This is a genomic window from Citrobacter sp. Ct235 (assembly GCF_030332305.1).
In the GTDB taxonomy this organism is placed as follows: Bacteria; Pseudomonadota; Gammaproteobacteria; order Enterobacterales; family Enterobacteriaceae; genus Citrobacter_A; species Citrobacter_A telavivensis.
In genome coordinates this window covers 1-57671 of the sequence record NZ_JAOWIC010000047.1, presented here as the reverse complement: position 1 = coordinate 57671, position 57671 = coordinate 1, and the positions used below count along the sequence as shown (strand labels likewise).

36 protein-coding genes and 1 pseudogene (1 of these 37 running past the window's edge) are annotated in these 57671 nt (G+C 51.2%); 14 read left to right on the top strand and 23 right to left on the bottom strand.

All coding sequences use genetic code 11. The annotated features are described in order from the left end of the window. The 3 genes from OGY35_RS13405 to prpR form a co-directional block, all read left to right on the top strand. Positions 1-1000, top strand: partial view of an HlyD family secretion protein gene (locus OGY35_RS13405; RefSeq protein ID WP_286632521.1) — the 3' portion only. It extends 254 nt beyond the left edge of the window; 1000 of the gene's 1254 nt are visible here — the last part of the coding sequence; its start codon lies beyond the left edge, outside the window; it ends in the stop codon at positions 998-1000. Continuing rightward, positions 1000-3138, top strand: coding sequence for a peptidase domain-containing ABC transporter (locus OGY35_RS13400; RefSeq protein ID WP_286632520.1), 2139 nt, complete (start codon positions 1000-1002; stop codon positions 3136-3138). Before OGY35_RS13405 ends, OGY35_RS13400 begins: the two co-directional genes overlap by 1 nt. Positions 3139-3377: 239 nt before the next feature. Next, positions 3378-4973 (top strand): propionate catabolism operon regulatory protein PrpR, encoded by a 1596-nt coding sequence (prpR, locus tag OGY35_RS13395; RefSeq protein WP_286632519.1) that lies wholly within the window; start codon positions 3378-3380, stop codon positions 4971-4973. 78 nt (positions 4974-5051) lie between these two features. Here the strand turns inward: prpR and yahO are convergent, their stop codons facing one another. Then, the gene (yahO, locus tag OGY35_RS13390; protein ID WP_042324669.1) at positions 5052-5327 is read right to left on the bottom strand and encodes a DUF1471 family periplasmic protein YahO; all 276 of its coding nucleotides are present in this window, start codon (positions 5325-5327) and stop codon (positions 5052-5054) included. Positions 5328-6152: 825 nt separating this feature from the next. Between yahO and OGY35_RS13385 the strand changes: the two genes are divergently transcribed. The 3 genes from OGY35_RS13385 (at position 6153) to OGY35_RS13375 (ending at position 10164) form a co-directional block, all read left to right on the top strand. Further along, entirely contained in the window at positions 6153-8723 is a 2571-nt protein-coding gene (locus OGY35_RS13385) for an autotransporter outer membrane beta-barrel domain-containing protein (protein ID WP_502872702.1), read from the top strand. 130 nt (positions 8724-8853) lie between these two features. Further along, entirely contained in the window at positions 8854-9486 is a 633-nt protein-coding gene (locus OGY35_RS13380; RefSeq protein ID WP_152405731.1) for a LysE family transporter, read from the top strand. 222 nt (positions 9487-9708) lie between these two features. Beyond that, entirely contained in the window at positions 9709-10164 is a 456-nt protein-coding gene (locus OGY35_RS13375; protein ID WP_286632517.1) for a hypothetical protein, read from the top strand. Between the two features lie 254 nt (positions 10165-10418). On the opposite strand, the gene OGY35_RS13370 is transcribed toward OGY35_RS13375, so the two are convergent. Then, a complete protein-coding gene (locus OGY35_RS13370) occupies positions 10419-13379 on the bottom strand; it encodes an autotransporter outer membrane beta-barrel domain-containing protein (RefSeq protein WP_286632516.1) in 2961 nt (986 codons plus the stop codon). 407 nt (positions 13380-13786) lie between these two features. Further along, a complete protein-coding gene (locus OGY35_RS13365) occupies positions 13787-15340 on the bottom strand; it encodes a peptide MFS transporter (RefSeq protein WP_152405734.1) in 1554 nt (517 codons plus the stop codon). A 508-nt stretch (positions 15341-15848) separates the two neighbouring features. Between OGY35_RS13365 and OGY35_RS13360 the strand changes: the two genes are divergently transcribed. Further along, complete coding sequence (locus tag OGY35_RS13360) at positions 15849-16256, top strand: cupin domain-containing protein (protein WP_152405735.1); 408 nt, start codon at positions 15849-15851, stop codon at positions 16254-16256. 4 nt (positions 16257-16260) lie between these two features. Here the strand turns inward: OGY35_RS13360 and OGY35_RS13355 are convergent, their stop codons facing one another. The 3 genes and pseudogenes from OGY35_RS13355 to OGY35_RS13345 form a co-directional block, all read right to left on the bottom strand. After that, on the bottom strand, positions 16261-17151 hold the full coding sequence (locus OGY35_RS13355; RefSeq protein ID WP_286632515.1) for a LysR family transcriptional regulator: 891 nt from the start codon (positions 17149-17151) through the stop codon (positions 16261-16263). 155 nt (positions 17152-17306) lie between these two features. Next, positions 17307-18140 (bottom strand): annotated as a pseudogene (locus OGY35_RS13350) (class I SAM-dependent methyltransferase); the annotation flags it as partial. Between the two features lie 107 nt (positions 18141-18247). Continuing rightward, positions 18248-18928 (bottom strand): Crp/Fnr family transcriptional regulator, encoded by a 681-nt coding sequence (locus OGY35_RS13345; RefSeq protein WP_286632514.1) that lies wholly within the window; start codon positions 18926-18928, stop codon positions 18248-18250. A 147-nt stretch (positions 18929-19075) separates the two neighbouring features. Between OGY35_RS13345 and OGY35_RS13340 the strand changes: the two genes are divergently transcribed. Both OGY35_RS13340 and OGY35_RS13335 read left to right on the top strand, forming a co-directional pair. Beyond that, positions 19076-20002 carry a nucleoside hydrolase gene (locus OGY35_RS13340; RefSeq protein ID WP_152405739.1) on the top strand — a complete coding sequence of 309 codons (927 nt, stop codon included), beginning with the start codon at positions 19076-19078 and terminating at the stop codon, positions 20000-20002. Positions 20003-20020: 18 nt separating this feature from the next. Then, a complete protein-coding gene (locus tag OGY35_RS13335; RefSeq protein WP_286632513.1) occupies positions 20021-20296 on the top strand; it encodes a hypothetical protein in 276 nt (91 codons plus the stop codon). A 37-nt stretch (positions 20297-20333) separates the two neighbouring features. On the opposite strand, the gene OGY35_RS13330 is transcribed toward OGY35_RS13335, so the two are convergent. After that, the gene (locus tag OGY35_RS13330) at positions 20334-21389 is read right to left on the bottom strand and encodes an NAD(P)-dependent alcohol dehydrogenase (protein ID WP_152405741.1); all 1056 of its coding nucleotides are present in this window, start codon (positions 21387-21389) and stop codon (positions 20334-20336) included. Between the two features lie 340 nt (positions 21390-21729). On the opposite strand from OGY35_RS13330, the gene OGY35_RS13325 reads away from it, so the two are divergent. After that, on the top strand, positions 21730-22044 hold the full coding sequence (locus OGY35_RS13325) for a PTS sugar transporter subunit IIB (protein WP_152406387.1): 315 nt from the start codon (positions 21730-21732) through the stop codon (positions 22042-22044). A gap of 93 nt (positions 22045-22137) precedes the next feature. Here OGY35_RS13325 and OGY35_RS13320 read toward each other — a convergent pair whose 3' ends face one another. The 4 genes from OGY35_RS13320 to OGY35_RS13305 all read right to left on the bottom strand — a co-directional run bounded on the left by OGY35_RS13320 (position 22138) and on the right by OGY35_RS13305 (position 27350). Then, a complete protein-coding gene (locus OGY35_RS13320; RefSeq protein ID WP_286632512.1) occupies positions 22138-23034 on the bottom strand; it encodes a PHP domain-containing protein in 897 nt (298 codons plus the stop codon). Between the two features lie 186 nt (positions 23035-23220). Continuing rightward, positions 23221-24816: a glycoside hydrolase family 43 protein gene (locus tag OGY35_RS13315; protein ID WP_286632511.1), complete on the bottom strand. Its 1596-nt coding sequence runs from the start codon at positions 24814-24816 to the stop codon at positions 23221-23223. 61 nt (positions 24817-24877) lie between these two features. Next, a complete protein-coding gene (locus tag OGY35_RS13310; RefSeq protein ID WP_286632510.1) occupies positions 24878-26182 on the bottom strand; it encodes a glycoside-pentoside-hexuronide (GPH):cation symporter in 1305 nt (434 codons plus the stop codon). Positions 26183-26453: 271 nt separating this feature from the next. Then, a complete protein-coding gene (locus tag OGY35_RS13305; RefSeq protein ID WP_286632509.1) occupies positions 26454-27350 on the bottom strand; it encodes a helix-turn-helix transcriptional regulator in 897 nt (298 codons plus the stop codon). Positions 27351-27966: 616 nt separating this feature from the next. Between OGY35_RS13305 and OGY35_RS13300 the strand changes: the two genes are divergently transcribed. The 4 genes from OGY35_RS13300 (at position 27967) to OGY35_RS13285 (ending at position 42285) form a co-directional block, all read left to right on the top strand. Next, positions 27967-29649 (top strand): ShlB/FhaC/HecB family hemolysin secretion/activation protein, encoded by a 1683-nt coding sequence (locus OGY35_RS13300; RefSeq protein ID WP_286632508.1) that lies wholly within the window; start codon positions 27967-27969, stop codon positions 29647-29649. A gap of 18 nt (positions 29650-29667) precedes the next feature. Further along, positions 29668-40506 carry a hemagglutinin repeat-containing protein gene (locus OGY35_RS13295; RefSeq protein WP_286632507.1) on the top strand — a complete coding sequence of 3613 codons (10839 nt, stop codon included), beginning with the start codon at positions 29668-29670 and terminating at the stop codon, positions 40504-40506. A 637-nt stretch (positions 40507-41143) separates the two neighbouring features. Then, entirely contained in the window at positions 41144-41803 is a 660-nt protein-coding gene (locus OGY35_RS13290; protein ID WP_286632506.1) for a hypothetical protein, read from the top strand. Beyond that, a complete protein-coding gene (locus OGY35_RS13285) occupies positions 41800-42285 on the top strand; it encodes a hypothetical protein (RefSeq protein WP_286632505.1) in 486 nt (161 codons plus the stop codon). Before OGY35_RS13290 ends, OGY35_RS13285 begins: the two co-directional genes overlap by 4 nt. Before the next feature lie 430 nt (positions 42286-42715). Here the strand turns inward: OGY35_RS13285 and OGY35_RS13280 are convergent, their stop codons facing one another. From OGY35_RS13280 to OGY35_RS13225, 12 genes are all read right to left on the bottom strand, one after another. Further along, entirely contained in the window at positions 42716-44086 is a 1371-nt protein-coding gene (locus tag OGY35_RS13280; RefSeq protein WP_286632504.1) for a VasL domain-containing protein, read from the bottom strand. A 69-nt stretch (positions 44087-44155) separates the two neighbouring features. Continuing rightward, positions 44156-44629: a hypothetical protein gene (locus OGY35_RS13275; RefSeq protein ID WP_286632503.1), complete on the bottom strand. Its 474-nt coding sequence runs from the start codon at positions 44627-44629 to the stop codon at positions 44156-44158. Positions 44630-44651: 22 nt separating this feature from the next. After that, positions 44652-45107 carry a type VI secretion system baseplate subunit TssE gene (gene tssE, locus OGY35_RS13270; RefSeq protein WP_286632718.1) on the bottom strand — a complete coding sequence of 152 codons (456 nt, stop codon included), beginning with the start codon at positions 45105-45107 and terminating at the stop codon, positions 44652-44654. Between the two features lie 2 nt (positions 45108-45109). Next, a complete protein-coding gene (gene tssJ / locus OGY35_RS13265) occupies positions 45110-45643 on the bottom strand; it encodes a type VI secretion system lipoprotein TssJ (protein WP_286632502.1) in 534 nt (177 codons plus the stop codon). Next, complete coding sequence (gene tssG / locus OGY35_RS13260; RefSeq protein ID WP_286632501.1) at positions 45621-46706, bottom strand: type VI secretion system baseplate subunit TssG; 1086 nt, start codon at positions 46704-46706, stop codon at positions 45621-45623. Before tssG ends, tssJ begins: the two co-directional genes overlap by 23 nt. Beyond that, the gene (gene tssF / locus OGY35_RS13255) at positions 46670-48424 is read right to left on the bottom strand and encodes a type VI secretion system baseplate subunit TssF (RefSeq protein WP_286632500.1); all 1755 of its coding nucleotides are present in this window, start codon (positions 48422-48424) and stop codon (positions 46670-46672) included. The genes tssG and tssF overlap by 37 nt, the downstream gene beginning before the upstream one ends. 26 nt (positions 48425-48450) lie before the next feature. After that, positions 48451-50046 (bottom strand): type VI secretion system protein TssA, encoded by a 1596-nt coding sequence (tssA, locus tag OGY35_RS13250; RefSeq protein ID WP_286632499.1) that lies wholly within the window; start codon positions 50044-50046, stop codon positions 48451-48453. Next, a complete protein-coding gene (locus OGY35_RS13245; RefSeq protein ID WP_502872701.1) occupies positions 50043-53486 on the bottom strand; it encodes an ImcF-related family protein in 3444 nt (1147 codons plus the stop codon). The genes tssA and OGY35_RS13245 overlap by 4 nt, the downstream gene beginning before the upstream one ends. Next, positions 53483-54607: a KPHS_23130 family T6SS system protein gene (locus OGY35_RS13240; RefSeq protein ID WP_286632497.1), complete on the bottom strand. Its 1125-nt coding sequence runs from the start codon at positions 54605-54607 to the stop codon at positions 53483-53485. Before OGY35_RS13240 ends, OGY35_RS13245 begins: the two co-directional genes overlap by 4 nt. A 722-nt stretch (positions 54608-55329) precedes the next feature. Then, the gene (locus tag OGY35_RS13235) at positions 55330-55605 is read right to left on the bottom strand and encodes a PAAR domain-containing protein (protein WP_286632496.1); all 276 of its coding nucleotides are present in this window, start codon (positions 55603-55605) and stop codon (positions 55330-55332) included. Between the two features lie 629 nt (positions 55606-56234). Beyond that, positions 56235-56480 (bottom strand): hypothetical protein, encoded by a 246-nt coding sequence (locus tag OGY35_RS13230; RefSeq protein WP_286632495.1) that lies wholly within the window; start codon positions 56478-56480, stop codon positions 56235-56237. 39 nt (positions 56481-56519) lie between these two features. After that, the coding region (locus OGY35_RS13225) for a Tli4 family immunity protein (protein WP_286632494.1) at positions 56520-57671 on the bottom strand (1152 nt) is incomplete at its 5' end.

Here is a 57671-nt window from a genome sequence, read left to right as displayed (position 1 = left end):
AGGTGAGCATGTTCAAAAGGGACAAGCTCTTTATCATATAAGTGGAGAACATTATAGCAGCAAAGGCACTGGAACTTTGGCTGCAATAAATCTATCCTTACAAACACAGCATTCCATGCTTTCCTCACAAAAAATGTTAGAACAACGTGATAATAACCAGCAACAACAGGCAGTTCAACAACATATTGCGTTGATACAGCTGCAAATAAAAAGCGGTGAGCAACGACTACTGCTAGCGAAACATCAAGCCGATTTATCTTCTATAGTTGTGAGCCGTTACCAAAAGTTAATAACTCAAAAATACGTTTCTGAAATTGAATACCAGTTAAAACAAATAGAATCATCGTCAGCTAAAGAAAATGTTGAGAATCAGCGTCAATTGCTTTTACAACTACGGGCCTCACTAGACAACGCAAAAGATGAACTAGCCCACTTAATTGTACAAGGGGAAAGTAGAAATGCAGAACTGAACAGACAGTTACAAATAATAAAGCAACAGCAATTTGAGCTGGCAAGCCAAGAAAACTTCACACTAACTGCGCCAGTATCAGGAACAGTTGTAGTTATTCTCATTAGACAAGGGCAATCCGTAAAAGCCCAAGAACCAGTAATGTCACTAGTTCCCGAAAATTCAGACCTCCAGATAGAACTTTACGCAACCAGTCAAAATGCAGGTTTTATTCATCCCGGTCAAAAAGTTGCTCTCAGATATACGGCTTTTCCTTATCAGAAATTTGGTGTCCAGTACGGAACTATTATCGAAATTAGTCGAATAACGCTAGCACCTACAGATCTACTATCCATTTCACCAATGATCTGGAAAGTAAATGAGGGTCACTATCGTGTCATTGTAAAACCAGAACTTTCGCATATTCTGGCTTATGGGAAATATGAACCTCTTCGCCCGGGAATGACTTTAGAAGGCGATGTCAATTTGGATACCAGATATTTATGGGAATGGCTAACAGAACCACTCTGGAGTCTAAAAGGAAAATTTTGATGGAATCACTGAAATGGTTTGGGAAAAAATATCTCCCTGTAATACGGCAGGCAGAATCGTCAGAATGCGGCCTCGCTTGTCTCGCCATGGTTGCCAATTGGTATGGATTGCGAACTGACTTATCTACTCTTCGTGGTCGTTTCAATATCAGTTCAAAAGGAATGACTCTACAACGATTAATAGAGTGTGCTGCTGCACTTAATCTATCCTCACGTGCAGTACGCTTAGATCTTGAAGAGCTAAAATCACTTAACCTTCCCTGCATACTTCACTGGAATATGAATCATTTTGTAGTACTGCATAGCATCAAAGGCCATAGATTAGTAATACATGATCCTGACAAAGGTAAAATTTTCATCAGTCTATTAGAAACAGGAAAGCATTTTACCGGAGTTGCTCTCGAATTAATGCCAGCAGCTGATTTTAGCTGCCGAGATGAAAGAAAAAAAATACGGCTACGTCAACTGACAGGTAAAACACCAGGATTATTTTCGGCCATGTTAAGCATCATGATATTTTCGCTAGTGCTCGAGGCAATCACTCTGGGAGGTCCTCTTATAAATCAAATTGTTATTGACGATGTTCTAGTAGCAGCAGATAAAAACCTACTGACTGTCATTTTAATTGCACTACTTCTACTTTCGCTAACTCAATTATTGCTGTCACTTGCCCGGCAATGGGCCAGTATTGCGTTATCCGTTAGTTTTAATATGCAGTGGACAGCTAATGTTTTTCATCACCTAATACGGTTATCCTTGGCCTGGTTCGATGCCAGAAGCATAGGGGGCATTAATGCTCGTTTTAGTGCAGTGAACAATATTCAACAAGCACTAACAACGCAAGTTTTAGATGGTATACTGGACGTTCTTTTAGTCATAACCTCTCTCAGTATGATGTTGCTATACAACCCTGCAATGACTTTTATTGTACTTTTGGCAGCGTTGTTTTACGGGGTATTAAGAGCACTTTGGTACCCCTCTCTACGACAAGCAACAGAAAATACTTGGGATGCCGAAACACGAGAATCTGGTCATTTTCTTGAAACGCTAAGTGGTATCTTGAGTCTCAGAATTAATGGTGTTATGTCACATAGAGAAGCTGCCTGGCTCAATCTAAATGTCGAGCGTAGAAACGCTCAACTACGCCAAAGCAGACTAATGATGGGATATGGCATAGTTAACACCCTAACATCTAGCTTAGTATCAACAGTAATTCTATGGAAAGGTGCCGAGGAAGTTCTGAACGGAACTTTTACAGTAGGAATGTTTGTTGCGTACCTTTCTTATCAAACACGTTTCTCCTCTAGTTCCAGCAACCTGATCGATTCATTTTTTTTATGGCGGATGTTAGATGTCTACAACGAACGACTAGCAGATATTGTAATGACACCGCAGGAAGGCCAGATTGATACAAATAATGCCACTCTTCCAGACAGTATATCTTCCCGTGAATTCACAAATTTATCTCCCTCTGCCATAATGAAAACTGAATTCCCTCTAGTATTGGAACACCTAGTCTTCAGTCATAAAGGTATAAACAATCGTATAATTAACGATATATCAATGACACTTAACCCAAGAGAAGTCGTCGCCATTACAGGTAAATCTGGATGTGGAAAATCGACCTTAATACAACTAATTTTAGGTATTTATGTACCTGATGCGGGTACGATCAAAACATTTGGAATTCCTAATTCACATCCAGACTACTTTCAAGTTCGCCAGCACATTGGTACAGTGCTTCAAAATGATCACCTATTTCGAGGGTGTATCGCAGATAATATTATTTTTTTCCATGAAGAAAATAGCTTTGAACGAATGATCCAATGTGCACAACTCTCCCTAATTCATGATGAAATTATGAATATGCCAATGGGCTATCAAACATTAATTGGAGAGGGTGGTGGAGGTCTTTCAGGAGGGCAGAAGCAACGAATACTGTTGGCGAGAGCACTATATAAGCAACCTGCATTTTTATTACTAGATGAAGCCACTAGCCATTTGGATATAGAAAGTGAGATTATTATCAGTCAAACACTCCGTCAGTCTGGAGTTCCAGTATTATTGATAGCTCACCGTCCAGAAACTCTCGCTTCTGCAGATCGCATATTGATTATGGATAAAGGGGAACTAAGATAAATAACTTATTAGCTCCATAAAAATTGAATACACAACTACTCAAGAATGATAGCAACATACATATGACTAACGCTATATGTACATAAATTAATCTTTTAATAGCAGTACCTGTACTCGATACTGCTTTCCACGAAAGTGCGTGTCAGCTAACGTTTCATGAAACGCGTTCTGTTGTTTCATTGCAACATTTATGAAACAAGGCTACACCCAATACTCTGTCCTTTTATTTTGGGTTGGCTATGGCGACGACAAATCTTCCTCCGCGGGTAAATGATGACAAACCGGTTATCTGGACGGTCTCGGTAACGCGACTGTTCGATCTGTTTCGCGACATCAGCCTCGAGTTCGATAACCAGGCGACCATCACCCCAATCCAGCTCGGTTTTGAAAAGGCGGTCGCCTATATTCGTAAAAAGCTGGCGACCGAACGCTGTGACGCGATCATCGCCGCAGGATCTAACGGCGCGTATCTGAAAAGCCGTCTGTCGATTCCGGTGATCCTGATCAAGCCCAGCGGTTTTGACGTCCTGCACGCGCTGGCAAAGGCTGGCAAACTGACCGCTTCCATTGGCGTGGTCACCTATCAGGAGACACTGCCGGCGCTGATGGCCTTTCAAAAAACCTTTAACCTGCAACTGGAACAGCGCAGCTATATCACCGAAGAAGATGCGCGGGGACAGATCAACGAACTGAAAGCCAGCGGCATTGAGGCGGTGGTCGGCGCGGGGCTGATAACCGATCTGGCGGAAGAGGCTGGCATGACGGGTATCTTTATCTATTCCGCCGCCACGGTGCGCCAGGCCTTCAGCGATGCGCTGGACATGACTCGCCACACCCAGCGCCGTCACGGTCATTACGCGTCCGATCAGGCGCTGCGTACCCGCTATGAACTGGGAGATATTCGCGGCGAGTCCGCGCAGATGGAGCAGGTGCGCCATACCATTATGCTGTATGCCCGTTCACCAGCCTCTGTCCTGATACAGGGGGAAACCGGCACCGGAAAGGAACTGGCGGCCCAGGCCATTCACCGGGAGTTTTGTACGCGTGCAGGCACGCGTGGCGACAAGTCGACCCATCCGTTCGTCGCGGTAAACTGTGGGGCGATTACTGAATCATTACTTGAAGCGGAGTTGTTCGGCTATGAGGAGGGTGCCTTCACCGGGTCGCGACGCGGCGGCCGTGCCGGGCTGTTTGAAATCGCCCACGGAGGGACGCTGTTTCTCGATGAGATCGGTGAAATGCCGCTGCCGCTGCAAACCCGACTACTGCGCGTACTGGAAGAAAAAGAGGTCACTCGGGTGGGCGGACATCACCCCATTCCGGTGACGGTGCGGGTGATTAGCGCCACCCACTGCAATCTGGAAGAGGAGATGAAACGGGGGCTATTCCGTCGCGATCTGTTTTATCGCCTGAGTATTTTGCGTCTGTCGCTGCCGGCTCTGCGCGAGCGCCCCGCAGATATCCTGTCGCTGGCGGAAGGTTTTTTAAAACAGTCGCTGGCCGCGCTCTGTGTGCCGTTTACCGAGTCGGTGCGCGCCGGACTGGCGCAGAGCGCCTGCGTTCTGTTGCACTATCACTGGCCGGGGAATATTCGCGAGTTACGTAATATGATGGAACGGCTGGCGCTGTTTTTAAGCGTTGAACCTATGCCACAGCTGGATGAGCACTTACTACAGCGGCTGCTGCCGGAACTGGCAGAGATTGAAACGCCGTCATTCCCGGTATCTTCAGCCACACCGCAGCAGGTACTGGTGCAGTTCAACGGTGATAAACGTGCCGCAGCTCGCTATCTGGGGATCAGCAGAACCACCTTCTGGCGACGACTGAAGGAATAAATTGTCGGGTGGCGACGCACAGCGTCCTGTCCAGCCTACCACCCAGAACAGACCGGAACCACCCGACAACCTTACGAATTACTTCTTCTTGTAAATATTGGCAGTGCCATGAATTTTGTTGTCGGTTTGACCGGAGGTCAGCACAACCACATCAGCACCTTTTTCCTCTGCTTTTTTCAGCAGATCTTCTTTCGCATCCTGAGTTGATGTTTCATTGCTGGTATTGATGTTACCAATCAGGGTGTACTGCGACTCTACCTTCTCAAACTCAGCCTTTGTTAACAGCTCCGCTGCAAACGCATTTGTCGCCACAAAAGCCAACGCAGCAATCAAGACTTTATATCCAGTTTTCATAGTAAAGCTCCAGGTTATGTTATGACGCTATCATCACCCCTGAATCCATGCAGCGGTTCAAGGATGATTAATAACTAGTTCAGCTTCCAGGAAAAATCCAGGCCCTTTCCAGGATATATTGCTTTTGTGGTTTCAACCTGCTCAGTACGCTTTTCACGTTCGACGGTAAAGTTAAGTCAGTCCGTTTACTATAAATACGCAGACAACGCTGCCCCCTGTTTTTAATCAATCAAAAGATGCTAACTCAGTATGAATAAGCCTGTTCAGAATCCTTTCAATTAAGATTATTATTAAAAATTTTCGGGTTTATTGGTAATAGTCTTAATTCCAACAAAAAACCTCTCAGATAAATACCAATATAAAAATTGATATTCATCAAGCCAATGATAATTAGCCAGTATAAGAATCCGAAAAAAAAATTATTACCGCACGTGATTAACAACGTTAAATAGATAACCAGATTGACGTTAAACCTACGCATCCATTAAGCCCGTCTTATCGAATACCTCATCTATCTTATTGTTTTTTGCTTTAAATTCGCACAATTCCTGGGCGGAGGGTAAAAAACAATAAATATTGATAATCAAACAATTAGCAACCATTTGCACATTTTCAGCCCATTAACGACGGTTAATAGCCTCAGCCTATCGATACTCCATGCAAGTCGGTGGCAAAACGATTACGCCATTTCCCTCGCGACAAATAACATTAATAATCATCAGCTCCTTATTAACATGAGCAAATCCACGAATGGCCTAATATTCAAGATTGGCCTTTTTGCCCCTCCATTTAATTAATATTCGAATCTTAAGGAAGAGTCAATATATGAAAATAAATACAATACACCCCCCTGGCTCACTATTAGCCATTGCTATTTCAATTGCCTTAACACCCACAGCAATGGCTGATAATAGTATTTCTCCACCAACGGGTGTGGGTGATACCGTCATTATTAATAACGGCCAAAGTATTACGCTTTCCGCGACGGAAAATACCGATCCCGCATGGGATAACTTCAGCAGTCTCTGGGTCGGTAATAACTCTGACGGCTCGCTGCTGATCGATGGTCGGGATATCGCCACCTCCGCCGGTATGATAGGTAATGGCGCGAACGGCAGCGTGACGCTGACGAATGGCGCAACCTGGACGCTGGACAATCTGAATCTGGTGCTCGGGACCCATGATGGTTCAGGAACACTGCTGGTGAGTAATGGCAGCAAAATCAGCGGTATTGATGAACTGCGCATTGGAGAATATGCCGCAAATGCACAGGGGACGGTCACCATCGACGGTGCAAATTCGTCTGTCTCATCCGCCTGGAGCGTGGTCGGCGATCAGGGGCGCGGCAACCTGGTGATTACCCGCGGCGGCACCCTCTCCTTAAGCGAACACATGAACATCGGCTACGTCGGCAATACGAGCAGTACCAGTCGTAATGGCTATGGAGTAACCCTGATCGACGGTGAAAACTCGCGACTGGATGTGACAAAGGGCATTTATCTCGGCGGCTTCGACAGCACGGCATCCAATGACGCCACCGGTATTCTGACCGTCAGCAATGGCGCAACGGTCAGCTCAGGTAGCTTTATCTGGCTGGCGGTGGGGCAAGGCAGCACCGGTATCCTGAATATCGGCGGGGCGAAGGGAGAAGCGCAACAGGCCGCGGGAACGTTGGATCTGCCGTGGATTTACCTTGGCAACACCAGCGGTATGAGCACGGCAGAACTCAACTTTAACCACAACAGCGATGACTTCGTGCTCTCGGCCAGAATCACGGGCGTTGGCGAAGTGAACCATTTCGGCTCGGGGACAACGACGCTTACAGGTGCCAACACCTACCAGGGCCCGACCCACGTCGCGAACGGCACGTTGCGCGCTGGGGTAGAAAATACCCTGAGTGCACGATCGGATTACCGCGTGGACAACGGCGCGCAGCTGGATCTTAATGGCTATTCGCAGACGCTGAACTCGCTGGAGCTGGCAGGCACGGCGACGCTCTCTTCCCCGTCGCGGGTGAAAGCAGCCTTTAGCCCAACCACGTTAACGATTAACGGCGATTATACCGGCAACAACGGCCTGCTGGCCTTACGCACCGTGCTGGGTGATGACCTTTCGCCGACCGATAAGCTGGTTGTGAAGGGTGATACCCACGGTACCACGCGCGTCAGCGTCAGCAACGCCGGCGGTAGCGGTGCCCCGACGATTGAAGGCATCCGCATTGTCGACGTTGAAGGCGCATCTAACGGCACCTTTGTGAAAGAAGGTCGTATTGTGGCGGGCGCATATGACTACGATATTGTGAAACGAGATAACCAAAACTGGTCTCTGACCAGTGTGGCATTGCCAGGACCGGTCCCCCCAACCCCGCCGGGCACCCCGAAAGAGCCCGTCGAACCCATGCCTCCAACAGCGGAAGGCCCGCATCAGTATCGCCCGGAAACCGGCAGCTATCTGGCAAACACCCTTGCCGCCAACACGCTGTTCACCACCCGCCTCCACGATCGTCTGGGTGAAACCCAGTACACCGACGCGTTAACCGGCGAGCAGAAGGTGACCAGCCTGTGGATGCGCCACATCGGCGGACATAACCGCTTCAAGGACGGTTCCGGGCAGATAAGCACCCAGAGCAACCGCTATGTCATGCAACTGGGCGGCGACATTGCGCAATGGAGCACCGACGGCCTGGATCGCTGGCATCTGGGTCTGATGGCCGGTTACGCCAACAGCAAGAGCCGCAGTCATTCCAGTCTGACCGGATACTCTTCTCGTGGGGAAATCAGCGGCTACAGCGCCGGTCTGTACGGCACCTGGTATGCCAACGACGCCGATAAAACCGGGGCTTATGTTGATGGCTGGATGCTCTACAACTGGTTTGACAACACCGTCTCCGGACAGGGACTGGCGTCTGAAAAGTATGACTCAGACGGTATCACCGCCTCTGTCGAAACGGGCTATACCTGGAAACTGGCCGAACTCAGCGAGCGTAACGCGCTGTACATTCAACCTAAAGTCCAGGTGACCTGGATGGACGTGCAGGCCGATACGCACGTTGAGAAAAATGGCACCCGGGTCGTGGATAAAACCGACGGTAATCTGCAAACGCGCCTGGGTGTGAAAGCGTACCTGCAGGGGCATAACGCGATGGATGACGGCAAGGACCGCACCTTCCAGCCGTTTGTCGAAGCCAACTGGATCCACAACACGCAGAATTACCGCGTACAGATGGATGACATCAGCAACGACGTGAAAGGCACCCGCAACATAGGTGAACTGAAAGTGGGCGTTGAAGGCCAACTTAGCCAGCGTCTGCAACTGTGGGGCAACGTTGCCCAACAGATTGGCGACAACGGCTACAGCGATACGCAAGGCATGTTAGGGCTGAAATACAGCTTCTGACCCTCTACCACCCGTGGCAACGCGGGTGGTTTTCTTCCCCCGCCTCTCCCTTTGTGATCCCATTCGCATCCCCCAGGTTTTGTGATAAATAAGATGAGGTTACTTTATCTGATTCAGGGAAATGTGGTTTATGGAACCTCTGCACGCGGTTTTCCTCACCGTCAGCCTGTTCGTCTTAACCTTCTTTAACCCAGGCGCCAATCTGTTTGTGGTTGTGCAAACCAGTCTGGCCTCCGGACGACGCGCAGGCGTATTAACCGGTCTGGGTGTGGCGTTAGGTGACGCAATCTATTCCGGGCTGGGATTGTTCGGCATGGCGACGCTGATTACCCAGTGCGAAGCGGTATTCTCGGTGATCAAAATTGGCGGCGGCGCGTATCTGCTGTGGTTTGCCTGGAACAGCATTCGCCACCAGGCCACGCCGCAAATGCCGACGCTTCAGCAACCCGTTAGCGCGCCGTGGACGGTGTTCTTTCGTCGCGGCTTATTGACCGATCTGTCTAATCCGCAAACCGTTCTGTTTTTTATCAGTATCTTCTCCGTGACGCTGAGTGCCGACACGCCCATGTGGGCGAGGATGATGGCCTGGGCCGGGATTGTGCTCTCTTCAGTTATCTGGCGCGTCTTTCTGAGTCAGGCCTTTTCATTGCCGGCCGTGCGTCGGGCATACGGCAGAATACAGCGCGTCGCCAGTCGAATCATCGGGGCAATTATTGGCCTGCTGGCATTACGCTTAATCTATGAAGGAATTACCCATCGCTAACCCCCTCCCCCTGAAATAAAGTAGTTTCAGGGGACAGTATTTGCCTTCGTCATTCCCTTTGCTGTAAAACACTATTACTCAAAAAAACAACCGCTCTCTTTTAAATAAATTTAATACAGAGAGAAATGGGGTTTATTATTTATCAAATAGCAAAATGGGAACAATCCGATGTTAAAAAATAAATTACTCCTTTTATTACCACTTATTCTTACCGGCTGTACGATGAGTGACAGCGACATGCGTAAAGCCTACAGCAACCACTACCAGCAGCCGGCAGGCTACGTGGCGGTCTATAAGGAAAAAATCGCCGGGATGGACAGTGACGCGCTGGCAAAATATGCAGCAGCAGAAGAAAAGAAAAAAATGCGCGGCCAGTCCAGCGTGAAAATTGATGATTACATTACGGCGCAAAACATTCAGGCCAAAGGTTCGCGCGTGGTCTTCGATTATTCGCTTTCAGAAAAATGGTTAGCGCTTCCTCCGGCAAAACAACGCGAAAAACAGAAGCTGATGGAAAAAGATTTAATATACCGTACCTGTTCACTGGAGACGGTAAAACTGGCGCAGGAAAAAGGACTGGCAGAAGAACATAACTATTACAGCCACTATCCCGAGACGATCGCCTTTACCCTGCGTACCAGCGGGCAGATCTGTATCAATAATGGTTTTGCACGATAATCTCCCTCCCCCTGACAACCATGACAGGGCGAAGGACCAGACGCATTATTCTTCAGCCGAGTGGGGGGTACAAGCGTCTCCATACGTGCGGATTACTGGGGGCTTACACCTGTCTGCCGCAACCGAACTTTACCGGGGATGAAGAGGAGTCGTTATTTTAGTGTTATTGATTACCGGATGGTGCTGGCGCTTATTCGGCCTACACTTACCACTTGTAGGCCGGATAAGGCACGGCCACCATCCGGCAATTCACATCAGAACGACGCTTTAATTCCGATCATCGCGGAGGTATCGCTGTAGCCCTTATCGCCCATCTGCTGACCGATGTTGCCCCACAGAGCGACGTTCTTCGTCAACTGGCCTTCAACACCGGCTTTCACTTCGCCAATATTGCGCGCACCCTGCAGATCCACGTTTTCACCGTTCATTGAGACGCCAAAGTCTTTGCTGTTGTGGATCCAGTTGGCTTCCACAAACGGCTGGAAGGTGCGGTCTTTACCGTCGTCGAGCGGGTTGTGACCCTTGCCGAACAGACGCACGCCGACGCGGGTCTGGATGTTGCCATCACCGTTACCTTCCACGCGGGTACCGTTAACTTCTTTGTGCTCGTCGGCCTTCACGCCCATCCAGGTGACCTGGGCTTTAGGCTGGATGTACAGCGCGTTACGCTCGCTGATGTCCGCCAGTTTCCAGGTGTAACCGGATTCCACAGAGGCGGTGAAACCTTTAGCGTCATACTCTTCTGACTCCACACCGTCGCCGGAAAGGGTGTTATCAAACCAGCTGTACTGTGCCCAGGTATCAACATACGCGCCTTCATGGGTCGCGTTGTCCTGAAGCCAGGTGCCATACAGGCCAACGCTGTAACCGTCGATGGCGCTGCGCGCACGGTTGCCGTTACGCTGATTTTCAGCACGGGCTTTCTGGTTGGCATAGCCCGCCATCACCCCCAGATGGTAGCGGTCAGTGTTGTCGGAAGACCACTGCGCAATATCACCGCCGAGTTGCATGACATAGCGGTTGGCCTGCAGGTTCAACTGGGCGCTGCTGTCGTGCTGACGGGTATGCCCGCCCACGTTGCGCAGCCACAGGCTGGTCACCTTCTGCTCGCCGGTTAACGCGTCGGTGTACTGGGTTTCACCCAGACGATCCTGCAGCCGGGTGTTGAACATCGTATTCGCCGCCTGCAGGTTCATACCGTACAGACCGGCTTCCGGACGCACCGCGTGTTCACGCGGCGTTGGGGTCGGAGACTGCGGCTGAACCGGATCCTGCGGGTCTACGGGATCAACCGGGTCAACAGGCGTTACCGGAACCACCGGATCTGGCTGTTCTGGCGGTTCCGGAGACAGCGCACTGCTCAGGAACCAGTTTTTCGCCTGCGTGCCTTCGCCACGTTGCAGGGTGTAATCATACGCACCCGCAATAATACGCCCGCTCTGTGTGAACTCACCGTCGGAGTTGCCGCCTACGCTAATAAGTTCAATACCCTCCGTCGTGAGACCACCAGCCCCACCTGCGTTCAATACCTTCACGTTTGTGGTGCCGGAGGTGTTACCCGCAATAACCAGGCGGTCAGTTGGAGAAGTATCATCGCCCAGTTGGCTGTTCATCACGATGTTACCGTTAGTCCCGGTATAATCGCCGCTCACGGTCAGGGTTTTGAACGTTGTGGCAGCACGCGTCAGCTGACTGGTACTCGTGACTGGCGCCATAAAGTTCAGCGTCGCGTTGTTCAGCGTCAGATTTGTCAGGCTGGAGTCGCCAGTCATATCCCAACGACTGTGGCTGCCGTTGAATGCCAGATCGATAATGCCGCTGGATACCTTCTTCGTTTTGCCGTAAAGGTAGGAGTTATCGCCGGTGTTAATATTGACGATGTGATTGCTCTCGGACTGAATATCCCCCCACGCCTGGAATTTATTGTTGTTGCTGATATCGATGGAACCATAGATAGCGAGTAAGTTACCCTGCGCACTCTGCACCCCCTGCAAACTCCCCAGCGTGACATCACCGAGGATTTTTGCATTCGCATTACGCACAAGTTCAACCCGGTTACCGCCCTCTGACTGCACATTCAGCGTATTGAAGGTCATGTCCTCCACGCTCACGCCCTGAATACCGTACAGATTGGTTGTATCATCCCCGGAAACCGCGATATTCAGGTTGTTGATTCTGACGCTGGCCTCTTCGCTTCCGTGAAACAGTGCGCCAATGACGCTCGCATCACCTTTCGCCCGCGCCTTAATGTTAAGGTTATCCATCGTAATATCCGACAGTGCCCCCAACGACGACAGCCCGGTAATCAAGCCAAAATCGTAATCCGTTGCGTTATCAGTGACATCAATATTGACATCATTAAAGTTGATTATATTCGCTCTGGCTGGCAGCGATACGGAGTCACGATGATCCTCCAGCACCAGGCCTTTAACACCATCTTCCGCTGCGTCCGTCGTAATCTTGATTTGGGTTGTACCCATAATATCGGCATTGCTGCTGACGTTCATCCCTTCCAGGTAAACCGCCGAGGTGGACTGCAAATCAACATTCACATTCCCCGTGATCCTCGTGCTCAGCCCCTTTAGTTCCAGCGCTTCCACGGTGGTCGTCCCCACTTCGCTGGAAGATTTGTTATCCGCGTATTTCACGGTGATGTTTTCCGCGGTGAGGGTCGAGTCTTTATACGCGACAATAGCTGAAGACATAATGCTGGATGAAACAGTGACCGGAGTGGTAATCGTTAAATCAAACAGGGTGTCGCCGGTTAACACAACATTCGCCGCGTTATTGACGTAAAGACCAATCGTCGGTACGCCAGACTGTTTAATCGTTAAATCTTCAGCCTTAAGGCTACCACCGTAAACTCTGACGGCATCGGCGACAGAACTGGATAACGTAGAATAATCGATAGATGAACCTTTACCTAAATCCAGATCCCCGGCGGAAACATACACGCTCGATCCGGTATTGCCTGCCGGGCTGACCATGTCAATTTTACCGTTGACCGTGACGCTGGCACCTGTCGCCCCGACGCCAATGTAAGAGACATCAGCACCATCGGCGACCTGCACGGTTCGTTTGTCGACAGGAACCGAATCAGTAATCGAAATGCGTTCCGCTTCCGCATAAACAGGAAGCGATGACGCAGAAAGAATAGTACTTAACAATAATGCGATTTTATTCGGTTTAAACCCGAAAGACAGAGAGTATTTCATAATAAGCCGTTCCCTACTTAAAAGAATATATTTGTTTTTTAGACTTTACAGACACAGACAAACGCCCCTTAAATTAAAAAGGTTGAAATAATCCCGTCAGTAGCATTTAATAAACAAATGATTTCCGATTTGGCTATTTTCCCTCCAATATATAATCTTCTCAAATGAAATAGTCTTAAGCGTGACTCAGATACCTAATCTAATAAATAACGCAAGTGCAGCATACAACACTTTAAATAATCTTAAATTTAGAATATTACACCACAAAAAGAACGAGCGATGAGATCCTTAAATAATATAAGAAATAATCACATGGATTATTGAGGATGGCGAGGGTGAATGTTTACTTATTGTGAAAAAAACCGGCGTATTTAACGCCGGCGGAGTGAGAGACGGATAATTATCGATCAGCCATTGATGGCGGGTTTCTGCTCAGTTTTCACCTGCGCATTTTCCAGCATGCGACGAACCGGAACAATTAATACGATAAGCACAGCGGCACAAATCAGCAGCGCTATGGAGCAGCGGGCGAAGAGGTCAGGCAGCATATCCAGTTGGTCAGCCTTGACGTGCCCACCAATCAGACCCGCCGCCAGGTTACCCAATGCGCTGGCGCAGAACCACAGGCCCATCATCTGACCCCGCATTCTTTCTGGCGCTAACAGCGTCATGGTCGCCAGACCAATCGGGCTCAGACACAATTCGCCCAGCGTCAGCATCAGAATGCTGCCCACCAGCCAGAACGGCGATACGCCCGCCCCACCGTTGCTCAGCACGTTCTGTGCAGCCATCATCATCAGGCCAAAGCCCGCCGCCGCGCACAGAATACCGATAACAAACTTGGTGATACTGCTCAGGCGCACGTTTTTGCGCGCCAGCGCCGGCCATGCCCAGCTGAAGACCGGTGCCAGCAGGATAATGAACAGGGCGTTGATCGACTGGAACCAGACGGCAGGAATTTCGAAATCACCGATCATGCGGTTGGTATAGTCGTTCGCGAACAGGTTGAACGAGGTCGGTTTCTGTTCAAATGCAGACCAGAAGAAAGCCGCAGAAACCAGCAGAATAAAGCAAACCAGCAGTCTGGCGCGCTCTTTGCGTGTCAGACCCGCAAACACGAACAGGTAGATAAAGTAAAGCGCCACCGAAGCGGCAATGACGTAGACCAGCATGCTGGCAACGGCGACCGGATTAATGACAATCACCCCCTGGGCTATCAGCGTCACGATAATAGCCACGCCGACGCTCAGCGCCAGCAACCAGCCACCCACGCCGTTTTTCTTCGCCACCGGGCTGTTCCATGTCGAATCAAGCCCCACTTCGCTGTCGTAGCGTTTCATGGAAGGTACGGCAAACACGCGGAAGATAACCAGCGCGACCAGCATCCCGATCCCGCCGATACCAAAGCCCCAGTGCCAACCGTGAGATTTGATCAACCAGCCGGAGATCAGCGGGGCGATGAATGACCCCATGTTAATGCCCATGTAGAACAGCGAGAAACCGCCGTCGCGGCGGGCATCGCCTTTCTTGTAGAGAGTGCCCACCATGACGGAGATACAGGTTTTGAACAGACCCGACCCCAGTACGATAAACATCAGGCCGATGAAGAACAGGTTGTCACCCATCCAGGCCGACAGGGCAATAGACAGATGGCCGAGCGCGATCAGGATCGAACCGTACCACACCGCGCGCTGTTGCCCGAGCCAGTTATCCGCCAGCCAGCCACCCGGAAGCGCCGCCAGGTACATGCTGCCGGCAAAAATACCGACAATCGCGGACGCATTTTCACGCGCCAGTCCCATGCCGCCATCGTAGACGGTCGCGGCCATGAACAGGATCAGTAACGGACGAATGCCGTAAAATGAAAATCGCTCCCACATCTCCGTGAAGAACAGTGAACCCAGCGGATAAGGATGGCCGAAGAACGTTCGGCTTTCGTTTTTATTAACAGAGGAATGCATAATTTCTCCCGAAATGGTGTGTTGTCTTGCTTGTAGCCACTGAATTACCCGCCGACCATTCATATATCTGGCCGATCATTCACATCCAGTGAAATATTATTTAACCATTTGATAACCATAAGACAGTTTTGTCTAGTGCCAGCCTCGGGACTTTAAGATGAAAACTCGATAGATGTCTAGTTTTGTAGATTTTATGTTTGATCGGAAAGGATAATGATTGACTTTAAAAGTCTGCAAATTATCCCTTATCAATTCATTAATAAACAATGCGTTACCTTTAAATACCATCCCCAAAAGCACGAAAATGATCGCCCCATATCTTTCTGTTTTTTTTTCTGGCTGAGATTTATGAATGATATTCATAGTGGTTATCCCGCTGGCGACCATTATCTCCGGGTGAGAAAACGCTACACTGCATCTCATTCTTCCTGTCCCAACGGATGACGATGATTACCGTTGCCAGCGCCGTAATGGCGCTGACCGCCAACCTGACAACCCCGGAGAAATCATGAACGCACCATTTGAAGGTAATGGCATTTTCCCGAAAGGGCCGAAAAACGAAGCGTATGCGCAATATTTTCAGGGGACCAGCTACCTGAATATGCTGTCCACGCAGGGTGTCAATATTGGCAACGTGGTGTTTGAACCCGGCTGTCGCAATCACTGGCATATCCACCACAAGGGGGGACAAATTCTGCTGGTGACCGGCGGACGAGGCTGGTATCAGGAGTGGGATAAACCGGCACAGCCTCTGGTCGCCGGAGACGTCGTGAATATTCCGCCCGGCGTAAAACACTGGCATGGCGCGGCGGCAGACAGTTGGTTTGCCCATCTTGCCGTCGAGGTGCCCGCACAAGGGTCTTCAAACGAATGGCTGGAGCCGGTCAGTGAGGAAGCGTACGCCCAGCTCCCCTGACGACTCAGGGGTAGCGCAATGCCTCGATCAGGCGCGCAAAGGCGGGTGGATGCTGTTTGCGGCTGGGGTAGTAAAGATAGTAGCCCGGAAATTCAGGACACCATGACTGCAAAACCTGCACCAGCGCGCCGGATTTGACGTACTCTGCGACAGAATCCTCCGGCACGCAGGTGAGGCCAAACCCGGACAGTGCGGCATCGACGCGTTCGGTGAGCAGGTTTAACGTCAACTGTCCGTCCACCCTGACTCGCAGCGGCTTGCCGTCCCGCTCAAATTCCCAGTGGTACAGACCGCCCGCGGTAGGCAGACGCATATTGATACACCGGTGGTTCTGCAATTCATGCGGCGTTTCTGGCACGGGACGCTCAGCAAAATAGTCTGGCGACCCCACTACCGCCATGCGCATATCCGGGCCGATTTTTACCGCGACCATATCTTTATCAACGCTTTCGCCCAGACGCACCCCGGCGTCAAAACGACCTTCTACGATATCCACAAAACCGTTATCGACCACCAGCTCGACGCTGATTTGCGGCCAGGCTTTGAGAAAAGGTTTCAGCCTCGACCACAGCAAACTGCGCGTCGCGTGTTCCCCGGCTGACAAACGGATATGACCCGAGGTCGTCCCGTTTAGCTGAATGAGTGCTTCCAGTTCCTGTTCAAGGTCTGCGATACGGGGTTCAAGACAGGCGATGATTCTCTCGCCAGCAGCGGTTGGCGCCACGCTGCGGGTGGTACGGGTCAAAAGCCGCAGGTTCAAACGCTCCTCCAGCGCTTTTATGGCATGGCTGAGGGCCGATTGTGAAACACCAATCTTCGCAGCGGCTTTGGTAAAACTCCGCTCTCTGGCTACAACCAGAAAGATCTGCAGTTCGTTGAAGTTTTCTTTAAGCATGGGCGGATCCTGACAGGTAGCGGGATTCAGGCATGATAGTGAATCACTCCCCGCAATGTAAGGCTCCCCGGTCTAAAAAAAGCCCGACAGCGTAAGCCATCGGGCATCCGATTTCTCTGGTCGCAGAACGGATAAATTACCGTTTACGCCGTTTCGCGACGGGCCATCAAAGCATAGAGCTTCCCGGCAAAGGTTTCACTGACCGGCCAGTCGTCAGCGGCAATGCGGGTTGTGGTGTGAAAACCGCACTGCGCCAGCAACTGCAGATACTCTTCGTCCCGCCAGGCACGCGTCTGGCTGCTAAAATGCACGACGCTGGCGTCGGCCTTGAGCGCCCAGAACGTCGTGGTGCTGGTTTGCATTTCCTCATTCCAGCTATTTTCGCTCAGCAACAGATGTGGTTCGGCGAGAAACAGCCCCTGCGAACAGCGCTGCCAGGACGGTTGTGCCATCCCCTGCCTTTTGACTTCGTCAAAAGTATGCACTTCAATCAGCAGAGCGCCTCCCGGCTTCAGCCAGGCCGCGCAGCGTGCCACCAGCCGTTGCGCATCCTCGATGGTAAAGACATTGATTTCACCGAAAGTCATCATGATAAAATCAAAAGCATCACCCGGCAGGTAATCGCGGACGTCCTGTTCCTGATAATCAATGTTCAGTCCTGCGCTTTGCGCCTGTTCCCGCGCCCACTGAACAGAGGCCGGAGAAAAGTCAACGCCGGTGCAATCAAACCCGCGCTGTGCGAGACGTTGGGTGTAAAAGCCAGGTCCGCATCCCAGATCAAGGATCTTTGCGCCCACGGGAAGTTGACGGGCGATCCAGTCGACCTGTTGCTCGATGACCGAAAGTTTACGACTGGCCCAGTCGTGCTCCTGAGACAAGTGGTTTTCCAGCATTCTGCGACTGAAGTCTGGATCGTTCCACGGGATCTTGCCGCCCGTTTCATGACCGTCGTATTGTCCACTCAGGAGAGTCAGTTCAAGTAGATTCATCCGTTGATCTCATCGTAATGTGTATATTGGCTGAAATATCATTCCAGCCTTCCTTCACAGCGAGAGCATTATCTCATGCTTTCGGGAATACGTTCCCCAGCCCCGGTTCAGATTTTGTCGCCAGGAAAATCGGATAAGCGGACAGGATTGATAATCCTCAGGGATTTATTTTTGTATTGGATAATCTCCTGCTGCGCAAGTTTTATCAGCGCGCGATTGAGTTGTCTGACAGAAACGCCCAACATGGCGGCGAGCGACTCCCTGTTCTCCAACTGAATCATTACGCCTTCGCTTTGCGTTTTGAATAATAAGAATTGACGCAATTTAGATTCCACCGAAATCGCACCAACCGAATGCAGCAGTGAAGTATTAAGTAACTTATGACTTAAATTCTGACACATAAAAAGAAGAAAAGCGGGATCGCGCATCGCGTTCTCTCTTACTGCCTCAACCGGAAGGGAAAGTAACAGAGAGTCCGATAATGCCTGGACGGCACTGAGGACTTTACTTTGTTTTGTTGAGAAAAGTTCGAGTTCACCGATCACCGAAAAAGCGGTTTCAAAAGAATAGACCCCATGAGTCCCGTTTGAATTCTGGCGTTCGACTTGCAGCTTACCGTCAACCAGGAAAAAGAGATGTGTCAAATACGTACTTTGCGTCGTCAGATATTCCCCGGCGTCAATTTTAATCAGACGCAATGCGGCTAACAGCGAAGCGTTGAGTACAGCAGATAACCCGTGCGCTAAAATAAATCGCTCTTTTAAGGCACTGTCGCTGATATTTTTCATCTTCCCCTCCGCCCTTTTCCTGTCTCCCTTTCATGGGATAGCACAATAAAATGAACGCGGCGATAACAAAAAGGACATATGTCCTTTTTGTTATCGCCAACTCTGCGCATTTTAACGTTACTGGACATAATAAACGGAGTAACTGCGATGAGACATTTTCTGATAGATACCGACACCGCTTCTGACGATGCGGTAGCCCTTTTGATGGCATTAAGAGCCTCTCATATTCAGGTTGAAGCGATTACCACCGTTGCGGGTAATTGCCCCTTACCCCAGTGTGTCAAAAATGCACTGATCTGCGTGGAGAAAAGCGATACTTACTTTCCTCCTGTTTACGCGGGCATGACAAAACCTCTGTTCCGGGAACGTTATTACTCGCACCATATTCATGGTGAGGATGGGATGGGTGATATGGCACTCCCCGAGCCCTCTTTGAGGGTTGAAAAAATGCATGCCGTCGATGCGATCATTGAATTTGCCTCCCGCTTTGATGGTCAGTTGGAAATTGTCACGCTGGGCCCTTTGACCAATCTCGCTATGGCGATTTTAAAAGAGCCTGAACTGGTGCAGAAAATAAAACATGTTTATGTGATGGGCGGTGCCGGACTCACCCCTGGCAATATCACCCCTTTAGCGGAGTTTAATTTCTACGTGGATGCCGAAGCGGTACACCTGGTGCTTGAATCGGGACTGCCGTTAACCGTGGTAGGCTGGGAAATTGGTATGGGCGAGGCTTTTATCAATCAGGAAGATATTGTGTTTTTAAATGAGCTCAGCGAGTTAGGCCGATTTTCCGTTCGCTGCAACAAGACGCTAATGGCGTTCAATGCAAGTCGTATGAACAAAATCGGCTTCGATTTGCCCGATCCCACCACGATGGCAGTGGCGCTGTACCCGGAAATTATTGATTCCTCTTTTGAGGCTCATACGTGGATCGAATACAAAAATGATAAATCCTACGGACACTTCGTTATCGATTCGACGCAACTGACCGGTCTGCCCGTCAATGCCACAATTATCACCCGCATAAAATCGGGCATGTTCAAGCAAAAGCTTTATTCCTTATTGTCGTAATGGATGCGAGGTATTCTGATGACATTCTCCCCGAAAAATATTAAGAAGGTCGAACTTCATGTTCACCTGGATACCTGCCTGAGCTTTCATTATATAAAACAAATTTGCCCAGGAATCACGCTGGATGACTTTACCAGGATCTTTATTGCCACGACGAAGTGCGGCGATCTTGCTCATTTCTTACGCAAGGTGGCTCCCCAGGCGAATTTCTATCGCTGTAACGAACACGCACTGGAAGCCAGCTTTATTGACAATGAAACCCGACAACGACTGATGCGTCGATTAACGGCGTAAATAACTAAACGGGCGGTACCGCGTACCGCCATTTTTGTCACGCGTTCAGCGAGGCGATATCAATAACGAAGCGATATTTCACATCGCTCTTCAGCATTCGCTGCCAGGCGACGTTAATATCCTGGATAGCAATGAGTTCAATATCCGACGTGATCTGGTGCTCGGCACAGAAATCGATCATCTCCTGCGTTTCGGCAATGCCGCCGATGACCGATCCTGCCACCGATTTCCGACCCAGGATCAACGGCGTACTGTTCAGTACCGGATCCAAATCACCCAGATACCCCACCAGTACGAGGGTGCCATTCAGCGCCAGCGTAGGGATATAGGGTTTAAGATCGTGAACATACGGAACGGTATCAATAATTAAATCAAACTGGTTATAGACGCCCTGCATTTGCTTTTCATCGGTTGAAATCACAATATGCGCAGCGCCCAGCCGACGGGCATCCGCCTCTTTGTTTGGGGAGCGGCTGAACAAGGTCACCTCCGCCCCCAGCGCTTTCGCCAGTTTAATCGCCATATGGCCCAGACCGCCCAATCCCACCACCGCAACCTGACTGCCCGGCCCCACCTTCCAGTGGCGAAGCGGCGACCAGGTAGTAATTCCGGCGCAAAGCAGCGGCGCTGCGCCTTTCAGATCCAACGTTTCGGGAATTTTGATGACGAACTTTTCCGTCACCACGATCTTATCGGAATAGCCGCCGTAGGTCGGCATATGATCGTGCCGATCAATATCGTTATAGGTCAGCGTGCTTCCTTCTTCGCAATACTGTTCCAGCCCTTGCGCACAAGGTTTGCAATGCTGACAGGAATCAACCATACAGCCCACGCCGGCGTAATCGCCGACGCGGAATTTCGTCACGGCTTTGCCCACATGCGTAATGCGACCAATGATCTCATGGCCCGGCACCATCGGGTATTTTGCGCCGCCCCAGTCGTTGAACGCATTATGAATGTCCGAGTGACAGACACCGCTATACAAAATCTCGATAACCACATCGTTGTCACGCGGATCGCGGCGAACAAAATGATGAGGAGCTAAATCTTCTTTTGCAGCAAACGCGGCGTAACCTTTTACATTAAGCGTCATGAATTTTCTCCGGATGATGGGTCATGTGGCGTGAAGGGAAATGAAACAGTGAGTGAGCCTCGTTTTCATCACGCGCCGATGAGTTAGCGCAGAATAACGCTAAGACGAAGAGACGTTAAGGATATCCACTGGCATGGCCTTATGAGCCTGATTCATGAATCCAGAAGCCGTCAGGAACGCAGACTCGCTTAAGTGTAGTCAACACATCCTGGACGGTGGAAAAGACTTCAGCTCTGCGCAGCCCACTCTGGAATATATTTATGATGCAAATAAGATGTGGCGCTCATTTTTTGAGCATGACCAGACCTATTCTATGAACCGTTTTCAGGAGGTCAAAAACATGAAAAAGCTTCTGATATGTTGTTTGTTCGGGAATACGGCAAATTCACTTGCCAAAAAGATGCATGTACTGGCAGAAAGCAGCGGCAATCCTCTCATGATTAGCGCAGTGGGACTGGATAATTTCGCCAGTGTCGCTCCCGCTTTCGACGGTTTTCTCATTGCGCCGCATATTCAATACAAGCTTTCTGAGATTTATGACATTGTCGGAAACACGCGTCCAATCGCCATTATTGAAAGTTTGCCCTATGCGTCGCTGGACGCAGAGAAAGTTTTAAATTTTGTGAAGGAGAAAATGCCTGAGCTGGCAGCCTGACACCCGGGGCCGCAGCGTTTTTGCGGCCTTCTCTTATGCATGAGATCGGTTAGTACGGCAATCAAAAAAGAGAAACACCGGGCTTGTCAGTCGCTAATAAAGCGTCACCTTGTCAAGAATTTCAAGGGTTTTCGGCAGTGCTTCAGCCCATGGCTGGCTGCTGCCCATTTTGATGTTGGGTTTGTTTTTACCGTGGAAATCGCTACCGTTGGTTGCCAACAGCGTTCTATCCAGCGTGAACTGATAAAGTTCGCGACAAAGCGCCTCATCATGATAGCTGGAGAATACCTCCACGCCCTGCACGCCGAGCGGCAGCATTTGCTCAATCACCGACAGATGCTTTTCCTTTACGTTGGCACCGATATGCGCAATCACCGGAATGCCTCCGTTATCGATAATGATCGACGCCATCTCTGCCATTGGTGGTAGATCAACCTTCACATGGCACGGTTTGTCGCGGCCAAAAAAATCCCAGAAGAAATTAATCAGCGGCATGTCGCTGCGAGGGTTTCCGGCCCGGTACGGCACCAGCAGCTCATGATTCGCATTGCGCGCATCCTCTAAAATCAACTCTGCCATCTGCTCTTCCTGCGGAACGCGATCGCCCGCCATGGTATACAGGCGATTGACGTCAAGCTGGAACCCGAGCGCCCGAAGCTTCGCCAGTTTCAGCGGCGTCGCGACACTTTCCAGATGGTGAAAATTCTGCTCGACGGCGCCAAAATCCCGGCAATCGCGACGAAAACCGTAGCCCAGCAGATGATAGTTATTGCCTGCAAACGAGCAATCAATTTCAATGCCCGTCATCACGCTCACACCGTTTTCATTGCCATAGCGAATGGCCTCTTCAACGGATCGCGCTGAGTTGTGATCGGTGATTGCCACCGCCGCCAGGTTCGCCGCTTTCGCCATGCTCAGCAGGTCGCTAACGGGGAAATCCGCATCATCGCTGTATTGCGAATGCATGTGCAAATCGATACGTTTCATCATCTTCTCCTTAAGCTGATAAACATGTACTGCATGGCACTATATGATTAGACGTGAGATTAATACAGCGTGGCATGCGCGATAATTCTGAATCTGATAATGCGTAGAAATATCGGTGCCGGTTAATCCGTTTCTCATGAGGGATAATCCGAGGGGATCATCACTTTCATCCCCTCAATGTGCTAATGATTAATTTGCCGAATAGAGGAAATAATCAAAATCGGCATAAATGCGCTCACCGGTGAAATCCTGGCAGCACATCCCGACAAAAGCCCCGGTGAAGCGTTCAATGCCTCTTTCTTTAAAATACTCATCAGAGAGCTTACTGTATTCCACATGATCACCCACGGGAAACCACGTGCGCTCATCTAACGAATAATAGAAGTTGGCGGCATCGTCTTTCACACAGACTTTAAGATACACCACGCCATCACGGGGAATGTTAATCCCTTCCCCGGTCGGTAGTGAGAATCTGTTAAGGTCGTTAATCATCAAATTAACCGTCCTCTCCCCCTTTTCACTGCAGGAAATATGTAAATAAATATAATTTGTCGTGTCGTAAAAACAGACTAATCCCGCCATTTGCTGAAATGAATGTGGATGAAAATCTACGCAGGTCTGTGCGGTGAAGACGAAATCGGTTTGTCTTCTTGCCAGTAAACTCTGATAGTGATGTGAACTGAGCGATTCACGACCGCGCAGTCGTAACCAACCGCTTCTTTCTTTCAGCGTACACATCTCTTCACTTAAGGGGATGCGCAACGACTGATATTGAAGCGGCAGAACGGGCGTATCAAAATCATCTTTTTCAGGGAGCGCAGGCCAGGGGAATTCTCTCAGTGACGTTTGTACCGTCAAATCAGGCGCAACGGTATTATTTGCCAACCGCAACCAGCCCTCGTCATTCCAGTAAACCTGTTGAATCGCCGTTTCACGCCCCATCGGACTGCGGCCTTTGGAGGGTAATGGCCGACCGCATAAATGCACGATAAACCATTCCCCCTGGCTGTTTTCAATGAGATCGGCATGTCCGACGCGCTGTAACGGCAGGCGACAATCGAAACGTGATGTCATCATTTGACCGATAGGATCGGTTTCATAGGGGCCAAACAGATGTTTTGAACGTGCCACGGTCACGCTATGGTTATAAAAGGTGCCGCCTTCCGCAACCAGCAGATAGTACCAGCCGTTATATTCATACAGATGCGGTCCTTCGGTGATCCCAAGCGAGGTTCCGGCGTATATTTTCCGGCATTCTCCCGTTAGCGTATTATTCTTTTCGTCATACTGCTGAATAATAATACCATTCCATTTGGGAAACCCGGCCTCGCCACCATCCATATAGCTCATTTCCATACTCACCAGCCACTTGGTCCCATCGCTATGATGAAAGAGAGAAGGATCAATTCCCCGGCTATTGAGATACGTTGGCTCAGACCACTCGCCCTCAATATCTTCAGTGGTCACCATATAGTTATTGGTATCCCAAAAACGTCCGCTCACATTTTTAACGTCGGTGTAGATAAGATAGAATCTGTCAGCATCGTAGCTCAAACAGGGTGCATATATTCCGCCAGAGTCCGGGTTACCTATCATGTCGAGCTGGCTTCTCCGATTTAACGGATAAGAAATAAGACGCCAGTTCTTGAGATCCCAGGATTTATACAGACAGACGCCGGGGAACCATTCAAAGGTTGACGTCGCTAAATAATAGGCATCGCCAACTCTGATGATGGAAGGATCAGGATTAAAGCCTGGAATAATCGGGTTGGTCATTGTGGTCATAGACACGTCCTGAAAGACAAAAATGAATTTACGTTATACTGACTGAATGATGTCACGGTGCTTACACATCATATGAACGATAGCGCTGCATAATAAAAAACATGATCAAGACAAAAACTGCCGGGATAATCGTAAAAATGAGGCGCACCGTCATAATGGCGGGGTCTGTTTGCATCGCGGCGTTCCCGACATAGCCCCCAAAGGTCAACAGCCAGCCGATAATGGCTCCGCCAACGGCAATACCAATTTTAATAGCAAAGAGATTGGTGGAAAAAACCAGCCCACTTAATGAACGATTTGATTTTTTTTCAACATTATCAATAATGTCGCTCAACAGACTCCATTGCAAAGGAGCTGAGCTTGCGTCAATAAAATGGATCAGGCAGATGACGCTGCAAATCAACGCGACAGACTCCGCAGGGACGGCAAAAAGTGCAGTCAGAATGACAGCCTGTATCACTAATGTCAGTTTGTAGGCGAGTACCCGATCAAAATTTTTATACAGTAAGGTGGTGGACATAGCCCCCACAAACCGTGTGCAAAGAATAATAACCAGTACCGTGCTGACTAAATCAGGCCTTTTCATATAGTAACTGACAAAATAGATCGCCCCACCCGTTTTTAAAATGCCGGCAATCAGACTGGCGATATTAAGCGAAAAGATACAGCGCCAGTTGAAATCGTTAATAATAATAAGCAACTCCTGATATATTCCCCGCAGGTTATGACTTTTATCCACTTCTTTAACATAGTGCTCTTTGGTCATCGCAAAGCAGAGAAAGAACATGAGAGTACTCATTCCTCCCATGATGACCATGGCAAGAAAATAACCTTTCTGTAGATCGCCTGCGCCCAGTATTTTGGTTAACGGTAGCGCGACAACCGACACAATAATGCCGCCTAACGCCGCAAAGGCAAAACGGTACGATTGCATTGAAACACGCTCTTTTGCATCCTTTGAAATATTGTTGATTAATGCACAGTAAGGAACGTTGACGAGAGAGTAAAAAAGGGATAATGCAGTATAAGAAACATATGCATAAATAATCCTGCCCGTCTCACCAAAATCGGGCGTATAAAATGTCAATGCGCCAAAAATACCGAACGGAAGCGAAAACCAAAGCAAGTAAGGTCTGAACTGACCATACTTTGTTTTGGTATGATCGGCAAGATAACCAATATAAACATCAGCAACGGCATCAAAAGCCCGGACAACGAGAAACATTGTCCCCATATGAAAAGCGCTTAATCCATAGATATCTGTATAAAAATAGGCCATAAACAGCATAATGGTTTGCCAGATAATATTGGACGCACCATCGCCTAATCCATAACCTATTTTTTCTTTGACGCCTGACTTATTCATAGAAATACCTTTTACCTGAGAGGATCAAGAATTTTAAAAATTCAGGGCCGGCCTCAATATAAAAGATAAGTGCAACAGGGGATAAAAAATGTAGATAAACTGGCCATTTATATAATTTTTTTGCGCCAGGCGCTACGTGTCGATCACATTTTCAGCAAGAACTGTCTGCGATTGACTCGTCGCATGATTTATTTAGAAGCGTGCAGAGCCAACGAATCGTTATCAATGATAATCATTCGCCGTGTTAACCCGGTCATCAACAGAAAAGGGGCTAGCTGGAGATATTTTCGTTGATTTTAAGCTGTTCAGAGGTGAGGTTGCTGGTTCTGAATTTTTTCGGCGTAACGCCGATAAATCGCCGAAACTGATAGCAATAGTAAGCGGCATCCGTAAATTCACATTTATAAGCAATGTCAGTGATACTCAGGTCGGTATTACGCAACAGCTGGACCGACATCGCGATTTTCTTGCGCAGTAAATACTCTTTAAAACTGACCTGCATAACCTTTTTAAACACTCTGGAGAAATGGCCAGCCGACAGCCCAACAGCACCAGCCGCCTCGTTCAGGCTGATATTAAAGGATGTCCCTGTTTCTATCGCAATGACAAAATTAATTATCATGCTAAATATTGACTGACTATCCGTTTCAGATGAAATTTTCTCAGATGTTACCGCGTGCTGAAGTACCGTATTCAACAAGAGAATAAGCAGCGGCCTAATCTCATTTTCCGTGTGCTCGTCTTCATTAACGTCTGAAAACCATCTGAAAATGAAATCCAGCCTGTCAGCAGCCTTTCCGTTAAGACCAGTGACAACACCGGTATGGGATTCAAGCACCGGGAGGGGATATTTTAGATTACTGAGCATCGCCCGATCGTACTGTAAGATATAACGCTCATGGTCACCTGTAAATTCCAGCTCCATGTCATGCAGGACCAACGGGCTTACATAAATCAAGGTGTTATTCTCGATCCTGAACTTCTCCCGACCAATGCTATAACTGCCCTTCGCTTTGCGAAACCACATAATTTCGTGTTCGAAATGGACATGGGGTTTTATGTACATCCCCTTTTCTGGCACTTTTTCCCGTGCCCGCAGGATATAATCGAGACCTGTTTTGGTCTCTAATTTCTCAAAAAAATAATCAGTATTAATCGGCGTTGGCATAATTAAAAAAATAGAGAAGTGTTCGCGATGTGATAACACATGAGCGAGGTTGAGTACAACCGATTTTGATTTCGCGCCTCGCCTGCCAGGCGGATTCAGTCGTTAATTAAACGTTATTCTACCTCTGAATCAGCGCTACTCATTATTAGGCTATCTTGTTTAGCCCGGAATATCCGCGAAAATCACGGTCAGCGATGAAAAATCCCCGTTAAATATAACGAGACCGCAATGTCGGCAAACAAACTTATAAACACCCCGATCGCTACCTGGAACCTATTGTCCTGGTGACCGTTCCTAGTCATTCCGCGTCATGTCATAACGCTGCATCCAGAGGCTTATCGCAGCCTCACCCGCATTTTTTAGATCATGAACAGTGGCGTCCCCAGCGAAATCGCAGGCGTCATGACAATGTGTGGCTCCGCTTTGGTCTTGCCAGGTAAAAATCTTCATAACGAGGGAAAATGTTTTTTATACAGAAACTATATTTTTTGTATGGAAATGTAAGTAAATAATACGCTATAACCTTACCCTCAATAGCTAAGTTCTTATTTATTATCCATATCTTAAATTTACTATCCATATCTTAAATGAAACGAATGCAGAGGAAGCGGGAACAATGGGCAGGGATGCACTGATCGGGTTCAGGATTGTTTTATCGTTCCTGTCGGTACTGAGTACCGCAGTTTGTGCCGCACCGCTTTCACCCGCCGATCGCGACACCATTCAGCAACAGCAGTCTGAACAGCTTCGTCGTGAACAGAGCCAGCGTGATGAACTTGAGCGCAGCATTGTATTGCCCCGTGTGGCAGAACCCACTTCTGCTGCGCCGGACTCGTCAGGCCCCTGTTTTGACATTCGCCAGATTACTCTCAGTGGCTCCACGCTAATTACCTCTGCTGCACAACAAAAACTGTTGTCCCCGTGGCTGAACCGCTGTCTGAATATGGCGCAACTGACGCAGCTTACAAATGACGTGACGGACTGGTACGTCAGTCGGGGCTATATCACCAGTCGCGCTTTTCTGACAGAACAGGATATCTCTGCCGGAAATCTTCGCCTTGTGGTAATGGAGGGCCGTCTTCAGGCCATCAGAATGGAGGATGCCCCACCCCGTATGCTGAAGATGGCGTTTCCGCGACGGGAAGGCAGTATTCTGAACCTGCGCGATATTGAACAGGGCATGGAGCAGATTAACCGTACCCGCAGTGAACCGGTACAGATTGAAATTCTCCCGGGTGATAAAGAGGGCTGGTCGGTGGTTAATCTCACCGCCACGCCGGAATTTCCCGTCACTGGCTCGGTGAGTCTGGACAACAGCGGGCAGAAAAGTACCGGGACGGGGCAGTTAAGTGGTTCCCTTTCTTTTAATAACCTTCTTGGGCTGGCCGATAACGGGTTTATCAGCGGCGGGCGCAGCAGTGATTTTTCGAATGCGCACGATGCGCAGAACGTGGCGGCGGGATTCAGCCTGCCGTATGGATATTCCCTGCTGGATTACAGTTATTCCTGGAGCAACTACCTCAGCACAGTTGATAACAACGGCTGGCTATGGCGTTCCACGGGTGACACACAGACTCACCGTCTTGGTCTTTCACATGTCCTGTTTCGTAACGGTGACATCAAAACGGCGCTGACCGGCGGACTCCAGCACCGCATCAGCCACAATTATCTTGATGACGCCCTGCTTGAGAGCAGCAGTCGTAAACTTACCTCTTTCAGCATGGGTCTGAATCACACCCATAAACTGCTGGGCGGTGTGGGCACACTGAACCCGGTTTTCACGCGCGGCATGTCATGGTTTGACGCCGAAAATGACCACGGCAAAGGAGACGACCAGCCGAAGAGCCAGTTTCGTAAATGGTCCCTGAGTGCCAGTTTTCAGCGCCCCGTTGCTGACGGGCTGTGGTGGCTTGCCAGCGCTTACGGTCAGTGGTCCCCTGACCGTCTGTACGGTGCCGAGCAGCTGAGTATCGGCGGCGAAAGTTCAGTGCGCGGATTTAAGGAGCAGTATATTTCCGGCAACAACGGTGGGTATCTGCGTAATGAACTGAATTATTCCCTTTTCACGTTCCCGTTTATCGGCCAGGTCAGCGCCATCGCCGCTGTCGATGGCGGCTGGCTGCATTCGGATAAATATGACCCGTACTCCTCTGGAACGCTGTGGGGCAGCGCTATCGGGCTGTCGTCCTCTGCCCGGCATTACTCATCGCAGCTCACAATGGGTGTGCCACTGAAATATCCGGACTGGCTTACACCGGACCACCTCGTTATTTACTACCGTATCGCGCTGGCGTTTTAAACTCAGGAACTCAACGTTATGGATAAACACACCCCCCTTAACACCGACCATGTGGTTTCCCTCCCACGCCGTCTGCTGAGTTACCTGATTTGTGCCGTCATTGCCGGACAGCCCTTGCTGCCTGCCATCGGTGCCGTGGTCACCCCCACCGGTAACACGACGATGGACAAGGCCGGAAACGGCGTACCGGTGGTGAATATCGCCACGCCCAACGGAGCGGGGATATCCCATAACAAATACGGTGAGTATAACGTCGGGAAGGAAGGTTTAATCCTTAACAACGCCACCGGCAAACTCAATCAGACCCAACTGGGCGGACTGATCCAGAGTAACCCGAACCTGAAAGCCGGACAGGAAGCGAAAGGCATTATCAACGAAGTCACCGGTGCTAACCGTTCACAGCTTCAGGGTTATACCGAAGTGGCGGGCAAAGCGGCGAACGTGATGGTTGCCAACCCTTACGGCATTACCTGTAACGGCTGCGGATTTATCAATACCCCGAACGTGACGCTGACCACCGGGAAACCGGTACTGGATGCCAGCGGCAACCTGCAGTCGTTTGATGTCACGAAAGGTAGCATCACCATCAATGGCGCGGGTCTGGACGGTAGCCAGTCAGATGCCGTGTCCATCATTGCCCGCGCAACGGAAGTGAACGCCGCGCTGCACGCGAAAGACCTGACGGTGATTGCCGGGGCTAACCGCGTTACAGCGGACGGTCGCGTCAGCGCGCTGAACGGTGAAGGCGACGTGCCAAAAGTCGCCATTGATACCGGCGCACTCGGCGGGATGTACGCCAACCGAATCCGTCTGACCTCCACCGAAAATGGTGTCGGGGTGAACCTCGGCAACCTCAACGCCCGCAGCGGCGATATGACCCTAAACAGTGCTGGTAAATTGGTCCTGAAAGACAGCCTTGCCAGCGGCAACACAACGGTCAGCGGGACGGAGGTCACACTGTCCGGTGATAACAAAGCCGGTGGCAATCTTAACGTTACCGGAACAACCGCGCTGACGCTGAATCAGTCCCGCCTGGTGGCGGATAAAAATCTGGCGTTGTCCTCGTCCGGACTGATTACCTGGAACGGTGGGGAACTGACTGCCGGACAGAACGCCACGCTCAGCGCGCAGCATCTGAACCAGACCTCGGGGGCAGTGAATGCCGCCGGTAATGTCACCCTCACCACCACGGGTGACGCCACGCTGAAAGGCCGTACCGTTGCCGGGAAAATGCTTACCGTCAGCACCGGCCGCCTGAACAACATCGGCACGCTGGCCGCCCGGACAGACGCCACAGTTAACACCGGGACATTCAACAATACCGGCACCGTCCAGGGTAACAGTCTGAAGGTCACAGCCACCGACCTGACCAGCACCGGCAATCTCAAAAGTGCCTCAGCGCTGGATATCAACGCCCGGGACATTACGCTGTCCGGCGAGACCGTTGCGGATGGCTCCGTGACCGTGAAAGGCAACGGTCTGACAACCACCTCCACCGCACTGACCCAGGGCAACAGCATCAGCGTGGAGGTACAGAACGCGCAGCTTGACGGGATACAGGCCGCCAGAGACGGCTTCACGCTGAAGGCCAGTGACAGTCTGACTCACGGCGGAAAATCGTCAGCCTCCGTGCTGGACACTGAAAGCGGCAGCCTCAGCAACAGCGGTACACTGACCGCCTCCACGCTTGCGATCAACAGCACCACGGTTATCAACAGCGGCCTGATCCACGGTGAACGGACGCTCGCACTGGTCTCCCGTCTGCTGGACAACCGGGAGAATGGCGTAGTGTACAGCCCGGCCGCGATCTCCCTTTCAATACCTGAGCTGAAAAATGCCGGGATTATCACCAGCGATGCCGCGTTATCCCTGTCAGGCTCTCAACTGACCAACAGTGGAGAGGTAAGCGGTGCTTCACTTTCTGTTGATTACGGCACGCTGAATAACAGCGCGGGTGGACTGCTGCTGGCGCAGGGAGCGAACCGCATCACGGCGCAGTCACTGTCGAATGCCGGCAGCATCGCGGGTGACACGCTGACGCTGACTGCAGACCGTCTCACCAGTTCTGGCCTGTTACAGGGTGATACCACCCTGTCGCTGACTGGCGGAATACTGGATTTACTGGCAGGCTCCCGCACGCTCACGGGCGGGGATCTCACACTTTCAGGCACCACGCTGACCACCGCAGGGCAGACACAGGGGCAGAACGTCAGCGTTAATGTCCGTGACTGGCAAAACAGCGGCAGCGTGCTTGCAACCGGCAACCTTACCGCTTCGACAGCCGGTCAGCTAACCAGCACCGGCGATATCATGAGCCAGGGTAACACCACGCTGAATGCAGCCACAACAGACAACCGGGGCAGCCTGCTTTCGGCAGGCGACCTTTCCCTTTCAGGTCATTCTCTGGATAACCGCGGTACTGTCCAGGGTAACCATGTGACAGTTCGCCAGGACAGTATCACCAACAGCGGAACGCTCACCGGGGTCGCCGCACTCACGCTGGCCTCACGACTGGAGATGGCGGCACCACTGCTGACGCTGGCAAATAACAGTGGTGGAAAGTTACTCACGACCGGTGATCTGAACATCACCGCAGGCAGCTCCAGTAACGCGGGCCAGTGGCAGGGACAGCGGATACTGATTAACGCCGGAACACTGACTAACAGCGGTGCAATCCAGGCGTCAGAGCGGCTGGATGCGCAAATCAGCAACAGCCTCACCGGCCTGTCCGGCAGCAAAGTCACCTCAAACGGAGAGCTGGCGTTATCGGCACTGATGCTGAGTAACAGTGGACAGTGGGTAGCGCAAAACCTGACGCTGGATGCGGGTTCGCTGACGAACAGCGGTGAGATAACCGGCGTGGATGCGCTTGCGGTCATCCTGAACCAGACTCTGAACAACCAGGCCAGCGGTAAACTGCTGAGTGCCGGTCATCTGACGCTCAACACGAGCGATATCACGAACGACGGGCAACTCCAGGGCCAGACGACCTCTGTCACCACGGGGCAACTGACCAACAGCGGACGGCTTCAGGGTGAAGCGCTGACGCTGGCGGTCTCCGGGGGACTGAGCAACCGTTCCGGTGGTGTGTTACTGAGCCAGAATGCACTGAATGTCACCACTACGACACTGAACAACCAGGGATCGATACAGGGCGGTGGCGAGTCTTCCGTGAAGGCCACCACCCGCCTGCAGAACGACGGCAAAATCCTCTCCGGCAGTAAACTCACGCTCACTGCACCGGAACTGGCGAACAACAGCAGCGGACTGGTACAGGCCGTCACGCTGTTGCTGGATGTGGTGAATGCCGTCAATGGCGGACGCGTACTTGCGACCGGCAGTGCTGAACTGCAAGGCACATCGTTTAATAACAGCGGCACGCTTCAGGGCGCGGACCTGCTGATGAATTACAGGAACACGACCAACAGCGGAACGATTCTGGGGGCAACGACTCTCACCGTTAAGGGAGACTCGCTGGCGCAGACCGACGCCGGTCGTCTGTACAGCGCAGGCAATCTGTTGCTCGACGAGCGGGACTTCAGCGGACGTGGTCAGGTGGTGGCGCTGGGAGATGCCACACTGAAACTGATTACTGCGCTCACTAACACCGGCACGCTGGCGGCCGGAAGAACGCTTTCCGTCACCTCACAGAACGCCGTTACCAACAACGGTGTGATGCAGGGGAATGCAATTACGCTCAGTGCCGGTGGCGCATTTACCAATAACAAAACGCTCACCACGGGTAGTGGCAGCAGTACCTTCAGTGCGCAGAACATCCTGCTGAATGCCTCCGGTTCGCTCCAGGCGGGCGGAGATGTACAGCTGACTTCGCGTGGCAATATCACCGTAAACGGTTTTACCGGGACGGCGGGCAGTCTGACGATGACGGCCGCAGGCACCCTGCTCAATACTGCGCTGATTTACGCGGGTAACAACCTGAAGCTGTTTGCTGACCGCATTCATAACACGTATGGCGATATCCTGGCCGGAAACAGCCTGTGGATGCAGAAGAATGCCTCCGGCACTGCAAATACCGAAATCATCAACCGTTCGGGCACCATAGAGACCACACGCGGTGATATCACCATAAAGACAGGGCATCTGCTGAATGAGCGTGACGGACTGACGGTGACGGAAACCAGTACAGACAACAGTTCGCTGATCCCGGGTATGGGGGATGCCCTCCTTTATGTCGATATCAGTCAGCTTAAAGACGGCAGTTACGGACTGAATAAATACCGGGATTATCATGAACAATGTATCGGAGGTGCCAATGGCAGTGATCATTGTGTGATAACCGAATGGGACCAGTACTATTACACCATGGCGGAGTCGGCGGCTGAACAACGCTTTATTCAGACGCAGCATCGTATTGATGTGATAAGTCGGGGGGGCGCTTCACGTATTACAGCCGGACGGGACCTGTCAGTCAGCGCATCCAGTCTGAATAACCTCGCCAGTCTGCTGATGGCCGGACGTAATGTGACGCTTTCCGGTAATAAGCTGAATAACCAGTCCTGGCAGGCAGGGACCGATACCGTGTACTGGTTGTACCAGTATGTTCCGTATTCTGACTGGACAGTAAAAAGTCCGGGTTATGCCAATCCGCTACTGGAATTGTCCGCCCCCTGGCCATGGGATGGCGTCGGGAGATCAGTGCGATCCCCTCGGTCTTCCACTATCAGATTTGTTTATCAGGGAAGAGAAACCGAAACGGCTGCCGGAGAAATTTTTCGCTCTGCCATCAGCGCAGGTGGTAATGTCTCTGCAAACTTCACAAATAACATCAGCAACACCACAACCACCGCAAACGCAGGGGGGGTCAGTAACACCATTACTGCGCCTGTGCTGAACACGCTCACACCGGCGAGGGTCGGCGGTGGTCTGAACAGTGAATCACTGACCGATGCCGGCAACGTGAATGTCAGTGCCCCCGGCTGGCAGGATAGCATCGCGGACGGACTGAAAGAAATCACCGGCGGTTCGTCACTTTCCGGTCAGAGCGGCAACAGTGGCAGTTATCCCCTGCCTTCCGGCAACAATGGTTACTTTGTGCCCTCCTCCAACCCCGACAGCCCGTATCTGATCACGGTGAACCCGAAGCTCGATGGCCTCGGGAACCTGGACAACAGCCTGTTTGACGGGCTGTACGGACTTCTCGGGATGAAACCCGGTCAGGCACCGCATGCGGATGCACGCTGGAGTGATGAAAAACAGTTCCTCGGCTCATCATACTTTCTTGATCGCCTGGGCCTGAAACCGGAGAAGGATTACCGTTTCCTCGGGGATGCGGCCTTTGATACCCGGTATGTGTCAAATGCGATGCTGAACCTGACAGGTTCACGTTATATCAATGGCATGGGTTCTGATCTCGAACAGATGCAGTACCTGATGGACAGCGCCGCCAGCCAGCAGAAGAATCTCGGACTGCAGTTCGGCGTGGCGCTGACCGCTGACCAGGTGGCACAACTCACGGGCAGTATTCTGTGGTGGGAATCCGCGACCATCAATGGTCAGACCGTGATGGTGCCAAAGCTGTACCTTTCCCCGAAAGATATCACCCTTCATAACGGCAGCGTTATCAGCGGGAACAACGTGCAGCTTGCGGGCGGTAATATCATCAACAGCGCAGGCAGCATCACTGCACAGAACGGTCTCTCGCTCGACAGTGCCAGCAATATCGACAACCTGAATGCGGGGCTGATAAGCGCGGGCGGCAGCCTGGACCTGAGCGCCATCGGGGATATCAACAATATTGGCTCAGCCATCAGTGGTAAGACGGTAGCGCTGGAGAGTATCGGCGGCAGTATTAACAATGTGACCCGGACTCAGCAGTGGAGCGCGGGCAGTGATGGTCGTTATGGCAGTGTGCATGTCAGCGGTACGGACACCGGTCCGGTGGCGACCATTAAAAGCACTGATTCACTCTCACTGGATGCAGGGAAAAACATTAACATTACCGGGGCAAATGTCTCGTCTGGCGGCTCCCTTGGAATGTTTGCGGGTAATGATATCAACATTGCCGCAAACCAGATAAGCGGGAGCAAAAGTCAGTCCGGTTTCTGGCGCACTAAAGACAACAGTTCATCATCCACCACCTCGCAGGGCAGCAATATCAGCTCTGTCGGTAACCTTGTGATGGTGGCAGACAATAATCTGAATGTCACCGCATCGTCCGTCTCCGCCGGTAACAGCGCCCTGCTATCTGCGGGCAATGACCTGAACCTGAACGCGACGCGGGAAAGCAACAGCAGTCGTAACGGTAAATCAGAGCGCCACGAAAGCCTGGCGACCGTCTCCACGGTGACAGCCGGGAACAACCTGACCCTGGCTGCCGGACGTGATATGAACAGCCAGGCCGCCGGTATTGCAGCGGAAAACAACGTCGCCCTCCAGGCCGGGCGTGACGTAAACCTGATGGCAGAGTCTGCCAGCGCCGGCGACAGCTATACGTCGAAGAAAAAGAAAGCGATTAACGAGTCCGTTCGCCAGCAGGGAACGGAAATCACGTCCGGCGGAAACACCACCATCGTGGCCGGACGGGATGTGACAGCACAGGCCGCTGATGTATATGCCAACGGAAACGCAGCCGTGGTGGCCGGACGGGATATCACCCTCACCACCGCTACTGAAAGTGACTATGAATACCGGGAGAAGAAGAAAACCTCCGGTGGCATGTTCAGTAAAAAGACCACCCACACCATCCACGAGGAAAACCACACCCGTGAGAAAGGCACACAGCTTTCCGGGGAAAACGTGGTGCTCAGCGCAGGTAATAACCTGACGGTACAGGGTTCATCCGTTGCCGCTGAACGCGACGTGGCACTGAAGGCCGGAAACAACGTGACCGTGGAAGCCGCCACCAACACCGACACTTATTACGACATGAAGAAGACGAAGAAATCCGGCATCTTCTCCAGTGGTTCGGGTCTCGGTGTGACCATTGGTTCGCAGTCGTCAAAAACCACCCGCCAGGGCGCGAAGACCACGCAGAGCGATGCACGAAGCATGGTGGGCACTTCCGGCGGTAACGTCATTATCAGCGCAGGAAATCAGGTCACGTTAAGCGCCGCCGACGTCATTGCCGGACGGGCAAAGGACGACACGTCCCGTGCCACCGGGCATATCGATATCACCGGCAGTGACATTGCCATTATCCCCGGACGGGATACGGTCACCGAATCGGTGAAACAGGAGACAAAATCCACTGGTCTCACCGTCAGCGTGAAAGCGCCGTTTGAGGACACGGTACGTAATGTACGCGACATCGTGCGCGGGAAAGACGGCAGCGGTAACAGCACCGTTGATAAGGTGAAGTCACTGGGTGCGGAAGGTGCCGCCCTGGCCCTTGATGGTCCGGGACAGATGGTCGCCGTCTCCGCAGGCAGCAGCAAGTCGTCCTCTGAATCACACTACCAGGGCGAATTTAACAGCGGAAGCCAGCTTGCAGCAGCAGGCAATATCCAGATGACCGCCACCGGCAAACAGGGCGGTAACAGCGGCAATATCCTGATTGCAGGCAGTCAGGTGAATGCCGGTGAAGCGGTGATACTGGATGCGAAGCGTGATGTGAACATCACCACCTCCACGGATACCGAAACCTACAGCAACAGCAGCAAAACCAGTGGCTGGAACATCAGCTCAGAAATGCCGACCGCAGGCAGTGCCACCCGTGCCACCACCGGGGGCGGCAAACACGGCAGCCAGCTTCTGCCGGGCGGGATGAGTCAGTCTGAAAGCAACAGCAGCGGTACCCGCACGACGGAAAACGCATCCGTCATTCAGGGTTCGGATATTTACGTCAACAGCCGGGAAGGCAGCGTGAACATCAGTGGCAGCCAGCTGACGGCCACTGAAGACCTGATGCTGTCAGCGGTAAAAGGCGACATAAACGTAACCGCCGGACGTGACACGTCTCACAATGAAAACAGCGGCAGCAGCAAAACCATCGGTACGCTGGGGGGAGACGGTTACAGCGCCACAGCAGGCTACAGTCGTGAGAAACACAGCAGCCGTGATGACGCGTCCACTGAAAGCGGACAACGCAGTCAGTTAACGAGCACAAACGGCAACATTATTGCCCAGGCCGGAGGCGATCTGTCCCTTTCCGGTACAGATGTCAGCGCCGGTAAATCGGTTTCACTCAGCGGTAAAAACGTGCTGTTTGACGTGAGCCGCGACACCCGTGACGGGGAAGCCCACAGCAGCAGTTCACAGTACGGGGTGACCGCCTCTGCCGGTGGCTGGGCCGTTGATGCGGCTAAGGCGGCTGAAACGGCTGCCCGCAGCGCGGAAAACGGCGACGATGCCCGACTCACTGCCATTAAGGCGGGTCAGGCGGGTACCACCGCCGCACAGGGTATGATGACGGACTCGGCTGTTGTGAAGGGCAAGGTTTCTGTCACGGCAGGTTCTTCCTCACAGGACAGCCGGTATCACAGTACTGACACACAGGGCACCACCATCAATGCCGGTGAGAACGTCATTATTAACGCCCGTAACGATATCGCCGGTCAGGGCGTACAGATTGGCGGGAAACAGGTGGTACTGGATGCAGGGCAGGATATTCTGCTGACCGCCTCACAGAACACGCACAACAGTCAGAGTAAAAACAGCGGCAACCAGGTCAGCGCCGGCGTGGGCGTCAGCCTCATCGGTTCACAGAACGGTATCAGTATTGAGCTGGGTGCCTCACAGCAAAAGGGTAAGGAAAACAGCCAGTCACAGAGCAACACCAACAGCGTTATCCGTGCCGAAGAGCAACTGACCGTGAACAGCGGACGCGACACCACCCTGAAAGGGGCAGAGCTTGCAGGCAACCGTGTGGTGGTGAACACCGGGCGCGACCTGACCATCAGCAGCGTGCAGGATACCGCCTCTTACGACAGCAAACAGTCCTCTTCCGGCGCGGGTCTCAGCCTGTGCGTTCCCCCCATTTGCTATGGTGCGTCTTCCGGTAACGTCAGTGCCTCGGGCGAAAACATCACCCAGAGTGGTAAGAGCGTCACTGACCAGAGCGGTATCTATGCCGGAAAAGGCGGTTTTGATATCACGGTCGGAAACCACACCCAGCTTGATGGCGCGGTGATTGCGTCCACGGCAACGGACGACAAAAACAAACTGGATACGGGAACGCTTGGCTGGACCGATATTCACAATGAGAGCAAAACCTCCGGTGACAGCTACACCGTGGCGATTTCGGGCAGTGCGGGCGGCAGCGGAAGTGGTGAAAACCGCAACGTGGCGCCGGCCATCGGTACCGGTCATGCGGAAGAGAGCAGCAGCGGCACCACGTCGTCGGCCATCAGTAACGGCACCATCATCATCCGCGACAGGGATAACCAGACGCAGGATATTGCTGACCTGAGTCGTGACACCGACAACGCCCACCACGGTGTGGATGTAAACGGTGATGTACAGAAGGTGAAGGATAACCTGGCGGTACAGAGCGAAGGTGCGGCGCTGGCAACCTCTGTGCTGGATGTGTACGGTAAGTATGCGGAGCAGAAGGCGAAGGAATCCAACGCCGCACTGGAAGCGAAGCTGGAAGCCGAAGGCGCGTTCGCGGGGATGTCGGAGGCACAAAAGCAGGCGGCACTGGAGAAAGCGGAAGGCTATCAGAACACTGATTACGGTCCGGGGAGTGAATTCTGGACGAAGGGCAGCGCGGCGGCAGGACTGCTGGCCGGTGCGCTCGGTGGCAACCTGAAAGCCGGCGCGGCAGCCGGTGCTGCTCCCCTACTGGCCTCACTGGTGGCAAAACAGGATGACCCGACGGTACGTGCCGCGTTGCACGGTATCGTGGCGGCAGCGCTGACGAAACTGAGCGGGGGCAGCGGCTCCGACGGCATGAAAGCCGGGGCCATTGGGGCCATCACCGCATCGGCGATGACGGACCATCTGGTGAGTGCACTGTACGGTAAGGATGTCAGCCAACTCACCGCCGATGAAAAACGTCTGGTGAGCAGTCTGGTGACGATTGCGGGTGGGCTTGCAGGAGCAACGGTCACTGACGGCGATCTGTCGATGGCTGCGCTTGCGTCAAACACGGCAAAAGTGGAAGTTGAGAATAATAGCCTTAGTGTTGTGATCCAGGGCGGGAAACTGGCCGCACAGGGCTGTATGAAGATTTCAGCATGCCGTGATCGCCTGGTCGGTAGCGGGCTTGGAGCTCTGCTGGGCGTAGGTGTATCCACATCGGCAATGGATGCGCTTTCAAATGATGAGAAGATGAACCTGATTTATGTGGCATCGCTCAATGATCCTTCCCTGCTCAGCCAGTTAAACGATGCCCAGAAAGCCGCCTATGAGTCCCTGACGGGTAAGACGATCACCAGTACAGGTGGTACGCAGGTTATCAATCCGGGGCCGTCAAACACTGGTGGAAACCAGACTGTAACCGGAAATGTGCCTACTAACACAGGGAATAACAAGCCCTCAGATCAGGGGGTAACCAATACAGGTAACACTGATGGCAATCCTGATACTGGCGGCAATACTACGGTTACACCGATTCCGGAAGGCCCAAGTAAAGATGATTTGGCTTATCTTGACAAGATAACTCAGGGTGAACATGCTTCTATCAGGAATCAAGAAGGCCGTCCTGTAGGAGCGGTCATCAACGATGTCCAGAAATCCAGACCTGCAGATATACTGGTGCAGGATGATGGGCGTTGGGTTGTAAAAGGAAGTAACGGCAATATTCATATCATTGAGCCAAATGGTGAGGTTGTAACATCATTTAAAAATAGTGATAAAAACACATCACAACGCTTGAATGATGGTAGGTGGAGTAGACCTGATAGTAGTAAACTTGATGAGTTTAAAAATAAATTTTCTGACTATGTAAGGTGGTAATAATGGACGTTCTAAAGACTGATTACATATCTGGGGTGAACGTGACGTTATTTGATGTTCGCCTTTCCGAGTCTGAAGTTATCGTGTTCTCAGACTGTTTGAATTACGTCTTAATGAATTGTTCAGATGAACAGATTAATAGGTTCACAGAATGTTCAAGCAAAGAGGAGCTCTCCTATTTTTTATCTGACTTATTAGAGCTAATTAATTCTATCAAACATAATGAATATATACCTGATAGGTATAAAAACAAGAATGAAAAAGTGCACAAATGAAAAGCGTATTGATGTTTTTGATTTTGTTCTTTAAAAATTAGTCTGGTTTAAACGGCACGTTCGGCGCGACCTCTTTGTTAAGTCTTGTATTGTGTCATAGACCTTCATTTGTTCGGCCAAAAAGGTGCGTCGGGGAAAAAAGTTGCCGATCGGAAGTGCGGCAGGGAAGAACTGTTGTAAGAAACTGAAAAAAAGGAAAAACACCCCAAACACAACAATCCAGGTCAGAGAGAGTTGTTGTTGAGAATAACTCGCTCAGTGACTTAACCGAAGCCGCATCGCAGGGTAAGACACCTCAGCAAGTCACGAAAGAACGCGTTGAAGCAGAAAATGAGCTCTATAAGAAGGAAAACTGTGCCGGGATGAGCGCGGAAGCGTGCTCAGTGAAGATGTACACTCAGTGTCAGGAAGAACTGAAAGATATCCTGTCAACGGGCGCAGATTTTATGCCGGTGGTCGGGACCATCAAAAGCGTAGCAGAGGCACAATCGGCACTGGATTATCTTCTTGCTGCTGCCTCAGTGATCCCCGGAGAGCACATTGCTTCTAGTATTCTGAAAAATGTGGAAAAAGCTCTGGCTAAGGGCGATCTCAATGAAGCATCCAAGCTGCTCAACAAGGCCAGTGATGAAATTTCTGGATATCTTCCTGGTCCAGGGAAAATATCCGTACCAACTTCTGGTGTTGGTGCTAGTGCCAAGTTCTCGGTAACTAATGCACAGGTTGGGAAAAAACTGGGTAAACATGTTGAAGATTTTGGTGGGAATGCTTCAAATGCGGCCGATCGAGAACGTGTTTTAAATATTATAAATGATATAGGCTCTAATCCAGATAAAGTTGTTGCAGGGAAATTTGCAGGGCAAGGAGCTGGAGCAGGTGCCAGACGTGGTGATGTATTCTTTAGAATAAAAGGAAATGATGTTGTTGTTACTAAACCAGATGGTAGCTTTATTACTATTCTTAAAGATGGTGTGTTAAATAACACCTCTGTAAAAAATGCACTGAAGGGGGCACCACAATGATGCTTTTTGGGAAGGGGTATCAAGAGCTGTCACGTAATGTAGTCGGACAAAAACTTCAAAATGTCAATGGTCTGATATATGTTTATGACGTTCCAGATTTAGGAGCACCGCAACAACTTCAGCTTGTTTTTTTTAGTGAAAATCAAAGTGTTGTGTTCAGATGCGGACTGGATGGGGCTTCACTTGAACTAACTGATTCGCCAATGCAAGAAAATGATCTCGGAGAGTATGGCAAAGAGGTAATCATGGATTTGTCAAATTCATGTTTGTTTCAGAAAGTTATTGGAAAAACACTCTTACGATTTAACGTGATTTATTCTGAAATTGAACAAAAAGTGATTGGGGCAAAGTTAGTTTTTGATGAAGGACTTACTTTAATAATCATTAATCTCGGAGATGAAATTAAAGTTTTTGATTCTTTGCCAATGGAATATGAACGAGACGAGAAAATTAATTACATTGATGTTTCATCTATATTTTAAAAACAGCCTTCCCGACAGTTAATCTCTTAACCGTCTGTGTCTCCTGACCCTCAGCCTGCACCATCGCAGGCTTCTGAAGGGCGCAAGACATAACGCTGATTATGCGTGGTTCGTTCTCCTGAACTGCGCGTAATTCCCGCGCGTTATGTTTAATGGCCGCAGGCTATTTGCCAGTAGGGATGTTTGCTAAGGCGGTAGCGTGTTTGAACGAAAAGGCGCGTCGGGGCAAAAAGTTGTCACCCCGAAAGTGCAGTAGGTGAAAACATTTATACCCAACTAAAAATACAGATCCCCCCTGCAACTCACGTCAGAGAGAGTTATTGTTGAGAATAACTCGTCCAGTTTTATTAAAGCAGGTGAAAAACCGCTAGCTGGTGAACAACATCCCTCAGAGGTCATAAGGATAAAAAAATACCAACAGCCACACCACTCAGTTCAATTCTGATGTCGTATTTTGGTTCTGTCGACCTGAGAAAATAATTATTTCTCCCTTCAGATGATCTTCAATGATTTTGTATAGTGCTATTTTTTCATCTTCTGCTATTGATGGGGATGCGACCTGGCGGAATTGTTCCTCCAGCGGAACGGTCTGACGGAAGCTGTTGGTCATCTCATAAACGACCGATTTCAGCTCACTGACGGTAATGTATTTGCCCTTCTGACCATCCAGCGTATTCAGCCTGTCTGACAACGCCTGAAGCTGCTGCATCCCGTTATGCCAACCCGTCAGCGAACTGGCTGGAAGCGTGCTCCCGGCAAGACGCTGCTGCCACTTTTTCTGCATCTGTATCACTTCGGAATTGCCAGGCCACAGTTCCTGAGCCTGATTCAGCAGCGCGGCCCCCTGCTGATATGCCCAGTCTGGCGGTATTGTCGCCAGCTCATCAAGCTGTGAGGAGGTCTGTTTCAGCCAGTCGTCTGAAGCCAGCGATGACCCATTATTCTGACGTAAGGTCTGAATTTGTTCGCGGTTCAGCGCTTTCGGTAACGCCGCAACGGAAGCACTCAGCGCCAGATCCGCCCCGTCAACACGGTGAGCGTAGCTCCAGCCCCACAGTACAACCGCGACAGTAATCAGCGCTGAACAGACTCCCGCCACAAACACCGGCCAGCGCTTGGGCAGCGGTAGCGTTTCATGCACTACTTCGACGCTCACTTCCGGCTCCGGGCGAATCACATACACCAGACGACTCAGCGACGGATCATTGTCTTGCGCAGCGCCGGAAACCTGGGCCTGCGGTGGAAGGACAATGACAGGTGCCGCGCTTTCTTGCGGGGAACTGTTTTCCAGTCGAGTCAGCGCACTGCGCATCTGCTGCATCAGCGACGCAGTCTGGCAGGCGTGTTTCAGCCCCTGACGGGACAGAATATCGTCGAGCGCAACAAGCTGCTGCTCTGCCTGCTGCAAAGAGGCTAAGTCCGCGTGGCTGAGTGAAAAAGTGCGAAACAGTTTCTGCAAACGCTGCAGCAGCCCGTTGAGGATTTCTGCGCGAGCATGAACCGGCTGCGGCCAGAGCTGCGCCCACTGGTGCGAAAGCAGCGCATTGAGGATTGCCAGCCCTTCATTCATGCCGTTCACCCGCGCCAGATGGCTGCGGGCGAGCGTGTACCAGGCTCCTGTCTGCAGCTCAACGCCGTTGAGTTCGAACAACGAAAGCGAGAGCGTTTCCACCTGCGCCCAGTTCACATCCGGGCGCGCCGGATGCGAGAGCTTCGCCATCTCTTCACGCAGCGCAATAAAGTCAGAAAGCTGACGCGGGTCGCTGCCGGTTTTCACTGGGCGGGGTTGTACATCGTGCATAATGGTTTCATCCCTGAGGAGAAAAAATGGCGGAACGCTAGCATCTCTGCGCACCGGGCGTAAGGGCAATTAATCGGGCAGCAGTGACCCAATCATGTCGAAAAAGACCTCTTCACTGAACGCAAGACGCGAGCTGGCAGTACTGCCATACACGCTGTATGACCAGCGACTGTTGTCACTCGAACGCATAAACAGGCGATACAATGAGGTAATTTGCCCGTCGGCACAGAACGTCACTTCCACGCCGCCGGTAACGCCCTGCCCGTACAAAAACACCGGGGTAAACTTCACCCTGCGGTGTTCATAGTTCAGAACAATACCGGGCACGTTGAAAGAGCTGCCGCTGGCGAAAGAATCAAGGACAGAAACGATCGTTTCTTCAACGCCGATACCAGTATCCGTCAGCCAGCTTTCTATATTTTCGTTAAGCTGCCCCATCTGCTGGCAGAACTCCGCGATATCCGCCTGACATTTCGTATCAAACAGCCCGCTGCGGGGCTGCTGGTCCTGCAGTTTTTTCAAAAATCTGGCTTTCGCTGACATGCTTTTCCTGTAATTTTCACGGCTACATCCGGGCCTGGTTGTCGAGATAGTTCTGCTGTTTGAGGTGGCGGATAAGCACCCGCCCCTCCGGCATAAAATCGGTGCCGTAGCGCACCAGACCGATGCCTTTTAATTCAGCATCAATGGCGTAGCGCAACTCGCCGGGGGTTTTCTGGTCGAGCAGAATGACGGTGATGCTTTGCAACCGTGGCTCATACTTCAGCAACACATCCGAAAACGTCTTCAGCAACTGATGCGCCGTGCCGGGCATCCCCTGCAGGATTTTGGTCATGTCCGGCAGACCGTAGTCTGGCAAATGCGCCAGCGTGCCCGCCCGACAGTTGAGGATCCGCTGCATATTATCGAGCACCGACAAAATCACCTGGTTTTGCTCGTTGACCTGGTGCAGGTCGAGACCGCCGGTGAAGTTGCCGGTCAGCATTTCATACAACGACGGCGTGTTGTGTCCCTGTGGCATCATTAGTCCTTCACGGGTTGCAGCGTCAGGTGATTATGTCCAGCCTCAAGAATGCGCGGTTTGTCAGGATCCAGCTCTTCGCGCTCCATCACCAGTTTCCAGGTGTTGTTCGCCATATCCGGATAACGGAACAGCCCGACCACGGCCACGAACTTCGCATCGGCTTCCATCGGCATATCCAGGCTCGCATCGCCGCCCGGCTTTATCACCACATCGCGCGTGGCCAGCAAATCGTTTTTTAAAATGGTGTCGCCATCCTTGAGCAGTTGCTGGTACACCGTCTTGTCAAAGGTCTTACGGTCTTTTAGCTGATAGACCCGCACGACGACCGATTCAGATAATGAGTTATTCTCACGGGCATCGGTATTCAGCGCTTCTCGCGCGGTAAAATCCAGATGCAGCGTTTTAATTTTCTTGTAAAAAACAGAGGTTAAAGCCGATTTAGTTCCATCCGTGATGCTCTGCGTCAAGCCACACCCGACCAGATTGAGTACCAGCAGACAGAGCGCGATTTTAGTCAAACTTGTATGTAACACGTCGGTTTCCTTGTTGTTGTGTTGCAGGCTGCAGGCCTCTGTAAGAGCCCAGTTCCGTGGTAAAGGTTTTCGGGATATCGTCGGGAAGCGTCTTCTCCTCCGCCCCCAACACGCCGTTCATCCCAAGCCAGAAAGCCCCCTCGCCCAACGGAGGAGCCTTCAGCAGATGCGTACCGACCGTCAACGTGATGCGTGCTTTAAACCGCCAGCCGAGATACACCCGCAGCATCACCAGAAAATCCTGATACAGCAGACCATCCGGCTTCCAGCCCTGTGCTTCCTGTTCGTTATCTGTCGTGAGTGCAATGAGTAACTGGCTGTTAGCATCCATCGCTTCGTCACCCAGGGGCATATTGCCATCGAGCAGAAAATCCTCATCGCCATAAAAACCCAGCGGCTGTCTGATTTCTACCGGACGTAAACAGTAAGGGCTGGCTTTCACCGTGGTATCCGGTGCCAGCAGGCTGACCAGCGCCTGCATTCCTTCCTGGGTTTTACCGGGCTGGCGCAGCACGCCGAGTAACGCCAGAAAGCGCGATACTGGCGTGGCGATGTGGTTGGCCGTTCCGGGAATACCCAGCCCAACCAGCCCCAGCAGTGACTGAGATATGGAGTCAGTTCCACCCGGTTCGAACGTTGCCGGATAAGAGTACTTGCGCCAGATGCGGTAAAACTGGGTCAGGATGCGGTGGCTGAAGATATCGAGAAAACCCTGCAGTGCCTCATGCCCTTCCCGACGTTGGGTGATGTCATCCAGATAAGCCGTCGGCAGCGGTGAATCAACGCCATACAGCCCCATAAAAGTGGTGCGAATAACCGGCGGTTTACTGTCGCCCTCTTCATCGTATTCGACTGCTTTCAGTTCGCTGGCCGGAAACCCCATCCCCGGATGAGGCGCAAACCGCACCGGGTCGTCTGATGGATGCGTTGTCGAACCTATCAGCGGTTTTTCGGGCTGGCGCTTCTCCAGCAACTGGCAAAAACGATAGAAGTTAATGCGGTGAAGGTCGGCTTCCAGTCGCAGGGTCAGCCGGGAATACGGCGGTTGTGCTTCTCTTCCCATTCCAGACGTTCTCCGGTCGGTTGCAGGATGATAATCAGGCGGTTAAACAGATAGATGTCGGTGTAGAGCGCAAAGAAGCGGCTGAGCATCTCACCGAACAGGCAGATGTCGCCACGCCCGGCAAAACCATGGCTGTCGAGCGTCACTTCAATCAGTACGCCGCGTACCAGATAGCCCTGCTCGAAGCGTTCCGTTTCGCTGTGTTTCACATCAATGATGGCCTCCAGGCGGCGGCGGTTCATCTCGCTATCAGTCCACTCATACAGCGCAAGGGTGCCCCGTAGTACGTCAGCATTATCCATCATTGACAGAAATCCACTGCCGAGATGGCTAAGTACGCGCCAGTGGAAACGGTCCTGATCCGGTGGATAGCAAGGCAACGTCGGGGCGCAAAGGTTACGCACACCAACACTGGCCGAAGTGGTTTTCATCACCGTATCAAGTACGGTACTTTGCAGCGCCCGGCGCGGCAGTTGACCATTGGTGCCAGTCAGCGTCAGCGACAGGCTTTCATCTTCCGGTACGGTGTGGTTGTCAAAGGCTTCGCCGCCGAGGATAAGCCAGGTGTTATGCAGTCCCGACGGCCCGCGACGCACGCGAGTGTGATAGTAATATTCCGGCGCTTCATGACGCATCATCCCGCCTTTATGGCGGAAGCTCGAAAACGGCACATAAGTATGCTGGCTGGAAGACATCACAGAATCGACAGCGTAAATCTCGGTATGACCATCCTGCACGCGCATCGGGCGCAGCATGTATTCGGTTTGTAGCGAATTGAGCGTCAGCGGGTCAGATTCCAGCGGGAACAGGTTAATCACCGGCACACAGTTCAGGCGCAGATGTTTATCCGTAAAGCTGAAGTCATGCTCCCAGCGTTCTGCCAGTACCACGTCGATTTCAAACCACAGCAACTCTACCGGAAATGCCACGTTCTCCAGCCCGTGCAGGCCGGTGAACATGAATTTCTCGCGGAAGGTAAAGTACTCAAGCAGCAGTTGATACCCACTGAAACTACTGCTGCCTTTAGGCCAGAGGGTATCGTCATCGCCAAAACCCAGCGCGGTAAAATGCCCGTCGAACGGCCTTCCATCCACATCGCCCGGCAGACGCAGACTCATCCGGGCAACATTCATGGTGAACGCTTCATGCATAGCGCAGGCCAGCGGCGCATCGGCGTTGAAGTATAGAGGAAGACGACTGAGGTCTATCTCGCTCCAGTCGGCAAGCTGGCTACAGTTGAAGCGCAGGCTCACCACCGAACGTCCGTCGGGATCGGTCGTCAACGCCGCCTTATCGAGCGTGAGAGGCTGGAGATTGATTTCCTGGGTCGTGGTGTAGCGACAGCGCGTGCCTTTGTCGCCAATCGGCCTTGAGAGCACCTCGAAGCCTTTGGCAATGCGCATCTGCTCTTTCATTCCACGCCAGTCCGGCGTGAATTCGACCACCGACATTGACGGAATGGTGCGCAAATAATGCGGCCACAGCAGGCTGACCAGCCCTTCGGTCAATTCAGGTAAGTCATCATCCAGTTTCTCACGAAGCCTACCCATCAGGAAGGCGAAGCCTTCAAACAGGCGTTCCACATATGGGTCGCGTGCGCCCGCTTTATCAAGATTGAGCATCGCCGCCCGGTCCGGATGGGCACGGGCAAACTCTTCACCGGCTTCAAGCAGGTAGCGCATTTCAGCGTCGTAATAACGCAGGGTTAAGTCGTCCATAAATTTTATAATCTTTTATTTGAGTATCAGCCGCACAACACGGTGGCTCGTGCCGGATCAAGTGCAATCAGCCCGAACAACAACAAATCCATTTCAGGCTGCAGACGAGTTTTATCAGCCTCACTACGCCCGGCCTTACTGCGCAGCAGTTTGAGCCTGCGTGCTTTGACTTCAAACATCAGTTCGGGCATCCATTGTTCAAGCGTGAGCTTACTGGCGCTGTCGTCAAGTTCACTCAGCAGGTGCAATGCCATTTCGTTTTTACCGTACTGCTCACTCACCCGAGCCATTAACAGGCGCATCAGCCATCTGTCGCGGGAAGAGGTATAGCCTGGACGAGCCTGTAACCAGTTGAGTGCTGCTTCAATACCTTCACTGTCAGCTTTCGCCAGCACTTCCGGCTCCAGCATGAGCACATCATCGTCCGAAGAGAGAGCGGTGGTAACGGACTCACTTTTCCAGCCTGCAACATCGTCCAGAACCTTCTCAGTAATCCAGTTCAGGGTGACTTCATCCGCGAAAGGGGTACCGTCGCTGAATGCCAGCGCGTCAAGCCCCGGCAAACGGGTCAGTAGCCCTTTCAGGTCATTGCACAGGATGTCTGCCCGAACGCTGTCATTATCCATTTTTACCAGTGCCTGCCATGCATACCACTGCACGTCCAGCCACAGGTGATTCACCCCCTGCGCCAGCAACATGTCTGAATGCTCCAGTAGTTCTGACCAGCTCTTTTGCAGATACAGACGTTTCAGATGCGCTTTGTTGTCAGGCTTCGGCGGGACCAACCGGGTTCGTCCGGAGGCATCCAGCGGGGGAAGCTCCGTCAGCGTGTCCCAGCGAACACTCTTCAGCAAATGATGCCCGGCAAGCCAGCCACCGGGCTGATCGCGCAGATATTTCGCCAGCACTTTGGCCTGATCGAGTAAATCTCTTCCTGATGTAACAGCGTTCATTACGGGCGCTGATGAGGCTGTCGATACAGGCGCATTACTTTCTTCGCGACTGGTTTGCGGCACCAGCGTATTGGCACCACCGCTTTGTATCAATCGGTTATCCAGAGTCTGGTATAACCCTCCAAGTTCAGGTCGGGCATTCTCCTCAAAGGTTTGAAATGTCTGTTCCACCAGCAACAGTGCCGCGGTGATCCGCCGCATCACTGACATATCTACTTCAGGATAGAGGGACAGACTGTCCGTCATTCGGCTGCTGCCAAGCCATTCCAGGGCTGACTTACGGCTACGATCGCGCTGCGGATGCAGACGGGTACCGAACCGCGCCAGCATTGCTGCCAGAAGTTCAACGCCCTCCACCAGCCCGGACTCACCGTCCTGATGCAGACGAGCCCAAACATAGAAGGTGATAACACGCAAATCCTTGCAGGAACTGGTCAACAGCTTTTCTGAAAGCGTGCAAATCAGGCCGGTATCAATGCCGGAGAGTTTGTTAACCTCTTCGCGAATGCGCTGAAAATCATCGTCATAACCAGGGTCTTCACCAACTGGCTGATGACTGTCGATGGGAGCCAGCCAACGCTCCCAGTCCACTGTACGAAGGCGAGCTTCGGCCAGGAGTTGTACTTCTCCAACGCCGCTGGCGTGGAGTAAGTTCTGTAATGTCATCATTCTCCCGTCCCCTCCATGTCAGAGGCATCCGTACTGGTGGTAAAAGCCTGGGCTGCAGCCGTAGCATCCACACTAAAAATCTGTCCAGGAAGGCTGAAATCACGCAAGTCGAGAAGTGCCAGCGGGCCTTTGCCCAGTTGTGAGCGCAGCACCCACTGCAGCGTGCGTCCATCCGATGCGGTGAAACTCATCATCCACTGACTGCGGTCGAGTTGTTGACGTTTACCCTGATCCAGCCAACGGATGAAGCCCCAGGTTCCACCGTAATCGCCATACAGACGAGCCCCTGCGCTGGTCGAAGTCCAGGTCAGCATGGTTCCCGGTTTGTAGGTATCACCTGGCCAGCGGAAGGACTGCCAGTCGGTCATCTGGTTGAAATAGTGCAATTGCTGTCCGTCAATGGTCAGTTGGGTTTCCACCACCTGCGCAGCAGGGCGAGCTTGTAGCTCAAAACTGATCCCCTGGCTGCCGTCAGTAAACAGAATGTCTGACAGTTGGCTCAGTTGATTCACGGCTTTGAGGAAGGCCGGATTGAACGTCAGCCCCTGGCTGTGCGCGTTGTCCGGTACCCACTGGCTGCCCTCTTTGTGCAACACGCCGTTGAGTTCGGTGGTCAGGAATCTGTCGATACGACCACTGTCTTTACGCACAAACTCTGCCAGCATCGGCAAGGAAGCGTCACTTTTGCTCACCGCGAAAGGGAAGCGACCATCAAAAGCCGTGCGCCAGTTCGCTACCACCGAGCGATTCCACCTGTCGTTCAGACTGGCGGCCGATGGCTGTAGAACCGTTTCCCAGGCCTGCGTCAGCGGTTGCACAAATAAGGTACGCCCAAAACCACTCCACTCTTCACCCAGGCTCGCGGCCATCAGGCTGCCATACTGCTGAGTATCCGTCAGGTCGACGCTTTTCCCCTGAAACACGGTTTGGGCCAGAGTCTGCATCATCTCCTGCGGGTCGGATGCACTTGCCACTTGTTGCAGGCGCAAGCGCACGCGAGTAATGCGGGTGAGATACGTCTGCAGGCTTAGCGTGCTGTCCGCAGACATCACGTTGCTGGCCTTGTTTTTGCCCATCAGCGTCAGTAGTGGCCCGAAGGTGTCATCAAGCGGTCCCTGAGGCCCCGCAGCACTCTGATCGATGGCAGGTTTGTCTTTGCTGCCGATCAGGTCCTTTGCCGACTTAATAAGAGAATCCGATATCCCTTCGGACTGCTGCCCGGTCTGACCTTGCCAGGCCAGCGTGTTCATCAGCGCAATCATTGGCGACTGACGGACGTCGCTCATCAGCGTCAGTTGGTCAGTGACATCGGCGATATTGCTGACAGAGTTCCAGTGCAGACTGTTGAGGAAATTGAGCCAGCTTCCGGCAAAGTCGGTGAAGTAGCGCTCTGTCAGACGCGCTTTCAGTGCTTCCGGCGACAAATCTGAGGAGACAGCTTTTCGGCTATCACTTAACACCCAGTCAATTTCATCCCGGCGGGAGTTTGCGGCCTTTTCGATAGCCTGCTGAATACCCCCTTCCCAGGCCTGACGGGTAAACATCCCCGGCACCACCTCATCGGTCGCGAACAAACGACGGGCATCGGTGCCGCTGGTCATGTCTTCCAGCGAAACATCAGCAAAGTTTCGACGCACGGATTTGAGCATGTTTTCGTACAGCGTGCTTTCCGCGTTGCGACGACCAATTTGCTGTAACAGGACCTGACGGCTTTGGCTGACCAGTTGCGCATCCGGCGTAATTTTCCATTGCGGCTGTTTCGGCAGTTCGGTGATGTAAAACACCCACAAATCGGGGGAAAGGCTCTGCCATAATCCGGTAGAGATCCCCATTCGCGTCGGCTGCACGGCTTTCAGGGTCTGTGCGTAAAACGCACCGTCGGCTTTATCTGGTCGCGCCATCATCAGCCAGGCTTTCAACTGGTCATAACCGGGTTTCGCCAGTTGCACGCGCTGGTCGCTATTTGGTTCAGAATTTGCCAGTGCAGAAAGCTTCTGCATCAGTGCCGCACTGGCCGGATCGCGGATCAGGCGGTTATTCGCCACGCCGTACCAGGGCAGCATCGCGTCGAGCAACTGCTGGTTATGGTCGAGGCCGAAGCGCTGATACCACGGCGTACCGTCCTGCATATGATGTTGCAGGCGACCGGCATCATTACGCAGGTCGTGCAGCGCCGTCAGTTGATAATCAGAAACGGAAGGATGTTTAACCAGAGCGTGCGATTTGTTCGCCACCGCGGAAATCTGCTGCCAGTTGAACGCAAAAGAGAACACCATCCCGATTCCCCAGACGCCGATCACCGCCATAACGGCCCACGCCAGGGTTTGCTCCCAGGCCATTCCGACACGGTGTCCGCGCACACGCGTACAGTCTTCTGTCACACCCTGCCAGGTGAGTGGGAAGGTGAGCGCGTGCTGATGCGCGGAAGGCATTGTTGTTTCAGTGATTTTTTCTACAGTGTTTTCTGGCTGATCCGCCAGGCTGAACATCAGGCCGCGCAAAGGAACACGTTGCTGCGAACTGTACAGCCACGGCGTCAGGCGCGACACCCAGCGCTGGCTGCCCCCCTGCTCAAACTGCTGTGCCAGGCGTAACAGAAAATCGTAGCGCGGGTTTTCTGCAATCTGCGAAAGCCCCTGCTCACGAAGTTGCGCCAGAAATTTGTCGAATTGAGGAGCAACATCATCAGGCATCGCGCGCAGTGGCAACGTCACGCCAACCGACTGAGATTTACGGCCTACTTGCGACCAGGCGCTATCGCACAACTGCCATAGATAAACCGGAGAGGAGTAGCGCAACGCTTCGCCTATTTTCTCAAGTCCGCGCAGATCGTTGTCGCTTATCTGCGGCGTGAGGTTCTGGCTTTCGCCTATCACGCGAACAATCCCGTCAAGCGGGCGTCCACGTCGTAACGTGCGTAAAGCAGCGAGTTTGTCGGTATCTATTTCACCGCTCAGACTGCCGCCGTATATCAGTACGGTACGGTCACCTTCCAGCCACTGGTTGGTTTGCAGTCCGGGGATCAGTTGCTCAATTGCAGCTTCGTCGCCAGTGACGAGCAGCAGGCGGACTTTATGGCGCCAGAAAAATCTGTAACGAATTCGAAGATGATTTTTAAGGCTGAATAACATCTGACTGGCGCCACTATCCTCACTTGAAGGCGGCGCGAGCTTCTTGTCTGACATCTGCGGCTTATAGACAGCCTGATTTCTACTCTGCTTCCATCGCCACCAAAAGGGTGAACCAATCAAGCCAAAGAGCAAAACTGCAAACACAGCGCCCCAACTCGTCCAGATTTTTTGAGTTGAAATCCCGAGGTTGTTCAAACTCTCCTGATTGATAAAAATTAAAAATGCGCTTATCCCCGCCAGACCGATGATCAGAAGGAAATATCCCCATGAGCCATAGCGTGCGTTTGGCAATATTTTTGGTTCGGTCATGCGTAAAGCTCCCTGGAAACCAAGCAAAGAGTCCCTGTTTGCTGCGGCGTCTGATTCACCAGTAGCTGATCCTTACTGGTTTTGTTGGCGGCTTCAGCCAGCATCGCTAAGGAAAGTGGCAAAGCCATCTCTCCAGGAGGTCCAAAGGAGAGATCAATAGAATGCAGAGGCCTTTTTTCCGGTAACCGCCACTGGTGGAGAGTTGCATACTGCATTATTTCTGATGCGGTTGTTTCAGCAGCCCCCATCAGCCAAACGTATTCCAGATGCTGCTTATCCGGCTGAACATATTCAAATAACATATCTAACTCACTAGTAAGACTTCCTGCTTCCATCGGCATCATACGAGTTATACCAGCGATAACAGGCAGTGAATGCAGCCGAGCAAAAGCCGGCGAGACGATAAGTTGAGCAGAAATAAATTCACTTGACTGCCCGATGTTTCGAGGGGGCCAATCCTGGAGAGAAATAATTAATATCACCCCGTCAGTGATATTCCCGTCATAGAGAGATTCTATAAATTCCATGGAATGGATTGAATTGGGTATGAGATCCCATTGCTGAGAAATCAATTTATTGCGATCTATGCCAACTCTGTCTTGCGATTCGTAAACATAAACAGAGTGTAGAAAATAGCGGTAGCCTGGGTACTGCTGTTCCAGCCTTCGGTCTGTTTCTTCCATTAATGCTGGAAAACTATGCGGTGGGTTGAACAATGGACGAGCTTTTTTAGGAAATGCCGGGACCTTTTCCAAATCACCCAATAGTGCCTCCATTCCTTTCTCTTCCGGAGAAAACAAAACATTGCCAACCACTGCAAGCTGTTGTCGACTCCAGTTGCGCCATTCGGCTTTAGTTTGTTCTGTTTCGAAATCCCAGGCCCTGCTGGCTATGACAGACTGCTCATAGCGATTAAACAACACACCAAATAAACAGAACCAAATAAACAATGCAGGCAGAGCTCCGTAGAAAAAAACTTCAGAGTAAGTTGCCATATTCCAGATCCATAAGCTGGAAACAGCACCTGCGATTAACATCAGTATCAAAAACATTATCCATAGCCAATATTTTGGTGCTGGAAGAGACTTTTTTTCAGGAATATCAGGTATAGGCCATGCCATAGTAAAGCTCGATATTTGTGTGTATATTTAATATCAAAAGGAGAGGTTAAAATAGCAACAAGTAACGTTCCTGATTACCTGAATGCCACGATACCTGCTAACAGGCCAAATTAAAAAGCACACCATGCTTTACTTTGCGACTATCGCTGTGGCATTTCAGACTTCAGGATTAGCTATTATTTTTATAGGTTATTTTAAGAATAGACACAAGCAACTCATGTTTGCATCTTGCGGCGAAGTTCTTTTACTTCAATAGTACAAACATTAACCCATAACGCTTTTTTATCGCATCCGCTCCATACCGTATGTGCTAGCGTCAGGAGATTGGTGTGACAAACAGGGGAACCCATTCAAACAAGTTTTTTCAACAATAGCTACAGGGAAGTTTTTAGCTAATAAGGTAATATATTTGAATATCTCCCTCGTCATCGACTAATATATCTGATAACGCACCACACAAATCGAAGTAAACTAGTTTATCTTCCACGTTGTAAACTCCCTAAATTCCTCATCCAGATTGTCAGCGACTACCGAACCTACGATACCACCCGCAGCGACACCGACACCAATGCCCCCCTGCTTTATCGCTTCTTTAGGTTTGTTTTCCACAGTCAATATTGCATAGGTTGTCAGTAACGCTTTAATTAAAACGCCAACCTTTCACATTACATTTAGTCTTTTGTTTGGCGCTGTGAAATTACTTAGTCCCATCCCTCCCTATCTCACTTTGAGTAACTATCCGGAATACCAGGGATAAATTTTGCATGGCACGGACAAGAACTAAAACTATCAAGTGACCCCGCCAGAACCTGACCTCCATCGAATGTATCGGCGGCTCCGCCTAAGATTTTGTATGTTCCCGGGTGCTTACCGCAATTAACCATATCTCCTTCTCTGGCAGCAGAAACGCCGTACCATTGAAACGTTGGATCGCCGGTAAGGATCTTCCCACCGCAGGTGGTGCTATCACCGACTCTTAAAAAATAGCCGACGCTCATTGTGTTTCCTTTTTTTGAACTATTGTGGAAGTATGTAAAAGGCATTGCTAAATTCACTAGCGACTATTCATAGTGCAAGGAATTCACCAGCCAGTCACAGATTTCGACCATCTGCGCTTCGCTGTAGCGCGTTATTTTATCAAAATTGTTTATCCCCATGGTTTAGCTGGCGTGGCATCGGCCTCGTTGACATACAGGTCAAATTCATAAAGAGGATTGGCACTATTTTCCATATTTTTCGTTCCAGCAGATAACTATGCACGGGCTGACACTCAATCCGTTGAAAGTGCATATTTTTTTATGACATCTTTTAAAAAGGGGTATTTTCAGGCCTGTTACCAAGTTTATTAGTGGTATCGCGCAAGCCTGCTCTCTTAACTCAACCCGTTATTTAAATGCAGGTAAATAGAGATGTCTGCTTTCAATTTTAAAATCATATCGTGAAGCTGATTGTTAAAGGGCATTGAAACATCAATTACATAGCGTCCGATGCACTGCGGTTTGGTTTGCGCAAATAACGTATTTATCACTGGACTGTCCTTCTGCACTGGCGTGGATGCCATAGCCTGGGCAATAAAAAAGCATGCTGTCCGCCATAAGAGATAATGCTGCAAGCTGTCGAAAAGTCTTCATGGGATCGAGACCTCCTGGACCATTTTCACAATGGCCCTGAGGGTAAACTGCAGGGCCAGCCTGTCCTGTATATCCTTCAGGCCGCTGACGTCATAGGCTCCCTGGTGGTCAACGACGGTTGCCAGAACGCTTTTGATTTCGCTGTTACGGCATATTGCACTCAGCGATCCCACCAGCACCGTGCCATTGCCCGGCGTCTTTTTAACGAGATAACACCAACCAGGAGACAGGAACTCATGCATTCATCCGGTGCGGAGACATAATTCCTGCCCAACTCTGACTCAGAATGCTCCGGGACGATATCTGAACGTTCTGGTGATCCTGTCCCAGATATCGACCAGCTGTGAATCCGTATAGTTTTTCGTTTCCTTACCAGAATTATTCAATTCAACGGAAAATATCGGATGCCTTGAATCAACAACATCCTCATTACCGTAAAAAGTGAATCTGTAGGCAGAAACACTTTTCTCTTCCGGATGATAGATATCCTGTTTGCCTTTCATCAACCACTCTTCGGCATTTATCTCCGGAAGCTTTACATCCCCTTTCTTCAGGGTATGAGCACCAACTCTGATGAGGGTGGTATTAATTTCATCAGCCCTTTCTAACAGAGTTTCAGATTTCCTGAGAGTATTATCACTGTTAATAATAAGGCCAAAATCATCATTATTATAAATAATATCGATAACATCCTTTGATATCACACCTACATCATTAATAAAACCGTCCGGAATACAGATGCCGGGCTGTGCTGGCACTTCATCATCCTCTCTTCCTTTTAGCCTGGAAAGCAGGTTTTGCATTTCTGCCAGCTTCTGTGGCTTATTATTTAGGCTAGATTCACTCAATCCCGCATTTTTTAACATATTTTTCTTATCAAGATATTTAGGGTTTGTATGATCTAAGAATTCTGAATACAGGATGAATGCAACCCCTTTGCTATACAGATGTCCTTCAAGAACCCGCATTCCGCCTGCCACACTTTCATTTACATTACGATCAAAAATGACTGCATTGTCATTTATCCGATACAGTTGTTTCAGAAAAGGCTGATCTTCCGGATCGACAGTAGGGCTTTTTTTCAGCTCCTGCTCACGCAGATAAACTCGTTGTGCAAACGCCGGAGGATACAGCCGCTTGCTGGTAATTCTCATCTCATTAATTTTTACCTGACCGACCGCTGCGTTGTTGAATGAAACGGGCATATCAAAAAGGTAGCGACCAATACACTGCGGTTTGGTTTGCTCAAAAAGCTTATCTGTCATCTGTTTTTCCTCTGCCGTTAAAGGGGCTACCGGCCACGGGCGGGTCAATAACCAGTACGCTGTATATAAAACAAGTACAACAGCAAATAATCCAAGCCATAAATGCCTTACCCGCATGAGGTGACCTCCCCGGCTATTTTTATAATCGAGCGCAACGTGAACTTCATT

Excerpts from the sequence above, each read along its gene's own strand:
- OGY35_RS13400 (WP_286632520.1), top strand. The coding sequence starts at position 1,000 with ATGGAATCACTGAAATGGTTTGGGAAAAAATATCTCCCTGTAATACGG.
- prpR (WP_286632519.1), top strand. The coding sequence starts at position 3,378 with ATGGCGACGACAAATCTTCCTCCGCGGGTAAATGATGACAAACCGGTT.
- yahO (WP_042324669.1), bottom strand. The coding sequence starts at position 5,327 with ATGAAAACTGGATATAAAGTCTTGATTGCTGCGTTGGCTTTTGTGGCG.
- OGY35_RS13385 (WP_502872702.1), top strand. The coding sequence starts at position 6,153 with ATGAAAATAAATACAATACACCCCCCTGGCTCACTATTAGCCATTGCT.
- OGY35_RS13380 (WP_152405731.1), top strand. The coding sequence starts at position 8,854 with ATGGAACCTCTGCACGCGGTTTTCCTCACCGTCAGCCTGTTCGTCTTA.
- OGY35_RS13375 (WP_286632517.1), top strand. The coding sequence starts at position 9,709 with ATGAGTGACAGCGACATGCGTAAAGCCTACAGCAACCACTACCAGCAG.
- OGY35_RS13370 (WP_286632516.1), bottom strand. The coding sequence starts at position 13,379 with ATGAAATACTCTCTGTCTTTCGGGTTTAAACCGAATAAAATCGCATTA.
- OGY35_RS13365 (WP_152405734.1), bottom strand. The coding sequence starts at position 15,340 with ATGCATTCCTCTGTTAATAAAAACGAAAGCCGAACGTTCTTCGGCCAT.
- OGY35_RS13360 (WP_152405735.1), top strand. The coding sequence starts at position 15,849 with ATGAACGCACCATTTGAAGGTAATGGCATTTTCCCGAAAGGGCCGAAA.
- OGY35_RS13355 (WP_286632515.1), bottom strand. The coding sequence starts at position 17,151 with ATGCTTAAAGAAAACTTCAACGAACTGCAGATCTTTCTGGTTGTAGCC.
- OGY35_RS13345 (WP_286632514.1), bottom strand. The coding sequence starts at position 18,928 with ATGAAAAATATCAGCGACAGTGCCTTAAAAGAGCGATTTATTTTAGCG.
- OGY35_RS13340 (WP_152405739.1), top strand. The coding sequence starts at position 19,076 with ATGAGACATTTTCTGATAGATACCGACACCGCTTCTGACGATGCGGTA.
- OGY35_RS13335 (WP_286632513.1), top strand. The coding sequence starts at position 20,021 with ATGACATTCTCCCCGAAAAATATTAAGAAGGTCGAACTTCATGTTCAC.
- OGY35_RS13330 (WP_152405741.1), bottom strand. The coding sequence starts at position 21,389 with ATGACGCTTAATGTAAAAGGTTACGCCGCGTTTGCTGCAAAAGAAGAT.
- OGY35_RS13325 (WP_152406387.1), top strand. The coding sequence starts at position 21,730 with ATGAAAAAGCTTCTGATATGTTGTTTGTTCGGGAATACGGCAAATTCA.
- OGY35_RS13320 (WP_286632512.1), bottom strand. The coding sequence starts at position 23,034 with ATGATGAAACGTATCGATTTGCACATGCATTCGCAATACAGCGATGAT.
- OGY35_RS13315 (WP_286632511.1), bottom strand. The coding sequence starts at position 24,816 with ATGACCACAATGACCAACCCGATTATTCCAGGCTTTAATCCTGATCCT.
- OGY35_RS13310 (WP_286632510.1), bottom strand. The coding sequence starts at position 26,182 with ATGAATAAGTCAGGCGTCAAAGAAAAAATAGGTTATGGATTAGGCGAT.
- OGY35_RS13305 (WP_286632509.1), bottom strand. The coding sequence starts at position 27,350 with ATGCCAACGCCGATTAATACTGATTATTTTTTTGAGAAATTAGAGACC.
- OGY35_RS13300 (WP_286632508.1), top strand. The coding sequence starts at position 27,967 with ATGGGCAGGGATGCACTGATCGGGTTCAGGATTGTTTTATCGTTCCTG.
- OGY35_RS13295 (WP_286632507.1), top strand. The coding sequence starts at position 29,668 with ATGGATAAACACACCCCCCTTAACACCGACCATGTGGTTTCCCTCCCA.
- OGY35_RS13290 (WP_286632506.1), top strand. The coding sequence starts at position 41,144 with ATGAGCGCGGAAGCGTGCTCAGTGAAGATGTACACTCAGTGTCAGGAA.
- OGY35_RS13285 (WP_286632505.1), top strand. The coding sequence starts at position 41,800 with ATGATGCTTTTTGGGAAGGGGTATCAAGAGCTGTCACGTAATGTAGTC.
- OGY35_RS13280 (WP_286632504.1), bottom strand. The coding sequence starts at position 44,086 with ATGCACGATGTACAACCCCGCCCAGTGAAAACCGGCAGCGACCCGCGT.
- OGY35_RS13275 (WP_286632503.1), bottom strand. The coding sequence starts at position 44,629 with ATGTCAGCGAAAGCCAGATTTTTGAAAAAACTGCAGGACCAGCAGCCC.
- tssE (WP_286632718.1), bottom strand. The coding sequence starts at position 45,107 with ATGCCACAGGGACACAACACGCCGTCGTTGTATGAAATGCTGACCGGC.
- tssG (WP_286632501.1), bottom strand. The coding sequence starts at position 46,706 with ATGGGAAGAGAAGCACAACCGCCGTATTCCCGGCTGACCCTGCGACTG.
- tssF (WP_286632500.1), bottom strand. The coding sequence starts at position 48,424 with ATGGACGACTTAACCCTGCGTTATTACGACGCTGAAATGCGCTACCTG.
- tssA (WP_286632499.1), bottom strand. The coding sequence starts at position 50,046 with ATGATGACATTACAGAACTTACTCCACGCCAGCGGCGTTGGAGAAGTA.
- OGY35_RS13245 (WP_502872701.1), bottom strand. The coding sequence starts at position 53,486 with ATGACCGAACCAAAAATATTGCCAAACGCACGCTATGGCTCATGGGGA.
- OGY35_RS13240 (WP_286632497.1), bottom strand. The coding sequence starts at position 54,607 with ATGGCATGGCCTATACCTGATATTCCTGAAAAAAAGTCTCTTCCAGCA.
- OGY35_RS13235 (WP_286632496.1), bottom strand. The coding sequence starts at position 55,605 with ATGAGCGTCGGCTATTTTTTAAGAGTCGGTGATAGCACCACCTGCGGT.
- OGY35_RS13230 (WP_286632495.1), bottom strand. The coding sequence starts at position 56,480 with ATGCATGAGTTCCTGTCTCCTGGTTGGTGTTATCTCGTTAAAAAGACG.